The 49,954-nt window shown below is 72.6% G+C and carries 42 protein-coding genes and 2 pseudogenes (1 of these 44 running past the window's edge); 24 read left to right on the top strand and 20 right to left on the bottom strand.

Translation table 11 applies throughout. The features are described 5' to 3' along the window. Nucleotides 1-519, top strand: partial view of an aminotransferase-like domain-containing protein gene (locus ACWDR0_RS02855; protein ID WP_456349810.1) — the final stretch only. The gene continues 912 nt to the left of window position 1, outside the view; only the last 519 of its 1,431 coding nucleotides appear in the window; its start codon lies beyond the left edge, outside the window; the stop codon is at nt 517-519. Nucleotides 520-759: 240 nt separating this feature from the next. Continuing rightward, nucleotides 760-1,044, top strand: a complete 285-nt coding sequence (locus tag ACWDR0_RS02860; RefSeq protein ID WP_456349811.1) for a hypothetical protein — start codon at nt 760-762, stop codon at nt 1,042-1,044. 231 nt (nt 1,045-1,275) lie between these two features. On the opposite strand, the gene ACWDR0_RS02865 is transcribed toward ACWDR0_RS02860, so the two are convergent. From ACWDR0_RS02865 to ACWDR0_RS02885, 5 genes are all read right to left on the bottom strand, one after another. Continuing rightward, nucleotides 1,276-1,923 carry a hypothetical protein gene (locus ACWDR0_RS02865; protein ID WP_456349812.1) on the bottom strand — a complete coding sequence of 216 codons (648 nt, stop codon included), beginning with the start codon at nt 1,921-1,923 and terminating at the stop codon, nt 1,276-1,278. Further along, nucleotides 1,920-3,170, bottom strand: coding sequence for an MAB_1171c family putative transporter (locus ACWDR0_RS02870; RefSeq protein ID WP_456349813.1), 1,251 nt, complete (start codon nt 3,168-3,170; stop codon nt 1,920-1,922). The genes ACWDR0_RS02865 and ACWDR0_RS02870 overlap by 4 nt, the downstream gene beginning before the upstream one ends. Nucleotides 3,171-3,307: 137 nt before the next feature. Then, nucleotides 3,308-3,862: a toxin gene (locus ACWDR0_RS02875; protein WP_456349814.1), complete on the bottom strand. Its 555-nt coding sequence runs from the start codon at nt 3,860-3,862 to the stop codon at nt 3,308-3,310. Between the two features lie 86 nt (nt 3,863-3,948). Continuing rightward, complete coding sequence (locus ACWDR0_RS02880; protein WP_456349815.1) at nt 3,949-4,410, bottom strand: hypothetical protein; 462 nt, start codon at nt 4,408-4,410, stop codon at nt 3,949-3,951. A 298-nt stretch (nt 4,411-4,708) separates the two neighbouring features. After that, a complete protein-coding gene (locus ACWDR0_RS02885) occupies nt 4,709-5,713 on the bottom strand; it encodes an aldo/keto reductase (protein ID WP_456349816.1) in 1,005 nt (334 codons plus the stop codon). Between the two features lie 87 nt (nt 5,714-5,800). On the opposite strand from ACWDR0_RS02885, the gene ACWDR0_RS02890 reads away from it, so the two are divergent. Continuing rightward, the gene (locus ACWDR0_RS02890) at nt 5,801-6,865 is read left to right on the top strand and encodes an AraC family transcriptional regulator N-terminal domain-containing protein (protein ID WP_456349817.1); all 1,065 of its coding nucleotides are present in this window, start codon (nt 5,801-5,803) and stop codon (nt 6,863-6,865) included. On the opposite strand, the gene ACWDR0_RS02895 is transcribed toward ACWDR0_RS02890, so the two are convergent. Further along, nucleotides 6,798-7,295, bottom strand: coding sequence for a hypothetical protein (locus ACWDR0_RS02895; protein WP_456349818.1), 498 nt, complete (start codon nt 7,293-7,295; stop codon nt 6,798-6,800). The two genes, ACWDR0_RS02890 and ACWDR0_RS02895, sit on opposite strands and share 68 nt — an antisense overlap. 279 nt (nt 7,296-7,574) lie before the next feature. Between ACWDR0_RS02895 and ACWDR0_RS02900 the strand changes: the two genes are divergently transcribed. The 6 genes from ACWDR0_RS02900 to ACWDR0_RS02925 all read left to right on the top strand — a co-directional run bounded on the left by ACWDR0_RS02900 (nt 7,575) and on the right by ACWDR0_RS02925 (nt 14,083). Continuing rightward, nucleotides 7,575-8,321: a hypothetical protein gene (locus ACWDR0_RS02900; RefSeq protein WP_456349819.1), complete on the top strand. Its 747-nt coding sequence runs from the start codon at nt 7,575-7,577 to the stop codon at nt 8,319-8,321. A 142-nt stretch (nt 8,322-8,463) separates the two neighbouring features. Next, on the top strand, nt 8,464-9,027 hold the full coding sequence (locus ACWDR0_RS02905; RefSeq protein ID WP_456349820.1) for a hypothetical protein: 564 nt from the start codon (nt 8,464-8,466) through the stop codon (nt 9,025-9,027). Nucleotides 9,028-9,474: 447 nt separating this feature from the next. Next, a complete protein-coding gene (locus ACWDR0_RS02910) occupies nt 9,475-10,668 on the top strand; it encodes an NAD-dependent epimerase/dehydratase family protein (RefSeq protein ID WP_456349821.1) in 1,194 nt (397 codons plus the stop codon). Continuing rightward, complete coding sequence (locus ACWDR0_RS02915; RefSeq protein ID WP_456349822.1) at nt 10,662-11,987, top strand: DegT/DnrJ/EryC1/StrS family aminotransferase; 1,326 nt, start codon at nt 10,662-10,664, stop codon at nt 11,985-11,987. Before ACWDR0_RS02910 ends, ACWDR0_RS02915 begins: the two co-directional genes overlap by 7 nt. Nucleotides 11,988-12,065: 78 nt before the next feature. Next, nucleotides 12,066-13,301 (top strand): MFS transporter, encoded by a 1,236-nt coding sequence (locus tag ACWDR0_RS02920; RefSeq protein ID WP_456349823.1) that lies wholly within the window; start codon nt 12,066-12,068, stop codon nt 13,299-13,301. A 314-nt stretch (nt 13,302-13,615) separates the two neighbouring features. Further along, on the top strand, nt 13,616-14,083 hold the full coding sequence (locus ACWDR0_RS02925) for an NUDIX hydrolase (protein WP_456349824.1): 468 nt from the start codon (nt 13,616-13,618) through the stop codon (nt 14,081-14,083). A 7-nt stretch (nt 14,084-14,090) separates the two neighbouring features. On the opposite strand, the gene ACWDR0_RS02930 is transcribed toward ACWDR0_RS02925, so the two are convergent. Continuing rightward, a complete protein-coding gene (locus ACWDR0_RS02930; RefSeq protein ID WP_456349825.1) occupies nt 14,091-14,567 on the bottom strand; it encodes an excalibur calcium-binding domain-containing protein in 477 nt (158 codons plus the stop codon). A gap of 190 nt (nt 14,568-14,757) precedes the next feature. Then, a complete protein-coding gene (locus ACWDR0_RS02935; RefSeq protein ID WP_456349826.1) occupies nt 14,758-15,516 on the bottom strand; it encodes a class I SAM-dependent methyltransferase in 759 nt (252 codons plus the stop codon). 282 nt (nt 15,517-15,798) lie between these two features. On the opposite strand from ACWDR0_RS02935, the gene ACWDR0_RS02940 reads away from it, so the two are divergent. From ACWDR0_RS02940 to ACWDR0_RS02950, 3 genes are all read left to right on the top strand, one after another. Further along, entirely contained in the window at nt 15,799-17,244 is a 1,446-nt protein-coding gene (locus ACWDR0_RS02940) for a hypothetical protein (RefSeq protein WP_456349827.1), read from the top strand. A 371-nt stretch (nt 17,245-17,615) separates the two neighbouring features. After that, a complete protein-coding gene (locus ACWDR0_RS02945) occupies nt 17,616-19,118 on the top strand; it encodes an amino acid permease (RefSeq protein WP_456349828.1) in 1,503 nt (500 codons plus the stop codon). Nucleotides 19,119-19,191: 73 nt separating this feature from the next. Next, a complete protein-coding gene (locus tag ACWDR0_RS02950) occupies nt 19,192-20,262 on the top strand; it encodes a UbiA family prenyltransferase (RefSeq protein WP_456349829.1) in 1,071 nt (356 codons plus the stop codon). A 369-nt stretch (nt 20,263-20,631) separates the two neighbouring features. On the opposite strand, the gene ACWDR0_RS02955 is transcribed toward ACWDR0_RS02950, so the two are convergent. From ACWDR0_RS02955 to ACWDR0_RS02965, 3 genes are read right to left on the bottom strand one after another with little or no spacing between them, the layout of a single operon-like run. Next, complete coding sequence (locus ACWDR0_RS02955; RefSeq protein WP_456349830.1) at nt 20,632-21,222, bottom strand: GNAT family N-acetyltransferase; 591 nt, start codon at nt 21,220-21,222, stop codon at nt 20,632-20,634. Beyond that, nucleotides 21,219-23,021, bottom strand: coding sequence for an IucA/IucC family protein (locus tag ACWDR0_RS02960; protein ID WP_456349831.1), 1,803 nt, complete (start codon nt 23,019-23,021; stop codon nt 21,219-21,221). The genes ACWDR0_RS02955 and ACWDR0_RS02960 overlap by 4 nt, the downstream gene beginning before the upstream one ends. Then, entirely contained in the window at nt 23,018-24,910 is a 1,893-nt protein-coding gene (locus ACWDR0_RS02965; RefSeq protein ID WP_456349832.1) for an IucA/IucC family protein, read from the bottom strand. The genes ACWDR0_RS02960 and ACWDR0_RS02965 overlap by 4 nt, the downstream gene beginning before the upstream one ends. A gap of 310 nt (nt 24,911-25,220) precedes the next feature. On the opposite strand from ACWDR0_RS02965, the gene ACWDR0_RS02970 reads away from it, so the two are divergent. Then, nucleotides 25,221-26,816, top strand: coding sequence for an MFS transporter (locus ACWDR0_RS02970; RefSeq protein WP_456349833.1), 1,596 nt, complete (start codon nt 25,221-25,223; stop codon nt 26,814-26,816). A 147-nt stretch (nt 26,817-26,963) separates the two neighbouring features. Here the strand turns inward: ACWDR0_RS02970 and ACWDR0_RS02975 are convergent, their stop codons facing one another. After that, complete coding sequence (locus ACWDR0_RS02975) at nt 26,964-27,563, bottom strand: DUF4291 domain-containing protein (protein WP_456349834.1); 600 nt, start codon at nt 27,561-27,563, stop codon at nt 26,964-26,966. 257 nt (nt 27,564-27,820) lie between these two features. After that, nucleotides 27,821-28,264, bottom strand: coding sequence for a hypothetical protein (locus tag ACWDR0_RS02980; protein ID WP_456349835.1), 444 nt, complete (start codon nt 28,262-28,264; stop codon nt 27,821-27,823). 197 nt (nt 28,265-28,461) lie between these two features. Here ACWDR0_RS02980 and ACWDR0_RS02985 point away from each other — a divergent pair, with 197 nt between their 5' ends. Beyond that, a complete protein-coding gene (locus tag ACWDR0_RS02985; protein WP_456349836.1) occupies nt 28,462-29,028 on the top strand; it encodes an AMIN-like domain-containing (lipo)protein in 567 nt (188 codons plus the stop codon). A 153-nt stretch (nt 29,029-29,181) separates the two neighbouring features. Here ACWDR0_RS02985 and ACWDR0_RS02990 read toward each other — a convergent pair whose 3' ends face one another. The 3 genes and pseudogenes from ACWDR0_RS02990 to ACWDR0_RS03000 all read right to left on the bottom strand — a co-directional run. Continuing rightward, entirely contained in the window at nt 29,182-31,275 is a 2,094-nt protein-coding gene (locus ACWDR0_RS02990) for an iron ABC transporter permease (RefSeq protein ID WP_456349837.1), read from the bottom strand. After that, nucleotides 31,275-32,279, bottom strand: coding sequence for an ABC transporter substrate-binding protein (locus tag ACWDR0_RS02995; protein ID WP_456349838.1), 1,005 nt, complete (start codon nt 32,277-32,279; stop codon nt 31,275-31,277). Before ACWDR0_RS02995 ends, ACWDR0_RS02990 begins: the two co-directional genes overlap by 1 nt. Before the next feature lie 652 nt (nt 32,280-32,931). Then, a pseudogene (locus tag ACWDR0_RS03000) lies at nt 32,932-33,459 on the bottom strand (ABC transporter ATP-binding protein); the annotation flags it as partial. 283 nt (nt 33,460-33,742) lie between these two features. Between ACWDR0_RS03000 and ACWDR0_RS03005 the strand changes: the two are divergent. The 4 genes from ACWDR0_RS03005 to ACWDR0_RS03020 all read left to right on the top strand — a co-directional run bounded on the left by ACWDR0_RS03005 (nt 33,743) and on the right by ACWDR0_RS03020 (nt 39,285). Next, on the top strand, nt 33,743-34,345 hold the full coding sequence (locus tag ACWDR0_RS03005; RefSeq protein WP_456349839.1) for a TetR/AcrR family transcriptional regulator: 603 nt from the start codon (nt 33,743-33,745) through the stop codon (nt 34,343-34,345). Then, complete coding sequence (locus ACWDR0_RS03010; protein ID WP_456349840.1) at nt 34,342-35,580, top strand: DUF418 domain-containing protein; 1,239 nt, start codon at nt 34,342-34,344, stop codon at nt 35,578-35,580. Before ACWDR0_RS03005 ends, ACWDR0_RS03010 begins: the two co-directional genes overlap by 4 nt. A 1,105-nt stretch (nt 35,581-36,685) precedes the next feature. Then, on the top strand, nt 36,686-38,386 hold the full coding sequence (locus ACWDR0_RS03015; protein ID WP_456349841.1) for an FAD-binding oxidoreductase: 1,701 nt from the start codon (nt 36,686-36,688) through the stop codon (nt 38,384-38,386). 107 nt (nt 38,387-38,493) lie between these two features. Further along, on the top strand, nt 38,494-39,285 hold the full coding sequence (locus ACWDR0_RS03020) for an SAM-dependent methyltransferase (RefSeq protein ID WP_456349842.1): 792 nt from the start codon (nt 38,494-38,496) through the stop codon (nt 39,283-39,285). 125 nt (nt 39,286-39,410) lie between these two features. Here ACWDR0_RS03020 and ACWDR0_RS03025 read toward each other — a convergent pair whose 3' ends face one another. Further along, complete coding sequence (locus tag ACWDR0_RS03025; protein WP_456349843.1) at nt 39,411-40,094, bottom strand: pyridoxamine 5'-phosphate oxidase family protein; 684 nt, start codon at nt 40,092-40,094, stop codon at nt 39,411-39,413. Between the two features lie 409 nt (nt 40,095-40,503). On the opposite strand from ACWDR0_RS03025, the gene ACWDR0_RS03030 reads away from it, so the two are divergent. Together ACWDR0_RS03030 and ACWDR0_RS03035 are read left to right on the top strand one after the other, a co-directional pair. Then, nucleotides 40,504-41,421, top strand: a complete 918-nt coding sequence (locus ACWDR0_RS03030; RefSeq protein WP_456349844.1) for an FG-GAP repeat domain-containing protein — start codon at nt 40,504-40,506, stop codon at nt 41,419-41,421. 133 nt (nt 41,422-41,554) lie between these two features. Next, entirely contained in the window at nt 41,555-43,096 is a 1,542-nt protein-coding gene (locus ACWDR0_RS03035; RefSeq protein ID WP_456349845.1) for an alpha/beta fold hydrolase, read from the top strand. Between the two features lie 223 nt (nt 43,097-43,319). Here ACWDR0_RS03035 and istB read toward each other — a convergent pair whose 3' ends face one another. After that, nucleotides 43,320-44,624, bottom strand: coding sequence for an IS21-like element helper ATPase IstB (istB, locus tag ACWDR0_RS03040; protein ID WP_456349857.1), 1,305 nt, complete (start codon nt 44,622-44,624; stop codon nt 43,320-43,322). Nucleotides 44,625-45,028: 404 nt separating this feature from the next. Here istB and ACWDR0_RS03045 point away from each other — a divergent pair, with 404 nt between their 5' ends. The 3 genes from ACWDR0_RS03045 (at nt 45,029) to ACWDR0_RS03055 (ending at nt 48,315) form a co-directional block, all read left to right on the top strand. Further along, nucleotides 45,029-47,200 carry an MMPL family transporter gene (locus tag ACWDR0_RS03045; protein WP_456349846.1) on the top strand — a complete coding sequence of 724 codons (2,172 nt, stop codon included), beginning with the start codon at nt 45,029-45,031 and terminating at the stop codon, nt 47,198-47,200. Nucleotides 47,201-47,336: 136 nt separating this feature from the next. Continuing rightward, complete coding sequence (locus tag ACWDR0_RS03050; RefSeq protein ID WP_456349847.1) at nt 47,337-47,870, top strand: FxLYD domain-containing protein; 534 nt, start codon at nt 47,337-47,339, stop codon at nt 47,868-47,870. Nucleotides 47,871-47,910: 40 nt separating this feature from the next. After that, nucleotides 47,911-48,315, top strand: a complete 405-nt coding sequence (locus ACWDR0_RS03055) for an SHOCT domain-containing protein (RefSeq protein ID WP_456349848.1) — start codon at nt 47,911-47,913, stop codon at nt 48,313-48,315. A gap of 61 nt (nt 48,316-48,376) precedes the next feature. On the opposite strand, the gene ACWDR0_RS03060 is transcribed toward ACWDR0_RS03055, so the two are convergent. Further along, the gene (locus tag ACWDR0_RS03060; protein WP_456349849.1) at nt 48,377-48,787 is read right to left on the bottom strand and encodes a Zn-ribbon domain-containing OB-fold protein; all 411 of its coding nucleotides are present in this window, start codon (nt 48,785-48,787) and stop codon (nt 48,377-48,379) included. 202 nt (nt 48,788-48,989) lie between these two features. Next, nucleotides 48,990-49,748 carry a TetR family transcriptional regulator gene (locus ACWDR0_RS03065; protein ID WP_456349850.1) on the bottom strand — a complete coding sequence of 253 codons (759 nt, stop codon included), beginning with the start codon at nt 49,746-49,748 and terminating at the stop codon, nt 48,990-48,992. A gap of 116 nt (nt 49,749-49,864) precedes the next feature. On the opposite strand from ACWDR0_RS03065, the pseudogene ACWDR0_RS03070 reads away from it, so the two are divergent. Beyond that, a pseudogene (locus ACWDR0_RS03070) lies at nt 49,865-49,954 on the top strand (electron transfer flavoprotein subunit beta); the annotation flags it as partial.

The following is a 49,954-nucleotide window of genomic DNA, read 5'->3' on the forward strand; positions in this document are numbered from 1 at the left end:
GTCGTCCACATCACCTCGCTCACCAAGCCCGCCGCGCCGAGCCTGCGGATCGGGGCCCTGGTGGCCCGCGGGCCGGTCATGGAACGGATGCGGGCCGTGCGCCTGGTCGACGACTTCTTCGTCACGCGCCCGCTCCAGGAGGCCGCGCTGGAAGTGCTCAGCTCCCCGTCCTGGGACCGGCACGTCCGCTCGCTCGGTACGGCGCTGCGGGAGCGCTGCGCCGTACTGGCCGCCGCGATCGCCCAGGAGATCCCCGGCGCGACCCTCTCCGGGCTGCCGGCCGGAGGGCTGCATCTGTGGGTCCGGCTGCCGCCCGGCGTGGACGACACCGTGCTCACGAGCGCCGCCCGGCAGCGCGGCGTCGCCGTGAGCGCCGGCAGCCGCTACTTCGCCACCGAGCCGCCAAGCGCTCACCTGCGTATCGGCTTCGCGGCCGCGGCCGACCGTACGGAGCTGACGGAGGGGGTACGCCGGCTGGGAGCCGCGCTCGGGGATCTCGGCCCGAGGCGGGAGGAGTGAGGCGGGAGTAGTGAGGCGCGGGAGCAGTGAGGCGTGGGGGGACCGGGCCGCGCGAACGGCGAATCCCCGGCACGGAAAGGCGGCTCGTCTGCGGCTCGTCTGCCGTGACCCGCTCTTTGACGAGGGCGGCCCGGAGCGCGAGTCTGATTCTCGCCACCCGCTCTTCGCCGCCAGCCCGGCCGCCGACCGGGGCCCTTTTATTGTCCGGGCCGATCGGCGACGGAATGGCATGATCACCGCATGACCGGCAACCGACTCCCCCCGGGCTGGACCCTTGCGCGGATCCGCGATGTCTCCGGAGATCAGGAGGCGGTACTGCTCGGTGCGGATCGCGCGGCGGCCTGGCGGGGCGGCCCGGGCGACGGTGAGGAGATCCGGCCGGAGACCGTGATCGGATTCCACTCGCTCTGCCTGCTGAAGCCGGTCGGCGACGAGGACTGGTACATGGGCAGCCTCAACGAGGACGGGACCGTCGACTGCTGGGCCGCCTACGCGGACTTCCACGAGGCCCTGCGGGGCCTGTAGACCCGGGGTGCCACGCCGGACAACCGGTCCCGCCCGCCCCGTCCGACGGCCACCGCCCGGCCATGGGCAGCGCGCCTGCGGCCCGACCCGGCCGCCCACCGCTTCGAAGCCGAGCCGGGCCTCATGCGGCGCTCCATCCTCGCGATGCGGGAGGAGAGCACCCTGGAGCCGGACGACGGCCGGACCGGTCGCGGCCCGGCGGTCGGTTCGGGCGAACCCTCGCGTGAACCCTCAGCCGAACAGGAAAGCCACCGTCGTGGCCGCCCCCAGTGACGCGCCCGCGAGAGTCTGGGCCACCGTGTGGTACCTCAGGGCGACCCGTGACCAGCACACCGCGGCGGTGAGTGCGTAGGCGGTCAGCCACCACGGCGAGTGGACCGCGGACAGCAGGGCGACCACCGCGGAGGCCACTGCGGAGTCCACCGAGATCTTCCAGACGGTGTTCACCGCAAGCAGTCCGACGGTCATCACCCAGAGGCCCAGCATGGCGATCAGGATGGGGGTGGGGGCGCCGCCGAGGAGCATGATCAGGGAGCCGGTGCCGATGGAACCGAGGATGACGAAGAAGATCGGTGCCCGCTGGGTGCGGTCGACGACATGGCGGTCGCCCCAGGTGCCGCGCTTGCGCTCCCATTCGATGTAGCCGGCCGGGATCAGACCGGCGCACAGGGCGCCGAGCAGGCCCCACAGCAGGCCGGTCCAGTGGCCCGCGGCGGCCAGGCCGATGCCGAGCATGCCCGCGAGCAGGACGTTGCGCGGCTGGAGGACGTCGGTGACGACGCGGGCCGTGGTGACGAAGCGGGCCGTGGCGGTGACGGGCGAACCGGTGGACGTCTCGGTCGTGCGCTGTGTTCCGGTCGTGCGCTGTGCTTCGGTCATGCGCTGTGCTCCAGTCCGGACCGCAGGACGAGGCGGGTCCGCTGTTCCGGGATGGCCTTGTAAGCGGCGGCCACCCGCAGCAGCCAGGCGACCTCGCCGTCCTGGTCGGTGGCGTGCTTGGTCTCGAAGGCGCCGGCCTTTCCGGCGGGCGCGCCCTCGGCCTTGGCGACCAGGGCCGCTTTGATCCAGTAGGCGTCGGCCAGTGAGCCGGCCTTCCCGGGGTCCGTACCCTCGTCCGCCGCGGCCTCCTTGGCGGCGGTCAGCAGGCCGTCGGGGACGTAGTGGCGCAGCTTCTCGACCGCGTCCGCGATGTCCGCGGCCCAGCGGTCGACGCGCAGGTCCGCGGGAGTATCGAAGCGGGTCAGCTCCCGGGCGAGCGAGGCCGGCGGGGCGAACGGCTGATCGGGGAAGGCGGTCATCAGCTCGCGCCACAGCGGGTGCAGGTTCACCTGGGCCCGCCAGAGCCGGATCCGCCGCCAGCCCTTGCTGAAGGCGGGTATGGAGGCACCGACCGCGAAGAAGGAGAAGAGGACGACCTGGGCGGCCTCGGTGGCCTTGTCGAAGGTCAGCGCGAAGCTCGCGCTGGGCTGGTCCACCACGCTGATCCACAGGAACACGGTCCGGCTGACGGTGTAGCCGACACCGATGAACATCGCGAAGGTCATCATCCCCAGGCCCACCCGGAGATGGCGCACCCGGGTGTCGGCCGTGGCCAGGGCCCACTGGTAGGCGCAGACGGCGGACGCGGCGCCCAAGTAGAGGTAGAAGACGCTCATATAGAGCGTGGCGCCCCACTGGCCGGCGTGTTCGGACACGAACCGGTCCGTGGGGACCGAGCGGTCCACCACGGTGAAGAAGAGGACGGTGAGCAGGACGAGAGTGACCACGGACGCCTTGGTGGCCACCCGCTGGACGAGCCGGGCGAACCGGACATGGCGCGGTATCTCCCCGTCCTTGGGGAAGTGTCCGTAGATGGCGACGATGTAACTGAGGATCGCCAGGATGGCGATGGTGGACGTGTAGTGCTTGATGAGCACCGCGAGGTCCACGACGGGGCTGTTGTTGAGGTTGATCCGGACCACACGGGTCTTGGTCCAGAGGGCGACGGCGAAGCCCGCGTAGCAGCCCCAGAGGGCGCGGCGGCGCTTGTCCTCCTCGTCACCCCAGAGCGCGGCCGGCATACGCCACAGGGCCACGGCGGTCATCAGACCGGCGACGAGATAGCCGGCGAGGTCGAGCGTGGTCACGTGAATTCCTCGGTGGGGGGGGTACGGGACTGCGGGTGGCGGCGGGCCGCGGCCTGTGAACTACGGGCCGCGGGCCATGGGCAGCGGGCCGCGGCCTGAGAACGGCGGCCTGCGAACTACGGGCCGCGAGCGGCGGGCTACGAGCGGCGGAAGAACGCGCGGAGGGAGAACGTACGCCGGTGGGCGACCGGCCGGGACAGCGAGTTGGCCAGCCGTCCGACCATGTCGTCGCTGGTCACGTCCCTGGCCATCCGCGGGATCAGGGAGGCGCCGAATTCGGCGACCCGCTCGTCGTGCGTGTCGTACTGGGCGCGGGCCTGGACCGTGTCGGAGGAGAGGACCCGTTCGATCAGCGAGGAGTCGAAGACCGGCAGCAACCGCCGCATCTGCTCGGCGTCCAGGCTGGTGCCGTGGTCGAACCACTCGTGGCACAGCTCGTGCAGGATCACATGCTGGGTCTGGTACGCGGTCGGGCGGCGCCGGTAGAGGACATAGCTGGTGGTGCCGGACTTCAGTCGCAGACCGCAGGCCGCGTTGACGCGCGCCAGCCGTTCGGGCAGCTCCTGGAGGACGATGGTCCGGCCGCGGGCCGCCTCCATGTTCGCCACCAGGCCCTCGATGGTGAAGGGCGCGGGTATGGGAAGGTCAGCCAGTCCGGCTTCGCACTCTTTGCGCAGTTCACGCAGGGACATGGGGGCCTCTTGGTCGTCGACTCGCGCGTATCACAAGCGGTCGGCGAGTCTAACCAACGCCGGTCTCCGACCGGATCCCGTATCCGCTACGGGCCGCCCGGAGCGCCGTCTTCCGCACCCTCGGCCCGCTCCTTGTTGTCCTTGGTGTCCGCCAGCAGGGAGAGCGCGAACTCCAGCAGCTCCGCCGGGAGTCCGTCGTCGTCGACACCCCGGCCCGCCACCCCCGCGATCTCCCCGGTGCGCCGCTTGGCGAGGAACTGGAGACCGGCGACCACGTCGCCGACGACCTCCGACTCCTCCTTGAAGAACCGCCAGTCGACACCGAAGCCCAGCCCGAGCGCCTTGAGGATCTCCTCGGAGGGCTGGGTGACCTTGCCGGCGAGGATGTTCGAGAAGTAGCTGTGGGAGAGCGAACCGCCGCGCTCCTTCACCAGCTCGGCGAAGATCCGCCCGGACACCTTCTGGCCCGGGAAGGTCTTCTCCAGCATGTACTCGACCTTCTGCTGCAGTGTCTGCAGTTCGGGCGTGCGCTCTTCGCCGCTGTCCATCCGGTTACCTACGTTCACCTCGTACACCGGGGCAAGTGTCCGGCTTGCACAAACACTCTACGCCACTGTTAACTACAAAAAACACGGCCAGGGGGCCACAGGGGAGTCCCCTGTCCGTGGACAACTTCCGTGCGCCGATCCGGTTCGGCACGTGAATCTATGGGTGTAGCCCTTCGCGACGGGGGATGCGCGAAGGGCTACACGCGTGCAGTATGCCAGCCCCTCAGGAACCGATCCACAGCGCGTCTCCCGCCGGCCCGCGCCTCGCCTCCTGGCACGGGCCCGGGCAGGCGCCGGGTCACGAGGTCGGCGTCATCCACTCCGGGTAGCGGGCGCCCGCCGCGCCGTGCGGGAGGATCTGCCGGATCAGGGCGAGGTCCTGCGGGGTGAGCGTCACCCCGGCCGCGGCGGTGTTCGAGGTGACGCGGTCGGGGCTGCGGGTGCCGGGAATGGGGACGATGTCGTCGCCCTGGGCCAGCAGCCAGGCCAGGGCGAGCTGGGTGACGGTGATGTCCTTCTCCCCTGCCAGCTCGGTCAGCCGCCGGACGGCGGTCAGATTCTTCTCGTAGTTACCGGGCTGCCAGCGGTCGTCGAAGCTGCGCATGTCGTCCGCCGGATACTCGGCGGCCGGCTTCACCGCACCCGTCAGAAAGCCGCGGCCCAGGGGCGAGTACGGCACGAACCCGATGCCCAGCTCCCGTACGACCGGAAGCACCTCGGCCTCCACGCCGCGTTCGAACACCGAGTACTCGGTCTGGAGCACCGACACCGGGTGGACGGCATGGGCACGGCGGATGTTGTCCGGGCCGGCCTCGCTGAGGCCGAAGTAGCGGACCTTGCCTTCGGCGATCAGTTCACCCACGGCGCCCGCCACGTCCTCGATGGGTACGTCCGGGTCGACCCGGTGCTGGTACAGCACATCGATACGGTCCGTGCCGAGATGCCGCAGGCTGTTCTCGGCGACCTCCCGGATGTGCTCCGGGCGGCTGTCCAGGGCGCCGGTGAAGTTCTGCGGATCGCTCAGGTCGTAGCCGAACTTGGTGGCGATGAGGATCTCGTCGCGGAAGTCCCGCACCGCACGGCCGAGGAGGCGCTCATTGCTGCCGGTGCCCATGCCGTACAGCTCGGCGGTGTCGAAGAGGGTCACACCGAGTTCGTACGCCCGGTGAATGGCGGCGGTGCCGCCCGCCTCGTCGCCGGGTCCGTACGCCATGGTCATACCCATCGTGCCGAGGCCGATCGCCCCGGCCGCCAGGCCCTGGGTGCCGAGGGTGCGGTGCGGAAGGTTCTGCTGCTGTGTCATGCCGTGAACGCTAGGTCCGCGAAGGCGTCCGGGCATGGGGCCGCGGCCGCATAGGATTGCCTGATCCTCTCGGCAAGGGAGTGGCGCATGTTGGACCGGCTTTCGGCGGCCGTCACCCGGCACGGGGTCGGGCCGTGGTCCGACACGGCCGTGCCCCGGCTCACCCTGGTCGCACTCGACGAGCCGGCCGTTCCCGTCGAGCTGCTGTACGACCCCATGGTCTGTTTCATCTCCAGCGGTGCCAAACGGGCCGGCACGGGCGGGCGGAGCTGGCGGAGCGCACGCGGCGACATGGCCCTCAATACGCTCCCGGTCCCGGTCACCGTCGCCTGCGAAGAGGCCCCGTACCGCTCGGTGATCATGCGGCTGGACGCGGGCCTCCTCACCGAACTGCTGCTGGAGTGGGGCGAGTACGACCGGTGTCCGGATTCGGGCTCCGGCTCCGGCTCCGGCTCCGGCTCCGGCGGGCAGATCAGCGCGGCGATGACACCGGAAATCCTGGACGCGGTCACCCGGTGGACGGAGCTGCTCGACAACCCGGAGGACATCGGCCCGCTGGCGGCGCGGTTCGAGAGCGAAATCCTGTACCGGCTGCTCCGCGGCCCGCTGGGGCCGGTGCTGCGCCAGTTCACCGTGGCGGACTCGGGGACCGCCCGGGTCCGCGCGGCGGCGGTGTGGATCTGCGGGCACTACGCCGAACCGCTGACCGTCGAGGAGATCGCGACGGTCGCGCATATGAGCACCGCCACCCTGCACCGCCGCTTCAAAGCCGCCACCGGGCTGAGTCCGCTCCGGTTCCAGAAACAGGTACGCCTCCAGGAGGCCAGAAGGCTGCTGACGGCGGGCGACACCACGGCCGCCGCGGTGGCGCAGACGGTCGGATATCTGAGCGCGACTCAGTTCAGCCGGGAGTACCGGAGCGTCTACGGGCTGCCGCCGATGCGGGACGCGGCACGGCTGCGGGGCCGGTTGGCGGCCGGCGGGACCACCGGCGGGGCGACCGGCAGAGCCACCGGCGCGGCGACCGGCAGGGAGAACGGCAGCGGCCTCGCCGGCGGAAGCGGACGGCGGGTTGCCCCGAGCCTCATGTCATCTCCGGCAGCAGCAGCAATCCCGCCAGCAGCCACATCGTCGCCACCGACCCCAGGATGAACAGCAGGACGTACGTCTCGTACCAGCGCAGCAGATTCCCGGAGCGGGGCCGGGTACGGAAGCCGGGGCCGACGATCTCGTCCGTGAGGTCGCACTCCTCGTTGCGGTAGTCCAGCCAGGCCAGCGCGCCGATCACCACGAGCAGGCAGGTGAAGACGGCGACGACCGTGGCGAGGACCAGCAGGCCGATCACCCCGCTGCGCGCCACGTCCGGGGCGAGACCCCACTTCCGGTAGCCCACGAAGAGCGCGACCGCGGCGCCGACGAGCGCGGTGGCCAGGGTCTGGTAGATCGCGAGGAAGCGGTGGACGTTCTCGTTGACCGCGTTGATCTGCTGGAGGAGGTACCGGTACCGCTCCAGAGCGAATTCCCTGCGGACCGATTCCTGGGTGTCCAAGTCGTGGGTGTCTAAGTCCTCGGTGGCTGCCATGATCCGTCCCCCCCGGTCGACTGGCCCTCAGTATGCGGCGCGCGGGCCGCGGCCGCCCGGCGAAACCGTGGTTCTCCCGAGCTTCGGAAGACGGGCCGCGGCCCCGTACGGCTGCCTCCGGCCGGGCATTCGTGACCATGTAACCGGCCGGTGACGGCGGTGTTCTGGAACGGGAGAGCCGGGATCCCGGTGCGCGGCAAGCCCCTCATAGAGGTCGAACAAGCGCCGGGAAGCCAGCGGGCCTTCCGGTCTCAACTCGGCACTGAACAGGGAGATTTCATGTCCGGCATCCGCAGCAAGGCCGTCCTCGCGTCCGCGGTCCTCGTGGGCAACATCATGCTGATGACCGCCTGCCAGAGCTCGGACCAGGCCGCGGTGAAGACCGACGCCAAGCCGGTGGCCAAAGTCGAGCCCGCGCAGCCCGCCGAGCCGGCCACCGAGCGGATCGGCACGCCTGTCACCCCGCCCGTTCCCGCGCAGGCCCCGACCGGCAAGGGCACCACCGCCAAGGACACGGGCGCCAAGACCAAGGAGAACAAGGGCGGCAAGAGCGGCAAGAGCGCTAACGGAGCCAAGGTCAGGGACGGGTCCGGATACGACATCGGGGACGGGCGCCGGGTGCCGGTCGAGCAGACCTGCGGGGCCAACGACATCAACTGGAAGACCCGTGCCGAGAGCCAGGCCGGCGGATACATCCTGCTCATGGCGAAGGCCAAGCCCGGTATCACCTGCTATCTGCCCGCCGCTCTGCCGACCGTCGCCTTCGGCTCCGACGGCACGGAGGCGGGCCCGGCGCAGAAGGCCGCCCCCAAGCAGATCAAGCTCAGCGGGAACAAGGTCGCGTACGCCGGGGTGAACCCGAAGACCACCAAGGGGAACTGGGGCAAGCAGTTCGACAGCATCATCGTCGCCGTCGGCAACGACGACCCCAACCCGGAGTCCCTGAGGGTCGGCACCATCACCGTCGACAAGCCGGTCGTCACCAACTGGCAGACGAAGGCGTCGGACGCCGTTCCGCTCGCCTGAAGGCACCACCCGTCACCGTGACCGGGACCGCCTGCGCCCTGATGAGCCTCGCCGGCCTGGGATCATCAGGACACACATGGGCCGGGAGTGCCCTCGTTCATTACGCCTGATGGCCCGGCCGAGCAGTCGGTGAGGAGACGGAATGGCCGAACTGAACGAACGGTCGTGGGCGGAAGCGATCGGCATGTACGCGCGCCGGGCCACCATTGCCAAGGTCGCGGGCCGGGAGCACGATGACTGGGCCCTCGACGCCTCCACCTTGATACACAGCGCTACTTCCGATGCGCGTGGCTGGCGCACAGTGGATCTCTACGAGGGTGAACTCGAGCGGCTCGAAGATCCGTTCTATCCCTTCACCGTGTTCCCGGACGGCCCCGCGGCACATCCTGCGTGGCAGTCCTGCCTTCACGAGATTTCGCGCTCGTCGGCCGAGCGCTTCCTCGTGGCCCTCTCCACACCGTGGATCGATGTCGGCGCGGAACCGCATTTCAACGTCCTCCGGGGAGCGCTCGAAGAGAAGGCACGCACCATCCTGTCCCGCTTCCCCGAAGGTTCGCGTTTCTACGCCAACACCGGAAGCGCCAGCGCCACCCTCGACTACTACCAGCGGGTCTCCACCTGGCACTCCCTGTCGTCGCGCGATTTCGACTTCGGGTTGTTCCTGGTCTCCACGAAGGAGATCGGAATGGTCTGGTCGTTTCGCTGACACTCGTCGGCCGCCTGTCCTCTCCCGGGGACGGTTGAGGAACCAGCCAATCCGTTGGCATGTGGCACGGTGCGTTCGCGGGGCGGGGGCCGTTGACGAGGGTATTGGTGTGCGTAGGGGGTGCGCCTTCGGCCAAACCCCGCTGCGGGGCTTGTGGCGGCCGCGGGGACGCGTGTTCCACTGGAGACAGCGGGGTGCGTTCCTTGTGCCGGTCCGGCCCCGTTCGCCGATGTCTCCGACACCGCAACCGCACTGCGCCGACGCGCACCGAATCCCTCTCCGCCCCTCGATTCCGGCGGTCCTCGCCCAGCTGCGAGCGCCGCGGTCCCGGCTGTTCCGGCGATCGTGACGTCGGACGTTCCGATGCCGGGCAGCGTGCCCGGCGGGCCGGGGACGAGCGTCGGCGCGGCTCTCCGGACTCCCTCTCCGGTCTCCAGCCTTCCAGGAGTGACGTTGATCCACGGGGTAGATGCTTTCGACCGAATCCATGAATACGACAACGTTGTAGTGACCGGCGGGGCGGGTTTTATCGGCCGCCGGCTGGTCGCGGTCCTCAGCGGGCTCGGGAAGCGGGTCACCGTCGTCGACCTTGCCGGGCTTCCGGCGGAGTTGAGCGGGTTACCCGGGGTGCGGCACCGCCCGGCGGATCTCCGGGACTACGGCGACACCCTGCTCGCCCTCCAGGGCGCCGATGCCGTCTTCCATCTGGCCGGGAACGCCAGCGGGACCGTCTCCGTGGAGCGGCCCCGGTACGACTTCCACCTCAATGCCGTGGCCACCTGCCATGTCGGCGACGCCTGTCTCGAACTCGGGGTCCGCAAGCTCGTCCACCTCTCCTCCGCCATCGTGTACGGCACTCCGCGGTACGCACCGATCGACGAGGACCATCCCACTCGGCCGTTCCTGCCCTACGGCGCGTCCAAGCTCTCCGGCGAACTCACCCTGCTGAGCCTCCGGCACTCCGCCGGGCTTCCCGTCGTCATCGGGCGGCCCTTCGTGGTCTACGGGCCCGGCGAGGACCCGAAGCACGCGGGCGGCGAGGTCTCGCAGTTCCTGCGGTGGCACCTCAACGGGCTGCCGATCCCCGTGGTCGGCGACATCGACCTGAAGACGCGAGACTTCGTCCATGTCGACGACGTTTGCCGGGCGCTGCTCGTACTCGCCGCGCGAGGCACGGACGGCGAGGTCTACAACCTGGGCAGCGGCACCGGGGTGTCCATGCGGGAGCTGGCGGAAGCGGTGGGGGCGGCCACCGGGCGGCCCGCTCTGCTGGAGGCCGACGGGAGCAGCCTGGAGGACAGCTTCCCCCTGGTCGCGGACGTCTCCAAACTGGCCGCCCTCGGCTGCGCGGCGGAGGTCGGGCTGGACCGTGGGCTGTCCGGGCTGGCCGCCGTGCTCGGCGAACGGCCTGAACTGCCCTCGGTGAAGGCCGTGTTCCGGAGGGTGCCGCGGACGGTCCCCCGGCGGCTGACGGAGGGGGAATGCGACGGGGAGAGGGAGAAGGAGGGCGAGGGGGAACGGGCCGCGGTGGTCGCGGTGCCGTCGGTACGGAGCGAGGACGGAGGCGGCGCGAAGGCCGACAGGCCGGGCGCTGTCGGGCCCGGGGTACGTACCCCCGAGGCCCAGGCTCCGCCGTGCTAGCCGTCGACGGCGGCCCCCGCCTGCTCCCCGAAGGCGCCGTCGCGCCCTGGCCGTACATCACCGACGACGACCGGCGGGCCGTCCTCGGCGCCCTGGACGCCGCCACCCCCTGGCACTGGCCCATGCGCGCCGTACAGGAGCTGGAGGAGGCGTGGTCGGCGTACACCTCCATGCCGTACGTCCTCGCCGCCAACTCCGGGACCGCCGCGCTGCACATGGCGATCGCCGCGGCCGGTGTCGAGCCGGGGGACGAGGTGCTCGTACCCGCCGACACCTTTCTGGCGTCGGCGTCCTGCGTCCTCCAGGCGAACGCGGTGCCCGTCTTCGTCGACACCGACCCCGTGACGTTCAACCTGGACCCCGCCCTGGTCGAGGAGCGGATCACCGGCCGTACCCGGGCGATCGTCGCCGTCGACCTGAACGGCCTGCCCGCCGACTACGACGCCCTGCGTGCCGTCGCCGGCCGGCACGGCCTCGCGCTGATCGAGGACGCGGCGCAGGCGCACGGCGCCACCTACCGGGGGCGGCCCGTGGGCTCCCTCGGCACGATGAGCGGCGCCAGCCTCAACGGCTCCAAGACCCTGTCGGCCCTCGGCGAGGGCGGGCTGTTCGCGACGCGCGACGCGGAGGAGTACGCGCTCGCCCGGCGGGTGCTGATGTTCGGCGAGGAGCTGCCGGGCCGGGACCGCGACTACAACGCCCGCATCATGGGCTGGAACTACCGCATCGACGTACTGGCCGCGGCGTTCGCCCGCTCCCAGCTCCGGCGGCTCCCGGAGATGACCCGGATCCGCGAGGCCAACGGCGCGGCGCTCACCGCCGCGCTGGCGGGGGTGCCGGGCATCCGGACACCGGCCGTCCCCGCGGACCGTACGCACGTCTACTTCTTCTATCCGCTGCTCGTGGCGCCCGAGGAGCTGGGCGTCGACCCGGCCGATGTGTCCGTGCCCGCGTTCCGCGACGCGCTCGCGGCCGCCGTGAACGCGGAGGGCCTCGGCATCATGCGCTGGCAGCCCCGGCCGGTCCCGGCCCAGACGCTCTTCCAGGAGCTGCGCGGATACGGCCGCGGCTGCCCGTGGAGCTGCGGCCATGCCGCAGCCGGGCACGTCTACCGCCCGGAGGAGTACCCGGTGAGCGAGGAGGTCTGCCGTCGCAGGCTGGTCCTCGGCCAGAGCTTCAGCTCCCTGGGCCCGCCGAACGGCGAACGGACGATGCGTCTCTTCGCCGACGTCTTCCACAAGGTCCTGGTCGAGGAGCGGGACGCCCTGATCGCGCTGGCCCGGCGTGGGGCGGCCGGGGACGGGGGTGCGAGCCGGTAGAAGAGTGACGGGCGGGGTACCCGCGGGAGGCACGAGAGCAGGCCGGAGACGGCGGTACGGGAAAGGACCCGGGCATTCATGGGGAAGAAGTCGTACAGGGCAGCGGACCAGGCCTTCGGCACGACGGGCGGCGGGACCCGGACCCGGACCGGCCCCCCGGCCCCGCTGCCGGCTCCGCCGAGAGCCGCCCGGCTGGCCGTCAGCACGGTCTTCTTCACCACCGGGGCCGCCTTCGCGACCTGGGCGGCCCGGGTCCCCGCCGTACAGGAACGCCTCGACCTCTCCGCCGGGCAGCTCGCGGTGGCGCTGGTGGGGCTGAGCGCCGGGGCGTTCCTGGGGCTGCCGCTGGTGGGCGGGCTGGTGGCCCGGTACGGCAGCCGTACGGTGCTCTGCGCCGGGATGGCCGCCTATCTGGCGGCGCTGGCCGCGCTGGCCTTCGTACCGAGCCTGGCGCTGCTCACCGCCGTACTGGCGGTGTTCGCCTGCGGGAACACCGCGGTCGACGTCTCCATGAACACCCAGGGCGTCCTGGTCGAGCGGGCGTACGGGCGGCCGGTGCTCGGCGGTTTCCACGCGATGTTCAGCCTCGGCGGGATCGCGGGCGCGGGCATCGGGGCGCTCGTGGCCTGGGCCGGGGTGGGCACCGGGCCGCACTTCGCGGTCACGGCCGTCGTGCTGTGCGCGGTGGCGGGCGTCGCGGTGACGGCGCTGCTGCCCGAGCCGCACCGCCCGGCGGGCGACGGCGGCCGGTCCGGCCCACTGCTGGCGCTCCCCGGGCCCGGGCTGTGGGTGCCCGGTCTGCTCGCCTTCTGCGCGCTGATGGGCGAGGGCGTCGTCAACGACTGGGGCGCGGTCTATCTGACCGAGGAGGCGGACGCGGCGGCGGGCGCGGCGGGCGCGGGCTTCGCGGTCTTCTCGGCGGGCATGGTGATCGGGCGGCTGACGGCGGACCGGATCCGCCCGCGCATCGGCACCACCGGTTTCCTCACCGGCTGTGCCGCGGTGGCGGGCGCCGGGGCGCTGGTCCCGGTCGTCTCCCCCACGGTCACCGCCGGGCTCCTCGGCTACGGCCTGCTGGGGCTGGGCCTGGCCGCCGTCGTCCCGGTGATCTTCAGCCACGCCGCCGACCTCCGCCCCGACCGCCCCGGCCCGTCCATCGCCGCGGTCTCCGCGGTCGGTTACGTCGGCTTCCTGGCCGGCCCGCCGGTCATCGGCTTCCTCGCCGAGTCGGCGAACCTGCGGGTGGCGATGCTGGTCCTCCCCGCGCTGATGGGCGCCATGGCCTTCCTCGCAACACGCCTGCGCGACCGCTGAGTCGGGCCCGCTCCGGAGTTTCACCCGAGGCCGCGGACGCGCTATAGTGATCATGCGCTCGCGCCGGTGAACACCGGAAGCGGGAGATGCGTTGGTGGTCCAAGGAAAGGCACCCCACTTCCTGTGGGGGGATGCAGGTGCAAGGCCTGCCCAGCGCTCCACATGGCCCCGGCCTCCGTTCAGGAGGCCGGGGTTTTTTCATGCGTGACAAACCCCGGCCGGGTGGGCCCGCCTACAGTGGCGCCATGTCCGAAGCCCCGCACTCCGGGCCTGCGCCCGTTCCCTTGTCCGTTTCCGTTCCCGAGTACGCGTCCGTGGAAGTCGATCCCGGTGTCGAGTTGCCCGTGCCCGCCGACGGAGAGGTCTGGGTGGTCGGGGCGGTGGTTCTCGACGGCGGGGGGCGGGCCTTCGCCCAGTTGCGCGGGCCCCGGAGGCGGCTCTTTCCCGGCTGCTGGGACATCGTCGGCGGGCATGTCGAGGACAGTGAATCGCTGGTGGAGGCCCTCGGCCGGGAGATCGAGGAGGAGACGGGGTGGCGGCTGCGCCGGGTGCGGCGGCTGCTCGGGACGTTCGTCTGGGACGGGGACGACGGGAGCGGGACCCGGCGGGAGGCCGATTTTCTGGTCGAGGTCGACGGGGACCTGGACCACCCCGAGCTGGAGTGGTCCAAGCACACCGCCTACGACTGGTTCGGGCCCGGGGACCTCGACCGGCTTCAGGAGGGCCGGGCTCCCGGCGACTACTTCGCGTACGAGGTGATCTCGCGGGCCCTCCAGGGCTGACCGCAGGTCAGGAGTCGCAGCCGACGCCGTCGTTGTCGCGGTCGAGGTGGCGGCCGTAGCCGGGGTCGCCTCGGTGGACCGGGGCGGCGCCCGCGGCGCGGGCCGCCGCGCAGTTGGCGTACGAGACGTCCGGTGCGGCGGCGCCGCTGCCCGAACCGCCACCACCACCGGTACCGCCGGTGGACGTTTTGGCCTTGGCGGCCTTGGTCCTGGTGACGGTGACCGTGACCGTCGGGCCCGGCTCGACGACCGTCTTCGCGGGGGCGGTGACCGTGGCGGTCGCGGTGGCGGTGACCGTCGGGCCGGGTTTCGCCCCTGCACCGTCGGCGGGTGCCGATCCGGTGCTGCCGCAGGCAAAGCCGAGCAGCATGATCACGGCGCCGCCGGCATAGAGGCGCTTCATCCGCCACAGCGACCGCTCCGGTCCGGCGGGGCCGGGCGAAGGCGGCGGTGGCGGTGGTGCCATGGCGTACGGACTGCTCAAGGTCCCCCCTTGTGCGCATTCAGTGCATTCAGTGAGGGAACACCGTAACTCCGTGAAGAAGTCCGGGAGGCGAAGTGGGGGAAATTCGCATCCGGAGGATCGTCGACCGGTAGAGACCCGACCGGAACGGAGATGGCCGACGACCGGTGGAGCACGGACCGGAGTGACGACTGCCGAGCCGTACGGGTGCTCAGTCCCCGGACGCGCCCCGCGGCGGGAGCTGTGCGACGAAAACGAACTCGCGGCCGGGGCGGTCCGGGGCGTCCCGGACCTCGTGGGCGGGGAAGCCCGCGGCGGACAGGTCCGAGGCGATTTCGGCGCGGGTGCGGAAGCGGAGGGTGGAGTCCGAGGTCAGAACCGTGCCCGTGGCGCGGAAGACGCAGGTCTGGCGGAAGGTCACCAGGGGCCCTTCGACCGTGAGGACGTCGTACCAGCTCTCCACCTCGCCGGTGCCGGGCACGTCCACCACCTCGTAGGACTCCTCCCTGTTCCAGGACTCCCAGGCGCGGCGGGCGGGGTCGCGGGTCTCGAAGACGAGCAGGCCGCCGGGGCGGAGTGCGGCCCGCGCGCCGTGGAGGGTGGCGCGCCAGAGCGGCGGGGAGTCGATGGCCTGGGCGACGTTCGCCGTCATGGTGATCAGATCGAAGCCGCCGGACTGCGGGAGGGCGGAGAGGGCGGAGATGTCGCCGTGGATCCAGCGGACCCGGTCGGCCCCGGGTTTGGCGCGGGCCACGTCCAGCGAGGCCCCCGCCGGGTCGAGGCCCGTGACATCCAGCCCGCGGTCCGCCAGGAGCAGGGCGAACACCCCGGTGCCGCAGCCGATGTCCAGGATCCGGCGGGCCCCGGACTCCCCGGCCAGCCGCAGATAGGCGTCCAGGTCGGAACGGTCGGACTCCAGCGCGTCGTAGACGGCGGCCAGTGCCGGGTGCTCGAACTTGTCGTCTGCCATGCGTTCGACCGTATCGGGAGGTGCGGGGCGGCCCGTTCGGTTTTCCGCCGGAGGGGGAGCGGGAGAGGAGGGGAGGGGGGCGGGCCTTGCCCGTTCGGTGTCGAGCAGCGATGGCCGGGCCGGGCGCATCGTCGCGATCACGCAGAACTACCTCCGCTTTCGGGCGGCTTGTCCTGCGGTGATATGAGCCCGGTGATACCTTCCCGAAGATCCCCAGGCACTTCGTGGTCATGACAAGGCCATGGTTCCCCGTGCCTGTCGCGACCAGCCGGAGGTCTCTCCTTGAACCCGCAGGTTCAGCCGTACGACATCAACTCCGACGCCCCCTTCTCCCCCGCCGCGGAAAGCCGTCGCGGCCCGGCCCGTAACCGGCGAGGCCCGGGCCTCGGCCGGGCCGGGCTGCTCGGGGCCCTGCTCGCCCCGGCGCTCCTCGTGGGCGGTACGACGCCCGCGGCCGCCGGGGTCACCGGCCCCTGGAGCACCCCCGTCGCCCTCTCGGCGACCGGCGCCGACACCGTGCACGTCGCCGAGGTCCGTACCGCCGGGAACGGCGATGTCGTCGCCGCGTCGTTCCGCCAGTCCCCCGGCTCCGCGCAGACGGACCTCCAGGTCGCGATCCGGCCCGCGGGCAGCGCCGTCTGGGGCACGCCCACCGTTGTCGACACGCTGCCGGCCGGGACGGCCAACGCCCGGCTGTTCACCGCGCCCGACGGCTCGGTGACCCTCACCTGGGTGAAGCTGGGCGCCCAGGACACCGTCCGTACGGCGGTCCTCGCCTCCGGCGGCACCGCCTTCTCGGCGCCTGCCGACATTGCCACCGGCACCGACTACATCGCCCCGACCACCGCCGTCGGCGCGAACGGCCGGGCCGTCACGGCCTGGATCCGGCAGGGCGACCGCATCACCGACGTATATGTCTCCGAGCGGGCGAACGCGACCGCGGCCTGGTCGGCGCCCGTCAAGCTGGACAGCACGCCCGCGGAGACGCTGGAGAGCAGCCTGGAGGCGCTGATCACGCCCGACGGCACGGCCACCGTCGTCTGGGGCGAGAACCGTGCCGACGGTGCGTCCGTCGTCTCGTCCGACCTGGTCGCGGGCGCCACCACCTGGTCCACGGCCGCCGCCCTCTCCGGCGCCGCAATCTCGGCCGCGGTACCGCGCGCGTCCGTCGCCCCCGACGGCTCGGCGGTCCTGAGCTGGCTCAGCCATCCGTCGAGCGCCTGGGGACCCGACTCCCTCGACGTCCTCATCCGCCCCGCGGGCAGCACCCAGTGGGGCGCCCCGCAGAAGGCGGCGACCGTCGACTCCCCGGCGGCCAGCCGGCCGCTGATCGGCCCCGACGGGCAGATCACCATGGTCTGGCGCGGCTACACCGCCAACGGCTTCCACATCCAGTCCACCACCCGCTCCCCGGTCACCGGCGCCTGGTCACCGACGGCCAATGTGACCACCGCCTACTCGCGCGACGAGTACGACGCGGAGATCGGGCCGGACGGCTCCGTCCATGTGCTCTGGACCCAGCAGGACGATTCGGGCTGGTCGCAGGTGGTCCACTACGCGGGCCGGAGCGGGGGCGTCTGGAGCGCGCCCGCCGCGCTGATGGCGCAGCCGTCCGGGGTGGCCGAGGGCCATGTCGCGGGCGGCCCGGACGGCCGGACCACGGCGGTCTGGCAGGAGCTGCCCGACGGGGTGAGCGGAAAGGTGTGGAGCGCGGGCACGGGTCTGTGAGGCCGGTGCGACGGCGGTAGGAGATGTGTGCCGGGCCCGTTTCGGGGGGCGGGCCCGGCACCACCGCCGCGGGGCGGTGCGCGGAGCCGCAGGGCGTGGGCATGGCGCCGGGACGGGACGGGACGGGGTGCGTACAACCGTCGGCGCGGGCAGTACAGGGTGCGTACGGCCGCCGGCGTGAGCAGTACGGGGTGCGTACGGCCGCCGGCGCGGACAGGCAGCCACTGGTACGGCCCCGCCCCGGCAGCCGGAAACGTCCGCCGGGGTCGGGAAGGTACCGTATAGGGCGGATACGGTACGGGTTCCTCCGCCAGGAGTGCGCGCCCCCGCCGGCCGCGCCCCAGCACCCCCAGCACCTCCGAGGACCCGTCGTGACCACCGCTTCCCGCCGCCGCCCGACGGCACCGGCGGACACCGGCGGTTCCGGGTACGCCAAGGGGAACGGGACCGCGGAGGGGCACGGGACCGCGGAGGCCGGGCCGGAATCCGGGCACGGGAAGGGGAACCCCGAGGCCGGGAGCGGCAACGGGCTGCGGCGCGGGCTCGGGCGGCGGCAGATGGCGCTGCTCGGGCTGGGGTCCGCGCTCGGGACCGGGCTGTTCCTCGGAGCCGGGTCCGCGATCTCCGTCGCCGGACCCGCCGTGCTGATCAGTTACGCCGCCGGTGCGGTGATCGCCCTGGTCGTCGCGTACGCCCTCGGCGAGATGGTCAGCGCCCTGCCCGTCCGCGGCTCCTTCGGCGCCATCGCCGGGCGCGCCCTCGGCCCCTTCGCCGGGTTCTCCGTCCGCTGGATCTACTGGATCGCCCTGATCGTCGGTATCGGCTCCGAAGTGGTCGCCGCCGCGATCTACCTCCGCTTCTGGTGGCCGGAGGTCCCCCTGTGGGCCGCCGTCCTCGTCTTCGCGGCCGCCGTCACCGGCGTCAACACGACCGGGGTGCGGAACTTCGGCACCACCGAGTCGGTCCTCAGCGCCGTCAAGGCGTTCGCCGCCGTCGCGTTCATCGTCATCGGGACCGTACTGATCGTCTTCGGGCTGCCGGACCGGCCCGCCACCGGCGTCGGCAACTGGACCGCGCACGGCGGTTTCGTCCCCGAGGGGCCGCTGGCGATCTGGCTGGTGATGGCGATCGTGCTGTTCAGCTTCGCCGGTATCGAACTCGTCGCCGTCTCCGCGCCCGAGGCGAAGGACCCCGGCCCGGCGCTCCGCGGCGCCCTGCGGACTCTCGTCCTCCGGCTCAGTGTCTTCTATCTGGGGGCCATCGCGGTCATCCTCGCCGTCCTGCCGTGGACCGAGGTGACCAGCGGGCACGGCACCGAGGGCAGCCCGTTCGTGACGATGTTCGACGCGGCGGGGATCCCGGCCGCGGCCTCCGTCACCAACTTCGTCGTCCTGGTCACCGCGCTCTCCGCGGCCAACGCCAATCTGTACGCCGCCGGGCGGATGCTGCACTCCCTCGGCGACGACCGGCTCGCGCCGCGAGCCCTCGGCGCCACCACCGCGCAGGGCGTACCGCGCAGGGCGATCCTCTTCTCCGCGCTGGGCTTCCTGGTCACCGCCGGGCTGACGGCGCTCTTCGGCGCCGGGGTCTTCGGGGTGCTGCTGGCGCTGGGCACCTTCGGGATCGTCGCGGTCTGGATCACCGTCCTGCTGACGCTGCTCGCCTTCCGCCGCGATCCGGACCGGCCGCCGTCGGCACTCCGGCTGCCCGGCGGACGGGTGGTCCCGGTGCTGGGCATCGCGGCACTGCTGTCGGTGTACGCGACGGGGGTCTTCGTCCCGGAGATGCGGACGGCGTGCCTGGTGGGCGTCCCGGCGCTGCTGGTGCTGACCGGGGCGTACGCGCTGCTGGTGCGCCGTCGGCGGCGGGCCTGAGCCTCCGGCGGGCCCAGGGGCGTACGGCGCCGCCTCTTTGACACCGTGCGACCGCGGGATCACCGTACGTGTCATGACCACCCGGTTGGGGCGGACCCTCTACGCCCACCTCCAGACCTGGCGCCCCTACACCCTCTGCTACCCCGGGCTCGTCTCCCTCGCCGGTGCCCTGCTGCCGGGGGCGGCCACCGGATCCGGGCCGGGGGTCCTCGTGGTCGCCTGGGCCGCGCCGACGGCCGCATGGATCGGGGGGCACTATCTCTGCGACTGGTTCGACCGGGGGCTGGACGCGGCCGGCCGGCCGCAGCGGCCGCTGCCGTCCGGGCGGCTGTCGCCCGGGGCCGCGCTGGCGACGGGGCTCGGCGCGATCGCGGCGAGCCTGGGCTCGCTGGCGGCCGTCGACGGAGGCGCGGCGCTGCTGATGGGGTGGGTGCTGGGCGGTGTGGTGGGCTACGCGGTGGCGCTGAAGGGCCGCGGGCTGTACGGGAACGCGCTGCGCGGGAGCTGGATGGCGGCCGTCCTGCTGTCGGGGGCGCTGCTCACCCACGACCGGCTGCCGCTGGTGGTCCTGCCACTGGCGCTGGCCTTCGGGGCGCACGACGCGGCGCACAATCTGCTGGGGACGCTGCGGGACGTCGCCGGGGACCGGTCCGGGCGGTGCGGGACGTTCGCGGTACGGCACGGGGAACGGGCGGCGGCCCGGGTGTCGGCGGTGCTGTACGGGGTGGCGGTGGGGGCCGCGTCGGCCGCGGTACCGCTGCTGCCGGGGGCCGCGCGGGCCGGTTACGGGGTGCTGCTGGCGGCGGCCGTGGGCTGCGGGCTCGTCGCCTACGTCCCCCTGCTGAGGGCGGGGAGCGCGGTGACCCCGGGGGTGGCGCTGGCCGCGGTACGGCCCATGGAGCCGGGCCGGCTGCTGCTGGGCGGCGCGGCGCTGTCGGCGGGGGCGGGGTTTGCGCGGGCGGCGGTGCTGGTGGCGCTGATGGCCGCGTTCAGCCTCCTCGTACAGAGACTGATGCGGCACCAGTACGACCTCCCGCCGGAGCCGGGGGCGGTGGCAGGGGCGGAGTCGGGGCCGGGGTCGGGGTCGGGCGGAGCGCCGGGACCCGGGAGCCCGGCCGCCGCGCTCGGCGTACGGGGGCGGTGAGGGGCGGTGAGCCGCGGTACGCGGACCGGCTTGAGGCCGACGGCCGGTGGCCGGTGGCCGGTGGCCGGTGGCCGGTAGCCCGTGACCGGTGGCCTGTGCCCCTTGGCCAGTGACTGATGACCGATGACCGGTAGCCGGTGGCCGGTGGCCAATGGCCGGTGCGGGCCGGGAGAGTGCCGTTCGCGGGAGCGCGATGCTCCGGGCCCGGGCCCGGGCCCCCGGTCAGGGGCCTGTTCCGGGGCCTGGTCCCGCCGCGCCGCCGACTCCCCCGCGGTCGGCGGCCGGACGGCCCGGGCGCGGAAGCCCGTGGCGGCCCCGCGCCCGGCCCGGGCAGAGCGCCCGGCGGGCCGGCGGGCCGGCGGGCCGGCGTCACAGCATGTCCGCGTCCGTTCTCGGGCGGATCACCAGCGCCGCCTTCTTGTCCGGGAGCACGATCTCGCCCGCGTCCCGGAAGCCGGCCGCCGCGAAGGCCCGCAGCGAGGGCTCGTTGGTGATGTCGGGTTCCGCGACCACCCGCGGGCAGTCCGGATCCGCTTCGAGGAGGCCGTCGGCGAGGGCCCGCAGCAGCTCCCGGCCGAGTCCGCGGCCGGTGCGGCTCCGCTCGCCGATGGCGATATGGAGGCCGAGGTCCCGGGCGCCGTACGGATAGTAGGCGGCGAGCCGGTCCCGGGCGGCCCGGTAGACCTCGACGTACGCGAACGGCTCACCGTCCAGGACCACCAGGACCGGCAGGATGGCGTCCCCGGAGAGATGGCCCGCGATCTCCTCCTCCCAGCGCTCCTTCGGCCACGCCTGGTGCCAGAAGGCGTCGATGTGCGGGGACTGCATCCAGCCGTGCACCAGGTCGAGGTCGGCACCCCCGGATCTCGCCACCCGGGCCGTCCAGCGTCCGCCGAGCAGGGGCAGCGGCGGCCCGGGCACGGTGCTGAGATCGGGCGAGGCCTGGTGTAACGAGGTCATACGGTGGCCTCCAGAAGGGGGTTGGGGGCGTCGAGATAGACGGACTGCGCGTCCAGAGGCGCGAGCACCTCGTCGATTCCGTGCAGCCGGGTGAGCAGATTGCCCTTGCAGGGCAGGGTGCCTGCGGTGAGCCAGCGGCGGGCGAGCCGGTCGCCGCCGGGCGCGGCATCGGCGAGGGCGGGCAGCGCGGCCCGCAGTCTGCCCGCGAGGACGCCGAGCAGCGTGCGCTCGTCGGCGAGCCCGTCGACGGCGAGGGCGCCGACGACCGACAGCGCCTGGTTGCGCAGCAGATAGTAGGAGAGCCGGTCGTCCACCAGGTCATCGTCCACCACCGCGAGGGTGGAGGAGTCCGCGCCGATCCGCCGCAGGACGGCGGGCAGGTGGGAGGCGGCCAGGTAGTAGCCCTGGTTGTCGCGGAACGCGGAGCCGGTGACCCGGCCCCGGGAGTCCAGCCGTACGAGGGTGTTCTGCTGGTGCGCCTCCAGACCGATGCCGGTGGTGGCGTAGAGGTGCAGCATCGGGACCAGCACCCGGTCGGTGTAGTCCGCGGTCCACTGTTCCGCGGCGCCGGGGCCGAGTGCGGCGACGGTCTCGCCGAGGAGGCTGCGGCCGAGGCCGGGCCGGGGCGCGACCAGCCCGACCAGGCAGCGCAGGGAGCCGATGCCTTCGGGCACCTCGCGGACGGCGACATCGAGGCCGGTGATCTCGGGGCCTTCGGGGCGGCCGGGTTCGTCGACGGCCAGCCAGGCCGGGTCCCGGGTGATGGAGAAGCCGGGGTGGGCGGCGGCGGTGGCGGCGGCGTGGCCCGCGTCCAGCAGCCGGTTGATCTCCAGTCCGCGGAGCAGCTCCGTACGGGTCGACTCCCGGCGGGAGTTGGTGAGCCGCAGCCCGAGGGAGAGCTTGAGCATCACCTCCGTACCGGGCCGGTAGAGGGTCCGGACGCTGGAGGTGGGCCACCATTCCGGGCCCAGCTCGCCGAGCGGTTCCAGGGCGCCGGAGGCGATGAGCGCGGCGGTACGGGCCCGGTGGAGGACGTCCCTGGCCTGCCACGGGTGGGCGGGGACCAGGATCCGGCCGCCGGTGCCGGGGCGGCCCGCGAGATCGGCCAGCAGCTCGACGGTGTTCCGGCCCCGGAGCGAGGGGGCGCCGTCGACGGCGTCGTGCGAGACGACGGACGGGTCGGCGGCGAACCAGTGGAGCCGGAAGGAGCCGCGGAGTTCGGGCGAGTAGGCCCGGGTCTCGTTCTCGGAGAGCCCGTCGCGGGATTTGGGCGCCGGGTGGTGGAGGTGGCCGAGGAGGAGGGCCTGCTCGGAGTCGAGGAAGGCGTCGGTGCCCGGCGGCGGTTCGGGGCTGGCGCGCCGTTCGGTGATGAACAGGGCGACCCGGCGGACGGATTCGGCGGTACGTTCCACCAGGTCGGCGAGCTCGCCCGCGGGGATGCCGCCCCGGCTGCCGGGGGCGGCGTTCGCGGCCTCGGTGGAGAGCAGGGCGACGGCGGTCACCGGGTCGGCGGTGGCGCCCAGCGGCCCGGCGGGGCCTTCGAGGCGGACCGGTCCGAAGCGGTGCCAGCCGGTCGGGGAGCGGTGCACGACCTCGGTGACCAGGGCCAGTCCCACGGCGGGGAGTTCGATCCGCAGCGGCCCGGCGGCAGGCTCGGTCCCGGTCTCCCGGAGCCAGCATCGGAGCAGCGCTTCGAGGTGGGCGTGTTCGGCGGCGGCGCGCGGTTCGAGGCCGTGCAGCGGCTCGACGGGGCGCACGGTGGCAGTGTCGGGGGCGGTGACGGGGGCGGTGGCGGTCATGCGCCGCCCTCCTCGGCGAGCGGGTTGGGGTGGGTGCCGTTGGGGTAGAGGGCGTGCCGCAGGGCGCGGTCGGTGTAGCGGGTGACGACGATGCGGTCGCGGTTGAGCCCGTAGCGGGGGATCTGGTCGGTCAGCAGGTCGTACTCGGCGAACCGGCCCGCCAGCTGCGGGAACTTCTTGCGGAAGTCCTTCTGGAAGTCGAGGATCGTGCGCCGCACCAGCCGCCAGAAGGCCTTCTCGGGTACCCCGAGCTGCTCTTCGCAGAGCGGCGCGAGATAGCGGAAGTGGCCGACGAAGACCTGGTCGACGACGTGCTGGCGGATGATCGACGGGTGCTTGCGGGGCAGCACATGGTCATGGCCGTCGGGCTCGGGGCCGCGCTCGGGGACATCGGTGAAGGAGACGCAGACGTCGTCCACGAAGTCCTTGAGGTACAGCCGGACCGGGACGTCGTTCTCGTCGTAGCCGATGAGGGTGTTCTGCCCGTGCGGGTTGAAGGTGACCCCGTACCGGTAGAGGACGTGCAGCAGCGGCACCAGGAGGGTGTCGAAGAGCTGCCGCAGCCATTTCTCGGGCTTGAGCCCGGAGGCGCGGACCAGTTCGGCGACGAAAGCGTCGCCCGCGGTGTCGGTGTGCAGCAGGGACGCGAAGGTACGGACGCGCTCGTCCGGGTCCTTGCGGGCGGAGACCGACTCCCGCCAGATGCACCCCAGGGTCTCCAGGTGCTGGTAGGGCGCCTGGTCGAGATGGGAGAGATAGGGGTGGTGGACGGTGACGGAGGCGACCTCGCCCAGGAAGACGGTCCGGCGCTCCTCGGTGAGGAAGGGGTCGCGCTCGACGAGTCCGCGCAGCCACTGGGTGACCACGGGCGCGCCCGAGGTGCAGTGCGGCGGGATTCCGCGCCAGACCAGGGTGTTGAGGATCTTGAGCGGCAGTTTGACGTCGTAGCGTTCGGGCGTGTCCGCGTTGGCCATGGTCCGGATGGACTGCCCGGGGAGATACCGGTCGGGGCTCTGTCCGAGGGGGATGATCCGCCGCTGGGCGACATCGGCGGCGTGCAGGACCTGGACGGCGTGGTCCCACTGCCAGGGGTGGACGGGCATCCAGACATAGCCGTCGGGGTCGACTCCGGCGGCTTCGAGTACGGCGGTGAAGCGGGCGCGGGTGGCCGCGTCCAGTTCCCGGGCGAGGACGGTCTGCTCGGAGAGTTCGGAGGTGCCGCGGAACTCGGCGAGGCCCCGGTGGACGGCGACCCACTGGAGGGTGAGCGACTGGGCGGACTCGGGGGCGTACTTCCGTACGTCGGTGGCCGAGAAGCCGATCCGGCCCTTGTTGGCGACCAGCAGGTTGTGGCCGGTCATCCGGCACTCCAGCTCGGTGTGGCCGAGGGCGCGCAGTTCGGCGACGGTCTCGCCGCCGTGGGTGAGCCGGGCCGCGTCGACCGCGAGGGTGGCGGAGAGTTCGGTGAGATAGGTGGCGATGGTGGAGGCGTCGCTGCCGATGGTGGAGGCGGCTTCGATCAGGAACTGCTGGGCGTCCCAGGCGGGCTGGGCGATGGAGTTGCCGAGCATGCTCGTGGCGGTGCGGGTGATCGAGCCGGGGTCGACGCGGAGCCAGTCGAAGGCGCCGGTGGTGGCGCGGAAGGCATAGGTGGTGCCGCTGTCGAGGTCGACGCGGTAGCCGGCCGCTCCGGTGCCGCCGCCGCTGCCCGCGCCGCCGGTGCCGCCTTCGTCGGTCCTGACCGCTTTCAGCATGTCCTCGAAGCACCATTCGCCGAGGGCTTTGGCGAGGAGCCGGCGGTTGGCCTCGCGCCAGGCGGCGGGGTCGGTGTCGGAGAGGGCGGGGACGGGGTGGTCGAGCTGATCGGGCTGGTCAAGCTGATCGGGCATCGAGCGGCTCCGGGGTAGGTCGTGCACGGCACTGGCGGATCACTGAAACGGCACGGACAAAGCGCTGACCGGCGCTGTTGGCACCGGCCGGAGTCAAGCCTTAGGTAAGCCTTCCCTAATGTGCAAGCGCAACTTTCGGCCATCGGGGCTTATCTGACGTGATGTCAGATGATAATTAGGTTAGCCTTACCGAACTGTGGGGGATCTTCTGCTGGTGGTCCCTCCGGGCCCGGACACCGGCGCTCCCCCGCCGCTGTCCGGGCCCCGGGACGGCTACCGCGGCCCGGACGCCCCGGCGTGAGGAGAGCGTGTGAGCACAGCGGCGACGGCGGCCGGACGGCACGGGCCCGCCCACCCCGGGGGGCCCGTACGGCGGCCCGGATGGACGTTTGCGCTCGTCAGCGCCGCGGGGGTGGTCATGACCCTCGACGTCACCGTCGTCAATGTCGCCCTTTCGGACATCTCCCGGGATCTGAACACCGGTCTCGGCCAGATGCAGTGGACCGTCTCCGCCTACTCCCTCGCCTTCGGCGCGCTGCTGCTGACCGCGGGCGCCCTCTCCGACCGGCTCGGCAGACGCGCGGTCTTCGTCGCCGGGACGGCGCTCTTCACCATCGCCTCCGCCGCCTGCGGACTCGCGCCCGGCGCGGGCACCCTGATCGCGGCCCGGGCCGTCCAGGGGGTGGGCGGGGCGCTGATGTTCGCCCCGGCGCTGGCGCTGCTGGCCGCGGCGTACGAGGACGAGGGCCGCAGACGCTCCGCGATCGCCGCGTTCGCCGCCGTCGCCTCGGGTGCGGGGGCGCTGGGCCCGGTCGTCGGCGGGGTGTTCACGGAGGCCGCGGGCTGGCGGTGGATCTTTCTGGTGAATGTGCCGATCGGGGTGCTGGTGGTGGCCGGGGCACTGGCCCGGATGCCGGAGTCCGCGGCGCCCGCCGGGACCGGCCGCCGGATCGACCCGCCGGGCGCGCTGCTGGCCGTCGGCGCACTGCTGACCCTGCACTATCCGCTGGTCGCCGGGCCCGAACACGGCTGGCTCTCCCCGCAGGTGCTCGGCTCCGCCGGACTCGGAGTGCTGCTCGCGGCGGCCCTGGTCCGGAGCCAGCGGCGCGGCGACGGTCTGATCGACCTCTCCCTGCTGCGGATCCCGGCCTTCGCGGGCGCCGCCGTCCTCGGCTTCCTCGCCCGCCTCGCCGGACTCGGCACCCTGGCGCTGACCACGCTCTGGCTGGCGGGCACCCGCTCCTACTCACCGCTGGAGACCGGTCTCCACCTGCTGCCGCTGACCGGCAGCCTGCTGCTCACGGGCCTGTTCATGGCCCGCCTCCAGCGCGCCTTCCCGGCGTACGCACTGGTCGCCGCGGGCTTCGGGGCGAAGGGCCTCGGACTGCTGTCGCTGGCCTGGGCGGCGGCGGGCGCGCCCGGTCCCGTGACGGTGACCGGGCTGGTGCTGATCGGCACCGGAAGCGCAATGATCTTCCCGCCGCTGATGTGCGTCGCCGTGGACGCGGTCCCCGCCGACCGGGCGGGTATGGCATCGGGCCTGACCAACGCGGCGTATCCGCTGGGCACCGCGGCGGGTACGGCGGTCTTCGGCGCGGTCCTCGCGAGTGTGCTGGCCGGGCGGCTCGGTACTTCGGAGGGGCTGCGCGAGGCGGTCGAGACGGCGCGCTTCGATCTGGTGCCGGGGGCCTCGCGGGCCCTGGCCGAGTCGGCGTTCGGTGCCGCGTTCACGGTGGTCTGCCTGGTCGCGGCGGCGGTCTGCGCGGTGGGCGCGGCGGTGGCGGCCGGCACCCTGCGCCCGGCCGCGGCGGGCCCGGTGCCGGAGTCGGAGTCGGAGTCGGAGTCGGAGTCGGAGTCGGAGTCGGCGGAGCCGGTACGGGAGAAGGCGGAGGCGGAGCCCGCGTAGCGGGGCGCCTCGGGCGGGGGTGCCTCGGGGGCCGGGGCCTGCAAACCGGACCCTCGGGAGCGGGGATTCCGTTTGCTCAGGGCCCGGTTGCTCAGGGCCCGTTTGCTCAGGGCCCACTGGGGCGCGGGCGGGGGTGTGTCGGGCCGCTCAGGGCCGCAGATGGGCGAGGAGCCCCTCCGGCTCCGGGTACGGCTCCTCGCGCGGGAGCAGCGCGCGGGCGGCGTCGAGGTCACCGGACCGCACCAGCCCGTGGATCTCGTGCGCGAGGGGCGTCACATCCTCGATACCGGTGATCCACTCGTCCGCGTACCGCCGCACGGCCTCGCCGGAGAGCCCGAGCTGGAGGGCCCGGTGCGGCAGCGGGCCGAGCCGGATGCTGCGCTCGGGGTCCCATTGCACCCGGGCGGGGGACCGCTTCAACTGCTGCCGCCAGGCGGCATGGTCGGGGTGGAGGTCCCGGACATAGGTGCTCAGGCAGGCGTGTTCAAGGGCCCACTCGAAGCCCTCACGGGTGATCTCGACGGCGAGGACGGTCTCCTGGTCCTCCTTCGCGGCCCAGCCGCAGCGGTACATCATCCACAGGAACGACGGTTTGATCCAGGTCATCCGCTCGCGCTTCCACGCGGCGGGAAACCGACCGTCGCGGGCGGCCGGAAGCCCGATCCGCGGGGCGTACGCCTGATAGACGGTGACGGTGTCGTCGGTGAACCGGGCACGGATCCCGTGCCGGGGGTACTGCTCTGCCATGCCCCCAGGGTGGTGCGCGGGCAGCCCGTGCCGCCACCGGTTTACGCCCGGCGGCACTCCGGCGCGGATGCCGGTTCACGCCCGGCGGACCCGGAACTCCCGCCCGGCGGCACCCCGGCGCGGATGCCGGTTCCCGCCCGGCGGACCCGGAACCCCCGCCCGGCGGACCCGGTACGGCCCCGGCGCGGCCCCGCGACCCCCGGTGCCGTGCCCGCGGCCCGCGGGCGCGGTCAGGAGCCCGGCGGCCGCAGCGTGCGCTACATCTCCGCCATCAGGGCCCGGCGCGCCTCCCGGAACGCCCGGCGCGCCTCCGTACACGCCGGGTCGTCCCGTAAGGCACCGTCCGATACCGCGTCCCGGTAGCGCGTCAACCGCTCGGACGCCCGGCCGGCCAGGACCACCAGGGCCTCGGGGGCGATGAGCTGGAGGATGTACAGCTTGGCGTAGACCGCCTGTCCGGCGAAGGCGGTACGGGCCTGCTCCGCCCGCCCGTCGGGCGGGGTCGCCGGATCCCGGCTCGCCCAGGAGATACCGTCGCGGGCCTCGGCGAGGGCGACGAGATAGTCGGCGCAGGCCGTGCGGAGCTGGTCGCGTTCGCGTTCGGCGGTCTCCCGGCGCCAGCGGATCCGGTCCGCGGCGAGGGTGCTGCCGACGCCGATGCCCGCGCCGATCACCGTCGCGAGGACAACTGTCCATCCCATTGCCGGAAGGGTAAGCCGCGCGTCCGGACGGGGGACAGAGCGCGGAGCCGCCGGACTGCCGGGCGGCGGTCTGGTACATACGTCAGTGCCGGATACGGCCAGGGACGCCGCGCCGCCCGCCGGGCGGACGGACAGGCATCCCCCGGGCGCCGACAAGGCCGCCGTAGCCGGGCAGTTCACACCTTTCGGAGGTACTCATGCGACGGTTGACCACCCTCGCTGCGGCTCTGGCGATCGCGGGCGGCGGACTGACGGGAGCGGCGGGTGCCGCGCCCGCGCCCATAAGCGGTACGGAGCCGTCCGGGGCCGCCTGCTCCACACCGTGGGGCAGCGCGGCCGAGAAGGCGTCCGGGCAGTCCCGGGTGCCGCTGCGGAACATCCGGACCGGCCGCCACGCCTGTTACGACCGGATGGTCTTCGACCTCCCGGGCGGAACGGGCGCCACGGGCTTCCATGTGTCGTACGTGGACGAGTTCCGGCAGGACTTCACCGGGGACCCGGTCCGGGTCGCGGGCGGCGCGGTCCTGGAAATCACCGTCCGGGCGCCCGGCTACGACGGCGGGCTGAACCCCACCTACCCCGCGGTGGGCAAGCGGCCGCTGCCGGGAGTGGACGTCACCGGGTACCGGACCTTCCGGGACCACCGGTTCGGTACCAGCTGGGAGGGGCAGACACAGGTCGGCCTCGGAGTCCGCGGCAGGCTGCCGTTCCGGGTCGTCCGGACCGGGAACCGGGTGATTCTGGACGTCGCGCACACCTGGTAGCCGTAACTCCGCGCCGGGGCAGCGGCGCGGGGCGCGGGGACACAACGCCCACGGCGGTCGTCCGGGCCGCCGATACGCGGAGGCCGGTACGAGCGGAGGCCGCCCGCTCCCTTTCCGGGAGCGGGCGGCCTCGTACCGCCGCGGCGCGAAGGACTACTTCGTCCGCCGCAGCAGCCACACCAGATACGGCGCCCCGAGCAGCGCGGTGACGATGCCGACCGGGATCTCCGTCGGGGCCAGCAGCCAGCGGCCGATGGCGTCGGCGGTGACGACCAGGAGCGCGCCCAGGACCGCCGCCATGGGGATCATCCGGCCGCCGTTGTTGCCGACCAGCCTGCGGGCCAGATGCGGGGCGACCAGGCCGACGAAGCCGACGGCCCCGACCGCCGCCGCGGTGCCCGCGGCGAGGACCGCGCCCGCGCCGAGGACCAGCAGCCGGGCCCGGCCCAGCTCCAGGCCGAGGGCCCGGGGCAGTTCGTCGCCGAGGGCCAGCAGGTTCACCGGCCGGGCGGCGAGGACGAGCAGCACCGCGACGACCGCGGGCACCACCAGCCAGCCCAGGGCGTCGTAGTCCCGGCCGTAGGTACTGCCCGCCAGCCAGCTCAGCGCCGCCGAGATGTTCATCTGCGAGCTGACGACCAGAATGTTGACCAGCGACATCGCGGTGGCCGCCGCGCCGAGGCCGACGAGCACCACCCGGGTCGGGTCGAGACCCGCCCGGGTCCCGCCGCCCCGCGGGCCGCGGGCGATCAGCACCACCACCAACAGCATCAGCACCCCGCCGATACCGGCCGCCGCGGGCAGCGCGACCGCGGGCGCCGACGGTACGGCGACGATGACGGCGACCGCGCCCAGCGAGGCGCCCGCGGTGACACCGAGGAGCCCGGGCTCGGCCAGCGGATTGCGGACGACAGCCTGCACCGCGGAGCCCGCGACCGCCAGACAGGCACCGGCGAGCGCGGCGACCATGATGCGCGGCAGCCGGTAGGAGACGATCGACTCGGTCACCGGGTCGGTGACCCCGGTCAGGGCCGAGACGATCTGCCCGTAGCCGATCTCGACGTCACCGAGCCGCAGGGACACCACGACCGCCAGGGCCAGCGCGGCCACCCCGGCGCCCAGGACCACGGTGTACGCGGGGGCGCGCCGCCGCCCGGAGACCGCGACCGCGGCGCCGGTGTCCGCGTCGCCGGTACTGATCCGCCGGGCCAGCAGCATGAAGACGGGTCCGCCGACGAGGGCGGTGACCACCCCGACCGGGATCTCCGAGGTGTAGACCGCCGACGGCGGCACCACGACCTGGGAGAGCGCGTCGGCGCCGAGCAGTACGGCACAGGCGAGCAGGCCCGCCATGGGCATCAGCAGGGCATGGGCCCGGATTCCGAGGGTGCGGACGATGACGGGCGCGATCAGGCCGATGAAACCGATGGGGCCCGCGAGGGAGACCGCGGTCGCCGACAGCATCACCGCGATCAGGAACGCGGCGGGCCGGATCCGTTCGACCCGGACGCCCATCGCAGACGCGGTCTCGTCACCGAGGGCCAGCAGGTCCAGCGGGCGGGCCAGCAGGGGCGCGGCGCAGGCGACGGCCAGCACCACCGCGCCGGTGATCAGCGGCCGCTGGAGATCGGACTGCATGAGGGTGCCGTTGCCCCAGAAGAAGAGTCCGCGGGTGGCCTCCACATCCAGCATCTGGAGGAACTCGGCGGCGGCGGTCCCGGCCAGGGCGACCGTGGCCCCGGCGAGCAGCACCCGGCCGGGAGTGAGGACCCCGCCGCTGCTGAGGAGGTAGACGATGCCGATGGCGACCAGTCCGCCGATGAACGCGGCCGCGCCGGACGGCAGCGGGCCGAGGTCGAGGCCCGCGTAGGCGACCAGGACGACGGCGAAGTAGGCGCCCGCGTTGACGCCGAGGGTGTCGGGGGCGGCGAGCGGATTGCGGGTGGCGCCCTGGACGAGGACGCCGGAGACGCCGACGGCGATGCCGACGACCAGGCCGGTCACCGTCCGCGGCAGCCGGCTGCCGACCAGGACGTCCCGGGCATGGGCTTCGCCGCCGCCCGCGAGGACGGCGAGGACATCGGCGACGCCGACCCCGGAGGAGCCCATACCGAGGTGGACGACGGCGACGGCGAACAGCACCAGGCCGAGGGCGCCGCCCACGAGCAGGGCCCGTGAGCGGCGCAAGCCGGTCCCCTGGTGGCGCTCCCCGGCGGCGCTGGCCGGGAGCCGGACGGGGACGGCCATCAGACCTTCAGTGCCTTACCGGTCTCGTCGAGGATCTGGAGCGCCGACAGCGGGCCGCCGAACAGCCAGGTGCCGGGGTCCAGGGCCTGCACCTTCTGGCCCTTGACGAACTCCAGGCCCTTCCAGACCGGGTTCTTGGCGAAGGCGCCGGTGAACGGGTTGTCGTTGGCGGCGGCGACATAGAGGAAGGTGGCGTCCTTCGCGGTCGCGGTAAGGCCCTCGACGCCGACCGTCGTCATGCCCCACGGGTCGCCCTTGCCGGTCCAGCCGTTCTTCAGCCCGGCCAGGTTGAGCACCTGGGGGGCGATGGCGTCGTCGGTGAGCATCCGGACGGAGGCGGTGCCGTTGGCGGTGAAGCCCTGGCCGACGGCGTACGTCAGTCCGGCCTTGTTGCTCTTCGCCAGCCGGGCCTTCAGATCCGCGGCCGCGGCGTCGATCCGGCCGGTGACGGCGGTCGCCTCGTTGGTCTTGCCGACGGCCTTCGCCAGCTCGCCGAAGTTCTTCTTCATGGTGTCGAGCTGCGGCTTGGTGGTGTAGGTGAAGGCCAGCACCGGGGCGATGTCCTGGAGCTGCTTCAGATTCGCCGAGGAGCGCTCGTTGTCGACGACGATCAGATCGGGCTGGAGGGCGCGGATCTTCTCCAGGCTGGGCTCGTTGCGGTTGCCGACGTCGGTGACATTGGCGGGCAGTTCGGCGCCCTTGGCGGTGACCCAGGTGCCGTAGCCCTTGTTGTCGGCGTTCCCGGCGGGGGTGACGCCGAGGGCGACCAGCTCCTCGGTGTACGTCCACTCCAGGGTGACCACCTTGGTGGCGGCCTTCTTCAGGCTGACCTTGCCCTGGGCGGTGTCGACGGTTATCGCGCCGCTGCTCGTCTTGTCGCCGCCCTTGCTGCCCTTGTCTCCCGCGGCGTCGCCGACCGTGTCGTCGCCGCCGCACCCGGCGACGACCAGGGAGAGCGCCAGGACGGCACTGCCGGTCGCGAGGGTGCGCACCAAATTCCGCATGGGGGTAACTCCTTGTGTGCTGGATGTGCCGCGTGTTCTGCGCGTGCTGCGTGTGCTGCCGGTGTTGCTGTTATTGCTGCTGTTGTTGTTGCCGGTGTTGCTGCTGTTGCTGCTGTTGTTGCCTGGGTGATCACTTGTTGCGTGGTGGGGTCGTTGCCGGTGGGAGGCGGGAGGAGGGCGGACGGAATTCGGGCGGGAGGCGGGTCCGGGGCGCGCCGACGGAACGCGCGGCGGCGGGCCGGGGCCCGGGCACGGCGGTCCGCCGCGGCGCGGGCACGGGTCAGGGGGCGGACGGCCCGCCGGGTGCGGGCGCGGCTTTGAGGGAAGCGGCTTCGGCGGGGGCGGCTTTGGGGGACGCGGCTTCGGCGGGCGCGGCTTCGGCGGGGCCGGGGGCCGGGCGGACCGGGAAGCAGGCGAGATGGCCCGTGGCGGTGTCCCGGACGACGTTCACCCGGAGGCCGAATGCCTGCTCGATGACCTCGGGCGTCAGGACTTCTTCCGCGGCGCCCGCCGCGATGACCCCGCCGTCCGCGACAACCACGACGTCGTCGGCGTACGCGGCGGCCTGCATCAGATCGTGGATGACGACCCCGCACGCGATCCCGTGCTCACGGGCCAGCCGGCGGACGACGTCGAGGACCTCGAACTGGTGCCGCAGGTCGAGGTAGGTGGTGGGCTCGTCGAGAAGGAGGACGCCCGCGCGCTGGGCGAGGACCATCGCCAGCCAGGCGCGCTGGCGTTCACCGCCGGAGAGTTCGTCCAGGCGGCGGTCGACGAGGGGGGCGGCGTCGGTGACGGCGAGCGCCCATTCGACGGCCTCGGCGTCCTCGGCGGTGTGCCGGGCGAGGGCGCCGCGGTGGGCGTAGCGGCCGTGGCGGACGAGTTCGCGTACGGAGACACCGGCCGGCGCCTGGGATGACTGGGGGAGAAAGGCGAGGCGCTGCGAGAGCGCCCGGCGGTTGAAGGAGCCGAGCGGGGCGCCGTCGATGCTGATCTTGCCCGCGAGCGGCGGCAGCAGTCCGGCGACCGTCCGCAATAAGGTCGACTTCCCGCAGCCGTTGGGGCCGACGAGCACGGTGACCGCGCCGGGCCGCAGCTCCAGGCCGACCTGCCGGAGCACCGCGCGTCCCGCGTGCCCGACATCGAGGTCCTCGGCCACCAGACGGGCTCCGCCCCCCATGGACACCACGTTCCTTCCCCCTCCGGACGGACTGACCCCGACACCCTACAACTTAGGCAAGGCACACCTAATGGCCTTGACCTGGTTCGGGGGGAGTTGTGGCCATGTCGATACCCGGAGCGACGAAGAGCGAACTCCTGAACGAACTTTCCCTGAACGGTAGTTCGACTCGCCCGGCGCGCCAACGTACCGGCGCACCAACACGCCAACAGGCCGACACGCCAACACCCCGACACACCGGAGGTCTTTCTTTAACTGACTGCTCACTTTATTATTCAGGGCCATGAGGACCGTGAACGCCGCCCAGCGCGCCGCCAGGCGCGAAGCACTGCTGGACGCAGCCGCGCAGTGCTTCGCCGAGCGGGGCTACGAGGCCACCCGCACCGCCGATATCTGCGCCCTCGCCGGAATGAGCTCCGGCAATCTCTTCCACTACTTCCGCACCAAGCACGACGTGCTCCTCGCCCTGGTGGAGCGGGAGGGCGCCCAGACCGGCGCCTTCCTCGCCGAACTCGGCGCGGACGGCAGCCCCTTCGACGCGCTTCTCACCCTGCTGGAGGCCGTCTGCGAGATGGCGGCCGATCCGGTCACCGGGGGGCTCGCCCTGGAGCTCTCCGCCCAGGCCCACCGCGACGAGGACGTCGCGCTGCGCTACAAGGCGAACGACCGCTCCTTCCGGGACGGACTCGCCGCGCTGGTACGGGCCGCGGACGCCGCGGGCGAACTCCGTACCGATCTGACCCCCGAGGCCGCCGCCACCTGGCTCGCCGCCCTCGTCGACGGAGTCTTCGCCCGGGTCGAGGCCGACCCGGAGTTCCGGCCCGAGGAGCAGAAGCCGGTCCTGCGGCGCCTCGTCGTCCATCTGCTCCAGGAGGGCGGGACATGACCCGAATACCGGGCCCGGCGCCCACCGCGCCGACCGCGGCGGGCTCGACCGGACCGGCGGCCCCGCGGCTGCTGAACGTGGACGCCCTGCGCGGCTTCGCGCTCCTCGGCATCCTCGCCGTCAACATCTGGGCCTTCGCCGACCCGTACTACGCCACCACCGAGGGCAACCCGGCCCACGGTTCGCCCCTCGACCACGCCGTCCGCTTCCTGGTCTCCCTCTTCTTCGAGGCCAAGTTCTATCTCCTCTTCTCCTTCCTCTTCGGCTACAGCTTCACCCTCCAGATGGACGCCGCCGAACGGGCCGGGGCCGCCTTCAGGCCGCGGATGCTGCGCCGCCAGGCCGGTTTGCTGGCCCTCGGTCTGCTGCACGGCACCCTGCTGTTCCACGGTGAGATCCTCACGCTCTACGCGGTCCTCGGGCTGGTCCTGCTGGCCTGCCGCGGCCTCGCACCGCGCCGTGCGGCCCGTACGGCGCTGGCCCTGCTCGGTACCGCGGGCGGACTCTGGCTGCTGCTCGGCCTGGCCGATCTGGCCGACGGCACCGCGGCACCCGGCACCGGGAGCGGCCCCGCCGACAAGTTCGCCGCCTTCACCGGGGACGCGGCGGCGACGCTGGGCTACCACGCGGGGCACTTCCCCGAGACGGCCGGCCTGCTCGTCCTGCTCCAGGGCGCCAACTCGCTGGCGATGTTCCTGCTGGGCCTGGCCGCGGGCCGGGTACGGCTCTTCGCCGACCCGGCCGCCCATCGCGCCCTGTTCCGCCGGATCCTCCGCACCGGACTGCCCCTCGGCCTCGCGGGCGCCGCGTTCTACGCCTGGTCCGCGGCCTACCGGCAGGGCACCGCGCTGGAGACCCTCGGCTTCGGCGTCAGCCAGTTGACGGCGCCCCTGCTGACGGCCTCGTACGTGGTGCTGGGCCTGGCCCTGTTCCGTACGGCACCGGGCGCGGCCGCCGAACGGGCCCTGGCCCCGCTCGGGAAGGTGGCGCTCAGCGCGTATCTCCTCCAGTCGCTCGTCCTGGGCGTCCTCTTCACCGGCTACGGCTTCGGTCTGATCGACCGGCTCGCCCCGCTCGCGGTCGTCGCGGTCGTCACGGTGGTCTTCCTCGCCCAACTGCTGCTGGCGAAATGGTGGTTGCGGACCCATCGCTACGGTCCGGGCGAGTGGCTGCTGCGGGCGGTCACGATCGCGGGCCGCCCGAAGTGGCGGGAGCGGAAGCACCGGGCCGGGTAGCCCGCACTCTCCCCCGGCGCGCCCGGCGCCCGTCTCCCGGCGCCCGCACGCGTCCCCCGGCGTCTGCCCCCGGCGTCCGCCCCTGACACCCGCCTTACAGCACGCTCCCCCGGCGCTCGTCTCCCGGCCTGATTCGGCCGGGAGCCGGGCGCCGCCGTATGGCCGGATACCGCCCTCTGGCCGATGGGCCGCGGAACGGCCCCGGCCCGGCCTCCGCCGCCCCACCGGCCCCGGCCGCCCCACCCGTCGACGAGTGCGCCATGCACGCGGATTGCGTTCGGCGCAACGCATCCGGACCCGGGAATTCCAGGGCCGGTGCACCGCGAATACCCCGGAACATGAATCCAACCGGGCTTACTTTCGGACTCATTCGCCTTGCATTCGCCTGCCCGGGCAACCGCCGACGACATCTCCCCCCTCTATCCAGATGTCGGTTTCACCTGGAAACTGTTCCGGCGGATACGGCTTCCCCGCAGGCGAGGCGAACCCTCGTGCCCCTGTGCGGGACGACCGGATCCGCCGTCTCGACGTCACCGAGAACGGTGCGGCAGAAGGAGTGACGCCTTCACCGCCGCACCGGCGAGCAGTGAGCACCGCCCGGGACCACCACCACCGCGCACTCCCCTGGTGCGCGGCGGGGAAACCGGTACCGGGCCTTTCCGATCGAAGGCCCGGCCGGTTGCACAGGACGCAATTCCCCTCTTCGGAACCGGGAAATACCCGCCCCGGGCCCCTGGCCCCCGTTGCACAGCGCGAATAACCCGACATAACGAGCCGCAATTCCAACACCCCGGCCCGGGATTTCCCCACGCCGGGAAACTCCTCCCGCCGTGGCGCCGGAAAGGGACACCGGAGCCCTTCCGCCGCCGACGGCGGGCAACACCCTCGGACGGACCGGCGGGTGAGCACGGAGCGACGGCACCTCATGGCCGTTTCCGCCTCCGTTTCCGGACACACCACACCCCCGACCGGGCACGCCCCTGTTCGTGCCCGGTGTCCGGAACGCGCTCACGGGCCCGGCAGCTGCCCACGGCACCGGTGGCCGCGGGCCGTACCGCCCCTCCCGCCGTCCGCACCACCACACCGACTCTCCGGAGGACCGATCGTGAACAACAAGCAGCCCGACAAGCGCATCGGGCGCCGTTCCCTGCTCTCCGGCGCCGCCGCCGCGGCGGGCGGCGCGGCCCTGGCCGGCGCCCTCCCCGCGGGCTCCGCCCACGCCGCCCCCAAGCCCCCGCCGGGCGCCGCCGCGGCCCATGTGGCCGCGACCCCCGCCGTTATCGACGTCGCCCCCGGCGACCCCCGCTTCCCCGACCTGGTGCGCGGTATCAACCAGCGCTGGGTGGCGACCCCCGAGAAGGTCCGGATGGTCACCACCGCCGCCCAGGCGGAGACCGCCGTACGGGAGGCGGTGACCGCCGGGAAGCGGCTCACCGTCCGCAGCGGCGGCCACTGTTACGAGGACTTCGTCTTCAACAGCCAGGTCCAGGTCGTCGTCGACCTGTCCGCCATGAACCAGGTCTACTTCGACCCGTCCATGGGGGCCTTCGCCATCGAGGCCGGCGCCTCCAATCTCCAGGTCTACGAGACCCTCTACAAGCTGTACGGCGTCACCATCCCCGCGGGCTCCTGCCACTCCGTGGGGGCGGGCGGCCATATCTCCGGCGGCGGCTTCGGCCTGCTCTCCCGGCAGCTCGGGCTCACCGTGGACTACCTGCACGCCGTCGAGGTCGTCGTGGTGCGTTCCAACGGCACCGTGGAGACCGTCATCGCGAAGCGGGGCGACACCGGCGACCTGGGCGACCTGTGGTGGGCCCATACCGGTGGCGGCGGCGGCAACTTCGGGCTGATCACCCGCTACTGGATGCGGACGCCGGGCGTCACCGGCAACGACCCGACGAAGCTGCTGCCCAAGCCGCCGTCGGAGGTGTTCGTCCACGCCATCAGCCTCCCCTGGCCGCAGATGAACCAGCGTTCCTTCCAGACCCTGGTCCAGAACTGGGGCCGGTGGCACGAGGCCAACAGCGCCCCGACTTCGCCGTACGCCGCTCTCTTCGGTCTGCTCAAGCTGAACAACTACGGCAACGACAGAAGCGCCATCGGTCTGCTGACCCAGATGGATGCCACCGTCCCGAACGCCCGGCGGCTGCTGGACGACTATGTGGCCGCGGTCACCGCGGGCGTCGGGGTCACCCCGCAGGCCATGACGGTGCCGATGGGCGAGCACGCGGCACTGGCCCAGTTCGACGAGCCGCGCAGGATGCCGTGGTACATCGCGACCGACTACCTCAGCGGCGGCAACCCCACCCTCCGCGGCAAGTACAAGTCGGCCTACGCCCGCAGGGGCCTCTCCAGCTTCCAGGTCGCCGCGCTCTGGAAGAACCTGAGCGACCCCCTCAAGTACGACAACCCCGACGCCCTGGTCCAGATCGACTCGTACGGCTGCAAGATCAACGAGGTGGCGTCCGACGCCACCGCGGTGCCGCAGCGCGACTCGGTCCTCAAGCTCCAGTACCAGACCTACTGGACCGACCCGGCCCAGGAGGCCAAGCACCTCGCCTGGATACGGAACTTCTACAAGGACGTGTACGCGGAGACCGGCTTCGTCCCGGTCCCGAACTTCACCAATGACGGCTGCTACGTCAACTACCCCGACACGGACCTCGGCGACCCCGCCTTCAACACCTCCCAGGAGACCTGGGGCAGCCTGTACTACAAGGGCGGCTTCGACCGGCTGAAGCGGGCCAAGCGGGCCTGGGACCCGACGAACTTCTTCCGCCACGCACAGTCCATCCCCCTGCAGTGAGTGACCGGGGGCTGTTCCCGCGTGTCAGGACGCGGGGATAGCCCCCACCCGCCCGGCGCGCCCCTAAACTCCCAACCACCGCCGATATCAGGGGAGTTGACTGCGTCATGACCGACCGGATCGACACGGGGCGCGCCCATCCGGCGCGGGTCTACGACTACATCCTCGGGGGCAAGGACCACTACACCGTGGATGTCGAGGCGGGCGACGCCATGGTCGCGGGCTGGCCCTCGCTGCCGGTCAGCATGCGGCAGAACCGGCTCTTCATGGAGCGCGTGGCCCGGTATCTGGCGCGCGAGGAGGGCGTCCGGCACTTCCTGGACATCGGTACCGGGCTGCCGACCTCGCCCAATCTCCACGAGGTCGTCCAGCGGGAGCGGCCGGACGCTTCGGTCGTGTACGTCGACAACGACCCGATCGTGCTGGCGCACGCGGAGGCGCTGCTGACCAGCTCCCCGGAGGGCCGCACCGCGTACCTCGACGCGGATATGCGCGAGCCCGGGACCATCCTCGGCTCGGCCGCGTTCCGGGAGCTGTTCGAGCCGGGGCGGCCGGTCGCGCTGACCGTGGTCGCCATGCTCCACTTCATCCGGCCGCCCGACGACCGCGCCCTGGTACGGCAGTTGCTGGACCCGCTGCCGCCGGGCAGCTTCCTCGCGATCTCCACGGCCACGGCGGACTTCGCGCCGGACGAGATCACCCGGGTGACCCGGGAGTACGAGAGCCGGGGCATCCCGATGGTGCCCAGGACCGCTGCCGAGGTGGCGGCCTTCTTCGACGGTCTGGAGCTGCTGGAACCGGGACTCGTCCAGGTCCACCGCTGGCGCCCGGAGGCGGCCCAGGAGGGCGTGGCGCCGGAGCAGGTGGCGATGTACGGCGCGGTGGCCCGCAAGCCGTAGGCCGCCGCCGGAAGCTGTAGGCCGGGCGGCACCCGCCATGGGCCCGGCGCCCGTGGCCCGGCGCCCGGGCCGTCAGCCCACCCGACCGCCCTCCCGGGCGAGCAGATGGCCCGGCGCCCGGGCCGTCAGCCCACCCGGCCGCCCTCCCGGGCGAGCAGATGCGGCGGCGGGACGATGCCGTCGGACAGGGCCGGATCCGGGACCAGGGTGCCGAAGGCCGTCGTCAGCGGCAGGATCCCGGCCCAGACCGGGCGTTCGGCGTCGGGGCCGGAGGTGCCGTCGTCCGGCGGGCCGGTACGGATCTTGACGGACGCCTCCTCCAGCGAGAGCGCCAGCAGCGCGGTGGCGGCCAGTTCCTTGCGGCTGGGCACCCGGGCGTACCCCCACTGCCCGGGCGCGGACTGCGCGGTCAGACAGCGCAGCCCGGCGAGCTTCTCCTCCGGGTCGGTGACCAGACGCGGCACTCCGTAGACCATCGCGCTGCGATAGTTGACGCCGTGCTCGAAGACGGAGCGCGCCAGCACCAGCGCGTCCACATGGGTCACGGTCGCGCACACCACGGCCCCGGGATCGGCGGCCAGGCTGCGGCTCGCCACCGAGCCGTGGACGTACAGTTCGGTGCCGTCGCTGCCGTAGACCGTCGGAACGGCCATCGGGACCCCGTCGACGACCACCCCCAGATGGCAGACGAACCCGGCCGCGAGGATCGCGTCGAGCGCGGCGCGCTCCCGGCTGCCCTGCTCGCGCAGCCTGCGGTGACGGGTGCGGTCGGTGGCGGGCAGTTCGGGCGGCAGCGGTGTCCGTCTCACGTCGTCCGTCCCTACTCGGTTCCTCGGTGAACTGGGTGAACTGGGGTGCCTCGGCGGCTTCGTGAACCGGGCGCTTGCGGTGGAGATTCGGCGGCAGAACTCATTGCACGCTACAGATACTCCGGCCCGTCGGCCAGAGCGGAATCCGTCGTCCCGTCCGCACCAGCCTCACCTTCCCGCCCAGGGCCTCCTCATGCTCCGCGCCGGGCAACCCGGGCCGCCGGCGGTCCGGTAGCGGGGCGCCCGCCCGGTGATAATCCGGGGCCCCGGCGGCCGTCCTGCTAATAATCTTGGGATGCAGAACCGCGGGGGAGCCGCATGACCCGTGTCAGGACACCCGCCCCGCCCGGCCACCCGCCGACGGAACGCGCCGGTGACCGGTTCCTCCCCTGATCATCCGGAGTTCCCTGTGCAACGAACCACCCTGCTCCGGCGCGGAATCCCGCGCCTGGCCACCGTGGCCACCGCCGTCGCCCTGACGGCCGCGCTCACGGGTACCGCGGTCGCGGCCACCGCCCCGGCGTCCGACCCGTCGCAGAGCACCGCCGCGCGCACCACCACCGCGCTCACCATGAAGGCGGCGGCCTCGAAGCCGACGCCGCTCGCACCGTTCTTCTTCCTCACCGGGACCTTCACCAACGGCAAGAAGTACCAGTGGCTGCCCGACGGAAAGGGCGGCCTCGGGCCTCGCTCCGGCCCGTACCTCTGGAAGGGACTCAAGTACAACGTCTCCGTCGACCCCTATCTGGAGGGGTCGCAGCACGGCGCGTACCACGTCATGACCAACGGGGTGCTCAACCGCTGGCACGACGGGAAGCTCAAGAAGATCGCCACCGGCTGGGGCCAGTACAACCGGGTGCTGTCGCCCGGCACCCTGACCCGCGCCGCCCACCCCGATCTGCTGGCCCGGGACGCCAAGGGCGTCCTGTGGCGCTTCCAGACCAGGGCGGACGGCACCCTCGCGCCGCGCGTCCAGGCCGGCACCGGCTGGAACGCCTACACCCAGATCACCGGCATCGGCGACTTCTCCGGCGACTCCGTGCCGGACCTGCTCGCCCGCGATGCCAAGGGCGTGCTCTGGATGTTCCGCGGCACCGGCAAGAGCGCCAAGCCGTTCGCCCCGCGGGCCCGGATCGGCTCCGGCTGGAACACCTTCAACAAGCTGGTGTCCACGGGTGATGTCGACGGCGACCGCCGCAGCGATCTGCTCGCCCGGGACGCCAAGGGCACGCTCTGGATATACCGGGGCACCGGGAAGACGGCCGCGCCGTTCAAGGCATCCGCGAAGATCGGGACCGGCTTCCAGGCGTACCACGACCTGTCCTGACCTCTGCCGTACGCCTCCGACCCGCACCGCGGCACGCCCTGCGCGGTGCGGGGCCGGGGCGCCCGGCACCGCGTTACACACCCATCATCCGCCCATGCAGCCCTCATCACCTCGGGCCGCGACAGTGGCGCGCATGACCACGACCACACGTGTGAAACCGAGCCCCGTTCCGAGCCCCGCCCCGAGCCCCGCCCCGCGTCCGGCCGCCGGACGGCGGGCGCTCGCCGTCCTGCTCGCCGTGGCCGCCTCCACCGCGCTGGCCGCCCCGGTCGCGACGGCCGCCCCCGCCCGCGCCGCCACCGGGCCCGCGCCCGGGCCCGTCGTCTGGGGGCCCTGCAAGGGCGATCCGCCGATGCCGGACCCCGGGCCGCACGTCGAGTGCGGCACGGTCGAAGTACCGGTGGACTGGTCGAAGCCGAACGGCCCGAAGACCGGTATCGCCGTCGCCCGCCAGAAGGCCACCGGCCCGGCGAAGCGGATCGGCGTCCTGATGGTCAATCCGGGCGGACCCGGCAACTCGGGCGTCGACTCGGCCCTGTACGCCGACAACCCCATCGACGGCTACTCCGCCGAGCTGCGCCAGCGCTTCGACATCGTGGGCTTCGACCCGCGCGGCGTCGGCCGCAGCTCCCAGGCCGTCTGCGACGAAGCCGTCCTGGAGAAGGTCCCCACCCACCCCCGGAACGCGGCCGAGTTCGAGAAGGTCCGCACCCTCAACGCCGAAGGGATCCGGAGCTGTCTCCAGCGGACGGGCCCGCTCGCCGCCCATATGGACAGCACCAGCGTCGTCCGCGACATGGACGCGATCCGGGCCGCTCTCGGCGAGCGGCGGATCAGCTATCTGGGCCACTCCTACGGCACCTCGCTCGGCGAGCGCTACTCCAAGCTCTTCCCGGGCAACCTCCGCACCATGGTCCTCGACAGCGCCGTGGACCCGAACCGGTCGAGCGCCGAACGGTATATGACGGACAGCGCCGTCACCGCCAACGAGTCCCTGAAGAAGATGCTGGCGCTCTGCCCGGCCGATCCCGTCTGTGCGAAGCCGGGACTGCCGAAGGGCAAGAAGCTGACGACGGTCGTCGACGAGCTGTTCGCCCGCGCCGACGCCGGTACCCTCCGCAAACCCGGCCCCAACGGCCCCACCCGGGCCAAGGTCACCCCCGACCAGCTGACCGAGGTGCTGAACGGTTTCGCCGGTGGAGGGCCCGAACGCCTGGACATCGTGACCGACGAGCTAGCCGCCCTCTACAGCGGTAAGGGCGAGGTCCGCTTCTTCGGCGGCGGACCCGTCAACCCGGCGATCCCGCTGGTGCTCTGCCGGGACCACGACTTCCGGATCAAGGACTACGCCGAGTACCGGGCGATCCGGGAGCGGGTCGCCAAGGCCGCTCCGTACGTCCGCTACAACGACCAGGCCCTCGCCTTCACCCTGAACTGCCAGGGCTCGCCCCTGCCGGTGGAGCCGCGGCCCGCGCAGGCGGCGGGCGGACTGCCGCCGGTGCTCGTCGTGAACGCCACCTACGACCTGGCGACCCCGCTGGCCGGGGCGAAGCGGATGGTGCGCGAGATCCCGACGGCGACGCTGCACGAGGTGAAGACCGTCGGCCATGTGCTGTACCTGGAGGACGGCGTACGGCAGATCATCGACAACCACCTGATCAACCGCACCCGCTGACCCGCTGAGCCGGGTCCGGCAGGTGTACTGAGGCCGCGGGGCCCGGGGCGCGACGGTCGCGCGCCCCGGGCCCCGCTTCGTACCGCGGCCGGTCCTCCGCGGCTTTCCCCGCGCGGCCTGTCCCTCGCGGCTGCCTTCCCTGCACGGCCCGTCATCCGTAGGCCGTCCCCCGCGGCCCGTCATCCGTAGGCCGTCCCCCGCGGCCCGTCCCCCTTAGGCGGGCTCAGCGCCGTCCGGCCAGACCGTGCTCCCGGAGCCGGAAGCTCTCGCCCTTCAGGCTGATCACGTCCGCGTGGTGGACCAGCCGGTCCAGCAGGGCGTAGGTGACCGGGCCGTCGCCGAAGATCTCGGACCACTGCGCCAGCGGCTTGTCGCTGGTGACGATGGTGGAGGCACGCTCGTAGCGGTGCGAGACCAGCCGGAACAGCAGCCGGGTCTCCTCCGGTCCGAAGGGCACATAACCGATCTCGTCGATCACCAGCACGGCATGGCGGTCGAGCCGGGCCAGCTCCTCGCCGAGCCGCCCGGCGGCCTGGGCCGCGGCCAGCCGGTCCACCCACTCGGTGGCGGTGGCGAAGACGGTGTCGTGCCCGGCCTGGCAGGCGCGGATGCCGAGGGCGACGGCGAGATGGGTCTTGCCGGTGCCGGGCGGGCCCAGGAAGACCGCGTTCCGGCGGGCGTCGACGAAGTCGAGGGTGCCGAGCCGGGTGACGGTCTCCCAGTCGAAGGCCCTCTGGTGGTCGTCGTCGAAGTCCTCCAGCGTCTTCCGGGCGGGGAATCCGGCGGCCCGGATCCGGGACTCGGCGGAGGAGCCGTCGCGTACCGCCGTACCGCCGGTGGCCTGGGCGGGCACGGTCTCCGGCTTGGCGAGCGGGTCCGGGCCCGCGGCGACCGGCGCGGCGGCCGGCAGGACGGACGGCAGAGCGGACGGCGCGGGCTCGGGGAGGGCCGCGCCGGCCGGTTCGGCCGCCGTGGGCTCGGCGGGCGCGCGGGGGGTGCCCGCCGCGAGGTGTCCGCCGCCGCCGCTCTCCATCGGCCCCGACATATACGCCAGGATCGCGGCCGACAGGATGAAGGCCATATGGATGACGGTCCCCCACAGCAGCGCGTGCTGGGAGGTGTGGGCGACGTCCACGAACATCTGGAGCAGATGGACGGACGAGATGCCGACGATGGCCGTCGCCAGCTTCACCTTCAGCACATTGGAGTTGACGTGCGAGAGCCACTCGGGCTGGTCCCGGTGGCCCTGGAGGCCGATCCGGGAGACGAAGGTCTCGTACCCGCCGACGATCACCATGATCAGCAGGTTGGCGATCATGACGACATCGACCAGCTTGAGCACCGCCAGCATGACCATCGTCTCGTCGGCCTGGCCGCTGACGATGTGCTGGATGAGATGCCACAGCTCGTTGAAGAACTTGTAGACGTAGACGCCCTGCGCTGCGACGAGGCCGAAATAGAGCGGTGCCTGGAGCCAGCGGGTGGCGAAGAGGGCGTAGCCGAGGGAGGAGGCGGCGTAGCTCCTCAGATCGGGTTTCGGTGGCCGGGGAGCCTGCGGCTGGTGTTTGGCGTGCGGTGCATGGGGGGCATGGGACGCGGACGTGGCATGACCGTGCAAGGGCGTCTCCCAACGGGGTTCGGGGCGGCGGTCGGGCGCGGTCGGCGCGGGCCGCGGTCACGCTGTCAACGGCCGATCCCGGGAGTCGTCACGGACCCGGCGGGTGGAGTGCCGTACGGGGCACTGCTTTCGGCCGGTGGGAGCGGGGGCGTGCGGGGGGCGCGTACGGCGGGGGTGCGGAGCAGGGACGTTCCGGCGGGCCCGGGCGGGCCTCCCCGGGCCCGGCTTGGGGAGGGCCCCGGCGGGCTCCGCCGGCCGCCGCCCGTCACCCGTTCCCCGCGCACCGGGTGCCGGGGCCGCCGCGGCCGCCTTGAATGCGGAGTGTGCTGCGAAGGATCGGTGAGTGGTGTGCCCGGCGGGCGGTGTACGTCGTCGTGGCGTGGCTGGTGGTGCTGGCAGTGCTCCAGGTGCTGCACCATCTCTACGGCGGCGAGTACTCCGACGACTTCACCCTGTCGGACACCCAGTCCCAGCACGGTGTCGAGGTGCTCAAGGAGCACGACCCGGCGGCCGGCGGCTACAGCAGCCAGATCGTGCTGCACGACGCGGACCGGCCGCTGACCCAGGTCTCCGGGCAGGTGTCGCAGACGGTGACGGGCCTCAAGGCCCTGCCCGACGTGCTGACCGCCCAGAACCCGCTGGCCGTGCCCTCGTCGAACGAGGGGCCGCTGGCGCCCGACGGCCGGACCGCGTACATCACCGTCCGGTTCGCCGTACCGCCGTCCACGCTCGGCCCGGACTATCTGGACGGCGTCGACACCGCCGTCGAACCGCTGCGGGCCGCGGGTGTCCAGGTGGAGTACGGCGGTCCGCTCGGCGAGCTGGCCCGCCCGGAGCCCAACGACCATGCCAGCGAGGCCATCGGCTTCGCGGTGGCGATCGTGGTGCTGCTGATCGGCTTCGGCAGTGTGGTCGCGGCCGTGCTGCCGCTGGTGACCGCGCTGATCTGCGTGATCTGCGGACTGGCGCTGCTCGCCCTGCTGGCCGCCGCCTCCACCTTCGCGACCGTCTCACCGACCCTGGCGACGATGATCGGCCTCGGTGTCGGTATCGACTACGCGCTCTTCCTGGTCACCCGCCACCGGCAGAACCTGATGAACGGCGACGACCCGGTGAACGCGGCCGGCAAGGCGACCGCGACCAGCGGCCACGCCGTACTGCTCTCCGGCTGCACGGTCATCATCGCCCTGTCGGGCCTCTGGGTCTCCGGTATCGCGTTCATCGGCAAGCTGGGGCTGGCGGCCGCGGTGACCGTGGTGACCGCGGTGCTGGGCGCGCTCACCCTGGTCCCCGCCGTACTCGGTCTGATCGGCCGGCATATCGACAAGCTGCGGGTCCGCACCCCCATCGCGGAGACCGAGGCGGCGCCCGGCGAGGAGGTCCACGGCACCTGGCACCGGTACGCGCTCCGCGTGGAGCGGCGGCCCTGGTGGTATCTGGCGGGCGGAGTGCTGATCCTCGCGGTGCTGGCGTATCCGGTGTTCTTCATGCAGCTCGGCCATATCGGCGACGGCGCCGACCCCACCTCCTTCACCGACCGCCGGGCCTTCGATCTGATGTCGGCGGCCTTCGGGCCGGGCTCCAACGGGCCGCTGACCCTGGTCGTCGACCAGAGCGCGGTCCCGGCGGCGGACCGGGCCGCGCTGGCGTCCTCCGTGCAGCACGCGCTCTCCGCCGTACCGGACGCCGCGGCCGTCACCCCGCTCCAGCCGACCGCCGACGGCGAGGTGCTGGTCGGGACGGCGTACTCGGTCGCCTCCCCGCAGGACGAGCGGACCACCGAACTCGTCAACCGGCTCACCGACCAGGTCCTGCCGGACGCGGTCGCGGGCACCGCGGCCCATACGTACGTCACCGGCACCACCGCCGCCCAGGTCGACTTCCTGGACATCGTCTCCGCCCGGCTCCCCCTGATCATCGCGGCCGTGGTGGGGCTGGCGTTCATCGTGATCCTGGTGGTCTTCCGGGGTCTGCTGGTCGCGGTGAAGGCGGCGGTGCTCAATGTGCTGTCGATCGCGGCGTCGTACGGGGTCGTGGTCGCCGTCTTCCAGTGGGGCTGGGGCGGCCCGGCGCTCGGGGTCTCCGGCAAGGTGCCCATCGAGAGCTATGTCCCGATGATGATGTTCGCCATCGTCTTCGGGCTGAGCATGGACTACGAGATCTTCCTGCTCTCCCGGGTCCACGAGGCCTGGCTGCGCACGGGCGACGCCCGGGCCAGCGTGGCCCATGCCCTGGAGATCACCGCCCGGGTCATCACCTGTGCCGCGCTGATCATGGTGAGCGTCTTCGCGGCGTTCATCATCAGCGACAACATCGTGGTGAAGATGCTGGGCCTGGGCCTGGCGGCGAGCGTCCTGATCGACGCGACCGTGGTCCGGCTGCTGCTGGTCCCGGCGGTGATGACGCTGCTGGGCGAGAAGGCGTGGTGGACGCCGCGGTGGCTGGACCGGGTGATGCCGAGGCTCCATCCGGAGGGGACGGAGTAGCCCTCCGTACGGGCTGCCGTACGGTGCCCGCCGCACTTCGCCCGTTCACCCGTACGGCGCACATCCGCATGCGAGGCGCCCCGGCACCTCCTTCACTGGGCCTGTACGCGCCCAGCGCGTGAAGGAGGCGTACGACATGAACCGTCCCTGGAGGCGCCCGGTCGTCAGCGCGGCCGTCGCGGCCCTCACGGCGACCGCCCTGGCGGCGGGCGTCGCGGCATGCGGCAACGACAACAGTCCGTCGTCCGTGGCGTCGAGCGTCGCATCCGTGGCGTCCGGCGCGGCGTCCGTGGCGTCGGGCGCGGCATCCGCGGCGGCGTCCATCGGTGCAAAGGCCACCGACGCGGCCGCCTCGGCCTCCGCGTCGGCACAGAAGAAGATCGACGACATCAAGGGCGGCACCGATGTGAAGGGCGATGTCACCCTCGCGGCCCCGGCCATCAAGGGCGGCCGCAGCACGGTCGACGTCACGGTGCGGAACACCGCCGACTCGGCGAAGTCCTTCGCGGTCAAGGTCGACTACAAGGACACCAGCGGCAATCTTCTCGACACCGTCGTGGTGACGGTCTCGGACGTCCCGGCGGGACAGTCGAAGTCCACCACCGCCGAGAGCAACCGGGATCTCACGGGCGAAGTGAAGACGGACGTCTCACAGGCCCTGCGCTACTGACCCGCACGTTCACGACCGTCGCTCACGATCGGAGCCCGTCATGGAGGACTACCCGCTCCTCAACCTGTTCTGGACCATGCTCTGGTTCTTCCTGTGGATCATGTGGCTGTTCCTGCTGTTCAAGGTGATCACCGACCTGTTCCGCGACCACACGCTCAACGGCTGGGCCAAGGCGGGCTGGATGGTCCTGGTGATCCTGCTGCCCTTCCTCGGCGTACTGCTGTACGTGATCTTCCGGGGCCGCTCGATGGGCGAACGCGAGGTCTCGGCGGCGCAGGAACGGGAGGCCGCGTTCAAGTCGTACATCCGCAAGACCGCGAGCGAGGGCGGCGGCGGGGAGCCCGGGGCGGATGTGGACCAGCTGGCCCGGCTGCACGATCTGAAGGAGAAGGGCGCGATCACGGACGAGGAGTTCCAGCAGGCCAAGGCGAAGATCCTGGCCTGAGCGCGGAAGCCCTCGCGGGCGAACGGAGTTCCCGTCCCCGGATCCGTCCGGGGGCGGGAACTCAGTGCCAGTCGGCGGTACGGACCGAATCGCAGAGTTCGACGACAAGTTCGCCCGCGTCCAGGCCGGTGCCCGCGACGGGCCTGACCCGGGCGCCCACCCAGATGAGATGGGGAGCGGCGCCGACGACCCGGCAGCGGTACATGAAGCCCTCGGGGAAGCGGACGAGGGACTCGTTGCGGGCGATACGGGTGTAGCGGTGGACGACGGCGGAGCGGATGACGACTCCCTCGCCGGTGCTGCGCTCGTCCTCCAGTTCGCTGGAGGAGCAGATGGGACAGAGCAGCTTGCGGAAGGCGACACTGCCGCACCAGCGGCAGCGCTGGTAGACGAGACCGTTGTCGTCGTCCGCCACCGCGGTCCCCGTCGCCGTCTGGGGCGGGGCGAGACGGTCGGTTCCGGGCTGGGACATGCGATGACCCCCTGCACTCGTCGGCTCGGGCTGCGCGCGCCCCAGCACCATATGGCACTGAGTGCCTAGATGTATAGGTACTGGGTGCCAGATTCCGGTACGGAGTGCGGCGGTTCGGGCACCGGGGGTACGCGCCAGGGGGCGCCTGCCCGGGTCAGGGGCCGGGGCGCGCGGGCCGCCGGGTAAGGGGCGGCGCCCGGCGTCAGGAAGTGCCCGGTACCGGCGAGGCGCCGAGCGCGGATTCGATGCCCTGGACGACGCGCCAGACGGGGGTCCCCTTGCGGGCGACCATGATGACGACCTCGCCGTCGCCCTCGGGCAGCCCGCCCGCCACCGCGACGGCCTCGCCGCTCCTCGTCCCGCAGGAGGCGGTTCCCCACACATCCCGTACGAGGGAGAGGGCATGGTCCGCGGCGGCCTCGGCGTCCCCCTCGCCGCCGGCCCGGAGCCAGGAGCGCAGGGCGTTGTTGTGCGCGGCGACCACGGCGGACGCGATCACCTCGGCGCGGAGCGACCCGTCGGCGCTACGGGGACCGTGGGTCCGCAGATGGTTGGCGAGGGTGCGCTCGTACCGCCGAACCACGGAGAGTTCGTAGGTCCGCAGGCCCGGGACCTCGCGGGTGAGGCGGTAGCGCTGGACGGAGAAGTCCGGCTTGGCGGCGTACATCCGCATGACGATCCGGGCGGCGTCGCAGACCGTGCCGACGGGGTCCGGGGACCCGGCGTTGGCCTCCAGATAGGCGGTCATCTCGACCAGGCACCCCTCGTGGTCCGGGAAGACCGCGTCCTCCTTGGAGGGGAAGTAGCGGAAGAACGACCGGCGCCCGACGCCCGCGCGCGCGACGATGTCGTCCACCGTGGTCCGCTCGAACCCCCGCTCAAGGAACAGCTCGAACGCGGCCTCCGCGAGCGCCTCGCGCATGGGCACTTCCGCATTGCGTCGCTTGCGCACCTCTGTCATGGCGGGCAACGTAACACCGGAGGGGCAGTTTTGGCACTGGGTACCTTTACAGAGGGTACTTGGTGCCATAGCCTCAATGGGACAAACCCTCCATCGGCAGGAGTCAGGAGCCCGGCGTGAGCTTGAGGATCGTTGTCTGTGTGAAGTACGTGCCCGATGCCAGTGGCGATCGTGGGTTCGCGGATGATCTGACGGTGGATCGTGAG

The organism is Streptomyces sp. NPDC003691 (assembly GCF_053981115.1).

Excerpts from the sequence above, each read along its gene's own strand:
- ACWDR0_RS03065 (WP_456349850.1), bottom strand. The coding sequence starts at position 49,748 with ATGACAGAGGTGCGCAAGCGACGCAATGCGGAAGTGCCCATGCGCGAG.
- ACWDR0_RS02935 (WP_456349826.1), bottom strand. The coding sequence starts at position 15,516 with ATGGCAGACGACAAGTTCGAGCACCCGGCACTGGCCGCCGTCTACGAC.
- ACWDR0_RS02905 (WP_456349820.1), top strand. The coding sequence starts at position 8,464 with ATGGCCGAACTGAACGAACGGTCGTGGGCGGAAGCGATCGGCATGTAC.
- ACWDR0_RS02885 (WP_456349816.1), bottom strand. The coding sequence starts at position 5,713 with ATGACACAGCAGCAGAACCTTCCGCACCGCACCCTCGGCACCCAGGGC.
- ACWDR0_RS02960 (WP_456349831.1), bottom strand. The coding sequence starts at position 23,021 with ATGACCGCCACCGCCCCCGTCACCGCCCCCGACACTGCCACCGTGCGC.
- ACWDR0_RS03005 (WP_456349839.1), top strand. The coding sequence starts at position 33,743 with ATGAGGACCGTGAACGCCGCCCAGCGCGCCGCCAGGCGCGAAGCACTG.
- ACWDR0_RS02990 (WP_456349837.1), bottom strand. The coding sequence starts at position 31,275 with ATGGCCGTCCCCGTCCGGCTCCCGGCCAGCGCCGCCGGGGAGCGCCAC.
- ACWDR0_RS03035 (WP_456349845.1), top strand. The coding sequence starts at position 41,555 with ATGACCACGACCACACGTGTGAAACCGAGCCCCGTTCCGAGCCCCGCC.
- ACWDR0_RS02860 (WP_456349811.1), top strand. The coding sequence starts at position 760 with ATGACCGGCAACCGACTCCCCCCGGGCTGGACCCTTGCGCGGATCCGC.
- ACWDR0_RS03060 (WP_456349849.1), bottom strand. The coding sequence starts at position 48,787 with ATGTCCCAGCCCGGAACCGACCGTCTCGCCCCGCCCCAGACGGCGACG.
- ACWDR0_RS02920 (WP_456349823.1), top strand. The coding sequence starts at position 12,066 with ATGGGGAAGAAGTCGTACAGGGCAGCGGACCAGGCCTTCGGCACGACG.
- ACWDR0_RS03020 (WP_456349842.1), top strand. The coding sequence starts at position 38,494 with ATGACCGACCGGATCGACACGGGGCGCGCCCATCCGGCGCGGGTCTAC.
- ACWDR0_RS02950 (WP_456349829.1), top strand. The coding sequence starts at position 19,192 with ATGACCACCCGGTTGGGGCGGACCCTCTACGCCCACCTCCAGACCTGG.
- ACWDR0_RS02880 (WP_456349815.1), bottom strand. The coding sequence starts at position 4,410 with ATGGACAGCGGCGAAGAGCGCACGCCCGAACTGCAGACACTGCAGCAG.
- ACWDR0_RS02875 (WP_456349814.1), bottom strand. The coding sequence starts at position 3,862 with ATGTCCCTGCGTGAACTGCGCAAAGAGTGCGAAGCCGGACTGGCTGAC.
- ACWDR0_RS02975 (WP_456349834.1), bottom strand. The coding sequence starts at position 27,563 with ATGGCAGAGCAGTACCCCCGGCACGGGATCCGTGCCCGGTTCACCGAC.
- ACWDR0_RS03045 (WP_456349846.1), top strand. The coding sequence starts at position 45,029 with ATGCGGAGTGTGCTGCGAAGGATCGGTGAGTGGTGTGCCCGGCGGGCG.
- ACWDR0_RS03055 (WP_456349848.1), top strand. The coding sequence starts at position 47,911 with ATGGAGGACTACCCGCTCCTCAACCTGTTCTGGACCATGCTCTGGTTC.
- ACWDR0_RS02985 (WP_456349836.1), top strand. The coding sequence starts at position 28,462 with ATGCGACGGTTGACCACCCTCGCTGCGGCTCTGGCGATCGCGGGCGGC.
- ACWDR0_RS02890 (WP_456349817.1), top strand. The coding sequence starts at position 5,801 with ATGTTGGACCGGCTTTCGGCGGCCGTCACCCGGCACGGGGTCGGGCCG.
- ACWDR0_RS02995 (WP_456349838.1), bottom strand. The coding sequence starts at position 32,279 with ATGCGGAATTTGGTGCGCACCCTCGCGACCGGCAGTGCCGTCCTGGCG.
- ACWDR0_RS02955 (WP_456349830.1), bottom strand. The coding sequence starts at position 21,222 with ATGACCTCGTTACACCAGGCCTCGCCCGATCTCAGCACCGTGCCCGGG.
- ACWDR0_RS03010 (WP_456349840.1), top strand. The coding sequence starts at position 34,342 with ATGACCCGAATACCGGGCCCGGCGCCCACCGCGCCGACCGCGGCGGGC.
- ACWDR0_RS02900 (WP_456349819.1), top strand. The coding sequence starts at position 7,575 with ATGTCCGGCATCCGCAGCAAGGCCGTCCTCGCGTCCGCGGTCCTCGTG.
- ACWDR0_RS02980 (WP_456349835.1), bottom strand. The coding sequence starts at position 28,264 with ATGGGATGGACAGTTGTCCTCGCGACGGTGATCGGCGCGGGCATCGGC.
- ACWDR0_RS02895 (WP_456349818.1), bottom strand. The coding sequence starts at position 7,295 with ATGGCAGCCACCGAGGACTTAGACACCCACGACTTGGACACCCAGGAA.
- ACWDR0_RS02865 (WP_456349812.1), bottom strand. The coding sequence starts at position 1,923 with ATGACCGAAGCACAGCGCACGACCGGAACACAGCGCACGACCGAGACG.
- ACWDR0_RS03050 (WP_456349847.1), top strand. The coding sequence starts at position 47,337 with ATGAACCGTCCCTGGAGGCGCCCGGTCGTCAGCGCGGCCGTCGCGGCC.
- ACWDR0_RS02965 (WP_456349832.1), bottom strand. The coding sequence starts at position 24,910 with ATGCCCGATCAGCTTGACCAGCCCGATCAGCTCGACCACCCCGTCCCC.